We start from the raw sequence: 57,671 nt of genomic DNA, 5'->3' as shown, positions 1-57,671 counted from the left end.
TAAAGGGGTCATTTTTCCTTTTAATAAAAAGTATATTCCATACGTTTTCAGCCTTCCTGAAAATAACGGTGTCAACTGTCACAAATATTTCTGAGGTCCTCATCGTTAATCTTTGCTATACTATTATTATTGCCACTATCAAATTAACGTGCGCTAAAAGCCCAGGTCGCGCTCTATTTCTTCCATTTCTATAACATCGTGTGCTTCCTGTAGTGTAGGCACTATAATGAGTTCTTCCGGGGCGTCGTCTATATCAAAATCTGTAACCACAAGCACAAAGGATTTTTTGCTTTTGCGGTGTTTGTCAGACAAGGATAAAAAACCCAGTACGTCACTAAGCTGTAGCCCTTCCTGAACAGACAGGTCTACAATAATGTTGGTATCTTTATAACTGCTATACTCTGCTGTAAGCTTTTCTAAAAAAGCCGCGGCGTTAGCATTTGTATCTGTAAGTGTGGTAGTTTTCATGAGAAAGGTTCTGAGTTGCTTAGGCGTGAGAATCTTTACTATTAATGTTTATTCTGAGTTCCTGCTGCTGTGCAGCTAAGAAGCTAAGAGGCTGGATTACTGCTTAATTTTACTTGCCAGAAGGTAAATTACCGCCATGCGCACGGCAACACCGTTTTCTACCTGGTCTAATATAACCGACTGCTGCGAGTCGGCCACATCGCTGGTTATTTCTACACCACGGTTTATGGGGCCTGGGTGCATTATTACTATTTCTTTATTCAGCGAATCAAGGAACGCCTTATCAAGGCCATATTGCTGGGCATACTCCCGTGTTGAAGGGAAATAATTTACATCGAGCCTTTCGTTCTGCACACGCAGCATATTAGCCACATCTGCCCACTCCAGCGCTTTACGCAGGTTAGGCTCCACCGTTACCCCCAGCGATTCTATATAGCGGGGTATAAGCGTTTTGGGGCCGCATACCTTTACCTCGGCACCCTGTAGCTGCAAAGCAAATATATTTGATAACGCTACACGGCTGTGCAGTATGTCGCCCACTATAACCACCTTCTTACCTTCTACCCCACCCAGCCTTTCGCGGATGGTGTACGAGTCCAGCAGCGCCTGTGTAGGATGCTCGTGCGCGCCATCGCCGGCGTTAACAATACTGGCATTTACATTTTTAGATAAAAAGTGGGCGGCACCGGGCTTTTCATGGCGCATTACTACCATATCTACCTTCATGCTCAGTATGTTGTTTACGGTATCTATAAGCGTTTCCCCTTTCTTAACCGATGACTGGGCTGCACTAAAGCTGATAACATCGGCGCTCAGCCTTTTCTGGGCCAGCTCAAACGACAGGCGTGTGCGGGTACTGTTCTCAAAAAATATATTGGCTATGGTAATATCCCTTAGCGAGGGAACTTTTTTTATGGGGCGGTTAATAACCTCCTTAAACTGGTCAGCTGTTTCAAATATAAGGTCAATATCATTTTTATTGATATACTTAATGCCTAATAGATGATTAACGCTTAGTTCTTTCATTTCCGGGTAGTGTTGTTGTGTTTAGCGTTTTTATAAAATATAAACCGAATCTTCTCCTTCGTTTTCCTGCCACGATACACGCACTTTTTCGTTATTGATGGCATCAACCTGACGGCCGCGGTAATCGGGCTGTATGGGCAGGTGGCGGCTAAAGCGGCGGTCTATAAGTACCATTAATTCTATTTCGCTGGGGCGTCCAAACGATTGTATAGCGGTAAGCGCCGCGCGTATGCTGCGCCCGGTGTAGAGCACATCGTCTACAAACACCACTTTTTTATTTTCTACTATAAAATCTATTTCGGTTTTATTTGCCTCAAGCTGCTTATCGCCCCGGCGGAAGTCATCACGGAAAAAAGTGATATCAAGGTAGCCAAGTTTTACCTCGGGAACATTATACTCTTTCTCGAGTATCTGTTTTATGCGGCGTGCCACAAAACCGCCCCTGGGCTGTATGCCTACTAATACGGTTTCAGAGAAATCAAGGTGTTTTTCTATGAGCTGGCAGGCCAAACGGTGCAGGATAATATTAACTTCGCGGCTGGTAAGCAACACTTTATGGCTCATAATGCGGTTTACTGTTTGAAATGTAAAGTTAAAGCATATTATTTAAACACAAAATATAAGTAATGCTTTTATTACATGCTTAATAATTAATACTTTTGTTGTAACCAATTAATACCAATGAAACATTTACTTAGCCTTTTGCTGTTACTTTGCAGCATCAGCATTACCGCCCAGGAAATTTGCAACAACGGCATAGATGACGACGGTGATGGCCGTATAGACCTTAATGACAGCGACTGCAACTGCGGCAATCAAACGCCCGTGCCTTCTATTATACCCAATGCTTCGTTTGAAGATCATAGCAGTTGCCCTACCAGCTATTCTCAGCTTGAACTTTGTACCGGCTGGATACAGGCAACTACGGCAACTACCGATTATCTTAATACCTGCGAAATGTATTCCGGTGCAATAAGGGACCTTTCTGACTCGCTATTGCCATTTCCTGACGGTGAAGGTATTGTGGGCGCTATTTTTGACCCACAGTGGAATGAATACCTGGGTAGCTGCCTTACCGCCCCCATGCTTAAAGATACCACTTACCAGATAACATTTAACATTGCGTCATTTCCGGCGGGCGGCTATTTAGAAACATGTAATGCAGGGGTAATTGAGTATGACCCTGTTAACATTACAATTTATGGCACCCAAAACTGTGTAAATTTGCCCATAGAAACAATTTTTAGCCCTAATTTAGCCAGTACAAGCTGGGTAGAATTGGGCAAAGCTACTTATATTCCGCAATCTGTATGGGGGCAGCTCACCATAACGTTTACACCTGCAAACGATATTGCGGCCATTATGATAGGGGCGCCGCCCACCCTGCCACCCTCCTATGACACTGTTACCTGTTACCCTTATTTTTTATTTGACAATTTAATTCTTAACAAAACGTCAAACTTTGATGTAAACATCAATTCTGCAGGAAACTATTGCGACGGAAACCTTGTTCTATCGGCAAGCCTTTCTATACCCGTGTCAGGCGCAGCTGTTTACCAGTGGTATAAAAATGGTATTGCAATAATTGGTGCAACGCAGGATACGTATAGCATAGTGCCGGGATCTGGCCTTGCACAATATACGGTGCGGGTAACCGATGGCCCGGAGTGTTTTTTATCTCCCTCATATACGGTAAATAACCTGAACCCTGAACCCGACATTACCGTAGTAGTACCCAATTGTATATCCGATGGCAGCATTACAGTAAATACACCGGCAGCATTTTACAGCTTTGATAACGGGGTTACCTGGTCACCAAATAATTTTTCGGGACCACTGCAATCGGGGATATATTCTGTAAAAACAAAAACCAACGCAGGCTGCATATCGATTGCGAGCGTAGCAAACCTGAGTTATTTCAGTAACCTAGACTTTATTAACTATACCTATGTAGACCCGCAGTGCGGCGTTAGCGGCAGCATAACAATTACCGCCACGGCGAGCCAGTACAGTTTTGACGGAGGTATTACCTGGCAAACATCTAACACTAAAGCGCTTGATTACGGCACATATAATATAATGATTAAAGACAGTACAGGCTGCGTTACCGGCGAAAATTATGTTTACCTGCCACAACCGTTACTAAACCCGCCTTTATTTACCTACGAAGATACAACATGCGCAAGTGGTGGCTCTATAACAGTTACCACACCTGCTGATGAATATAGTATAGATAACGGCGTTACATGGGTGGCTACCAACACTTTTTCATCCCTAACTGAAGGTTATTACTATGTACGGATTAAAACGTCAGGTTGCGAATCAGAACTGTCGTACGCTTATATAGGTGTGGAATATGTACAGCCACCAGCGACTAACACCTCAATAGTTTACTGCCAGTATGCCGTACCGGAAGCGCTTACCGCCGCCGGAAACAATATTTTATGGTATGATACTGCCACGGGCGGCACACCGCTTGCCACGGCCCCTGTACCCTCTACAAGCGTGGTAGGAGATGTGTGGTATTATGTATCTCAAACGATAAGGGGCTGCGAAGGCCCGCGCACAGCCATACAGGTTACGGTGCTTGAAACTCCGGGTGTCCCCTCTGCTATTCAACACTATGAATATTGTCACAATGCAACCACAACGGCGTTAAGCGCCACAGGCGTTGGGCTGCGTTGGTATACAATGCCGGAGGGAGGCATTGGCAGCAGCACCGCCCCGGCACCTCCCAGCAATGTGCCCGGCACTTTTAATTACTACGTTTGCCAATCATTAAATGGTTGTGAAGGCGAACGGGTACCTATAACGGTAGTAATACATCCTATCCCGCCTATGCCGGTAACCGAAAGTAATGTAACTTATGAACAGTATGAAATTACAATGCCACTAACGGCAACCGGTGAAAACATAATATGGTATAATGATGCATACGAGCCGTTAAGCGAAAAACCTGTATTTACATCTGAAGAACTGGGTACAACAGTATATTATGTGAGCCAGACCATTAACAATTGCACCAGCTTACTGCGAAAAATAACCATAACGATACTGCCCAATTATATTGACATTGGCTACCCGCGGTACTTTACCCCGAATGGCGACGGAAGCCATGAAACCTGGAATATCTATACTCCAAAATTTGGTATAAAAGCCACCGTTTTTATTTTTGACCGGTATGGCAAGCTGATAAACCAAACGTTTTCGCCGGGTATAGGCTGGGACGGCACCCTAAACGGTGCCCCTATGCCTGCCACTGATTACTGGTTTAAAGTAATATACAAGGAATATGGCGTAGAAAAAACAGTTAACTCGCATTTTAGCCTTATTAGGTAAGCCTTAAAATGGCCAAGTAATCTATTTATTTTTAGAAAGATTTTTAAAGCAACATAATTTTAGTAATAATAACCCGGAAAAAAGTATAGTATACCCCACTAATTGCTCCAATTTACATATTGCACAGCGTTTGAAGTAGAAATTAAAGTAATTAGTGGAATTTTTTTCAGGATGGTAAAACTCTACCAAATTTGCTTCATAATATTACTTATGTGGCATTAATGCTTAAATTGTATAAAAATATAAAATCAGGGGTAGGGTAAAAACATTCTTCTTTGTCTGTCTAATAAAAGAGTAACGCAATCGATTAAGCCGCTTTTTCAATTGGTAAATCAAAAAAACGTATACTTGCGTTAACAACATAGACAGATGAAACAATTACTCACCTTGTTATTTTTGCTTTGCAGCCTTTGCCTCAGTGCACAGGAAATTTGCGACAATGCCCTTGATGACGACGGCGACGGCCTAATAGATATTAACGACCCTGATTGCTTTTGCAACACCCCTGTCATCACTTCTATAATACCTAATCCTTCTTTTGAAGAATATATTACATGCCCTTATGTAATTAAGCAACTGCATTACTGTTCTAACTGGTTATGCAGGTGGGACAGTACCGATTATTATAACTGTGGGTACTACACGCCTGCAATCCTTAATACAGGCCTTGTTCCGCCGCCGGACGGCCAGGCTATGGTAAGTGCTTTATTTTTTACCCATGGCAAAGAATACTTTGGCACCTGCCTTAATTCCCCCCTGCTGGCCGGAGTAAATTACCAGCTTACACTTGATATTGCCTCACTGCCTGTAACCGGCACCGGCGATGCCATAGGCAATAATGGTGTTATAAATTACGGCCCGGTAAACATTACAATATTTGGTAACGCAACCTGTATTACAGAGGGATTGCCAACTCACGAAAGCCCAGATACATATTCTACAGACTGGGACGTTATAGGTAGCGCGGTGTACACCCCGGTAGCATCCTGGGGGAAGCTTACCATTAGCTTTACCCCTCCGTCTAATATTAATTCAATTATGATAGGCGCCCCACCCGGTGTACTGCCGGACGGCTATCCGGATGCCAGTTTAGGATCTTCACTATGGGGGCCTCGTTTTTTCTTCGACAACCTGGTGCTTAGAGAAGCATATTCCTATATAGGCGAGGCCGGAAATTTCTGCGATAACAACCTGGTGCTTACCGTTCACCCCACTATTTCTTTAACGCCATCGGCAACCTACCAGTGGTATAACAATGGTATCGCCATAACGGGCGCCACGCAGCCATCGTATGCTGTGCCTGCCACCCCGGCTAATATCGGGGTATATGCTGTAATGATAACATCTGGTGGGCAATGTTATATAAGCCCGGGGTACACCATATCGCCAAGAACACCCGCCCCTGATGCTACAACCGTCCAGCCAAATTGTATGGACAACACCGGCACCATAACCATTACCACACCGGCAGACGAGTACAGCTTTGACGGCGGTGCAACCTGGGGTACTAACCCTGTGGCAACCTTTTTAACGGGTGAGTACCAAATTAAGGTTAGGTACAATTCAGGCTGCGAGTCATATATTTCAGAAGTTTATTTATCCCCGGCGCCGGCATTTTTACCGTTGCCAACGTTTTTATATACCGACCCTACCTGTACGGTCTCAGGCTCTATAACCATTACTAATGCAGGTGCCGCGGAGTTTAGTTTTGACGGTGGCCTTACCTGGAGCACTGACCCGGTATTAGCCAACGTGCCCGAAGGCGAATATATACTGGTATATAAAGACGCGATAGGGTGTGTAAGCTTTAACCGGTTTGTGCACGTAGACAGCCCATTACCCCGGCCGGCACAGCCCGATATTACAGTAACCCAGCCTACTTCATGCAGCGATTCGACGGGAAGCATAACTATAGATACGGTAGCCCCGCAATACAGTTTTGACGGTGGTGCTACATGGGAAAGCAGTAATGCAAAAAGCCTGCTTACCCCCGGCACCTATGATATAAGGGTTATTAACGAATATGGGTGCCTATCGGACGCGCTTATTGTTGTCATTAATACCCCGCCAGGCGCACCGGCTGCACCATCACTCACTGTTACCGACCCTACATGTGCCGTAGGTACGGGCGGTATTACAATTACCAGTAGTGCGGCATACTACAGTTTTGACGGTGGCATCACCTGGGTTACCCAAAACAGCATGGCCGGGCTACCTCCGGGAAATTATAATGTCGCGGTTAAAAACGCCCAGGGGTGCGTGTCACCGGCTACAGCCGCCTATATAAACCCTGGCCTGGCCGCGCCCCTGGAGCCTTTAGTCAGCGTGCAGCAGCCCGACTGCAATATAAGCACGGGCGTTATAACCGTAACCTCCGCCGCACAGGAATATAGTTTTGATAACGGGGCTACCTGGACGGCCCTCAATACGTCGCCGCCGCTTGCCTTGGGCGATTATTTTATCCGTATAAAGAACGCCGCCGGTTGCCAGTCGCCGCCATTACTGGTAACGATTGCGCCAAGTGTCCCTGCCACGCCCGGCGTTATGGATCTTACCTATTGCAAGGATTCGCCCGCGTTGCCACTTACTGCCATAGGTTCAAACCTTCTTTGGTATAACCAGCCATCGGGTGGTATTGGCACTGCTACAGCGCCCCTGCCGCAAACAGCCGTACCCGGAACTACTACCTGGTATGTATCCCAAAGCATAAACGGCTGCGAAAGCGAACGCGTAGCCATAACCGTAACAATTATAGATATTTTGCCGCCACCCGAGGCCAGCCGCTCAATAACCTATTGCCAGGGTGAACCTACCGATGCGCTTACCGCTACGGGCACAGGCCTGGTGTGGTACACTGAGGCCCTTGGCGGTGCAGGAACACTTAGCCGTCCCGTACCTTCATCTGCCGTACCGGGGGTATATAAATACTATGTAAGCCAGCTGGAAAATGGATGCGAAAGCAGCCGCACGGAAATTGTGGTAACCATACTGCCTACCCCCAACGTACCCATTACCGAAACCCTTATAACCTATAAGCACAATATCCCTACCCTGCCCCTTACGGCAACCGGAACAAATATTAAGTGGTACAACGGCGCTATGCAATTGCTTAACGCTGCACCGGTGCCCTCATCCGCGAACATTGGAACAACTGTCTATTATGTAAGCCAGGCAATAGATGGGTGCGAAAGCCCTCTTGAAAGGATTGTTGTTACGGTAGAGCCTAATTACATTATTATCAGCTACCCACGATATTTTACCCCAAACAGCGATGCCTATAATGAACATTGGAACATTGACAAACCCGAAAACAATGTAAGAGTTACCATATTTATATATGACCGATACGGAAAACTGATAACCCAGTTTTCAGCACCCACAAGCCGTGGGTGGGACGGTACCTTAAATGGCAGCCCATTACCCGCCACCGACTACTGGTTTAAAGCAGTATATAGTGAATATGGTGTAGAGAAAACATTTAGTTCGCACTTTAGCCTTATACGGTAAACACTTAATTTTTATACAATTAATTTATTTTTAAGAAATTTCTGTAGTGCAAGACGTACTTTTAAGTATTCAATAATCTAGAAACAAAATGTTATGCAAAACAGGGTAATAAAATTAGGCGTGTTTGCCGCACTGCTTTCGCTGGTAACCGGATGTGAAGTTGTGGGAGACATCTTTAAATTTGGTATGGGTGTAGGTATATTTATAGTTATAGCCTTAGTAGTTCTTATTATATGGCTTATAAATAAATTCAGGAGGTAATAAAATAAGAAAAGCATCCCGCCATTAACAGGATGCTTTCAAATAAATTATACAACTCACAGTATAATTTAATGCCTTAAGCCTCAAGTGCTTTTTGAAGTGCATTTACTGCATCGGTAGCATTGCTCATCTGTGCATATTTAAGTGCTGTTAAGCCTTTTTCATCTTTGGCTTTTATTTTGGCACCATTTTGTAGCAGTAGGTCTATAATTTCTACCTGGTTGTAACGGGCTGCAAGCATTAGCGGGGTAAGTCCGTTAGACAGCTCGTTTACATCGCTGCCGTACTCAATAAATTTCTTTACTGTTGCTATATCCCCCTTTACAATAGCAACGGCCAGCGGCGTAGCATTCCTGTATTCGTTAACTAACCCAAATGTTGAAGATGTAGCCGCAGTGGCAATTGCTGTGTTACTAAATAATGCAAGGGCAAGGCTCAGGCAAATGATCGTTTTTTTCATGATGATTGAATTTTTGATGATTGAATTATAAATGATTTTAAATGTTTACGGTTGATTAGGCCGTTTAAAGTAATAGACGCTCACAACCAGATAAACGTTACTGAAAAAATTAATTTTAACAAAATTTTAACATTACTGATGTTTCAACATGTGCCTATTAAAATTGTCAGGAGGCATAGTTTTATGCCTTAACAACCTCTATCCATATCTTTTCTTTTTTTTCATATTTCTTAAGCAGTGCTACGAGGCCGTTAACCTTGCTCGCACAATTCCATATCTTTGTTTTCATATCACCGTCGGTCCCCACTAATATACAGCCTTCGGTATTCTCATGGCTATTACCGCCGTGTATAAGTATCCCTTCGAAACACTTCACATTTAACAGTAGAGGAAGGTATTTTTTAAACCTGTTACTATATGCAAGCACCACCTGGTAACGCCCATAATCTATTGCCGTTTTTGTTTTTATTTTTTTAGCACAGTCGCCATTAAGTCCGCGGTCCTTGTCTTCAAGCGTGTAGGCATAAAAGTCTCCGCCTACAAACATTTTTCCTAATGTTTGATTTTCGGTAAATACCGATCGTTCTACCCTAATTTCCATAGTATTTGTGTTTATTGGTTACTAAATTCATAGGGTTAAAGCTATTTTAATAAGGCATTAAAAAAAATACCCAAGAGTGGGTATTTTTATATAAAAGGCTAAAAGTCAACAACCAACCAACTATACCCGCAGCATCCCGCGAAAGCCCCGAGCCGCGTAGTAAGACTCTGCGCCGTTGTGGTAGGTAAACACAGTATTGTAGCGACAATCGCAAAAAATAGCACCGCCAAGCTTACGAATGTCTGCCGGGGTTTGCACCCAACTCGATGTTTTAAGGTCAAAGCTCCCAAGTTTTTGTAATTCACGATATTGTTGTTCAGTTAAGAGCACAATGCCTATTTCGGCAGCCATATCTACGGCGCTGTTAGCAGGCTTATGTTCTTTTCGGCTGTCGAGCGCGACACGGTCGTAGCAAAGGCTCCGCCGGCCTTTAGGGCTTTCGGGCGCGCAGTCATAAAAAATATATTCGCCGGCAACTTCGTCATATCCCACCACATCGGGTTCGCCACCTGTGGCCTCCATTTCGTCCAGGGTAAACAGCTTAGCTGGGTTGGCTTCAAGCCTTGCCTGTACAGCAGGCCACTCAAGCCCAGGATGGCGGTTCGTGTTTTTTTCAAACCGGGATTTTAAAATAGTTAGTAACTCCTCCTGCCCGTCGGGTGATAGTTGTTTCTTTGTGGTCATGGTGTGGATAGATTTTATAACGCTAAGATAGTAAAAAAGGTTATGAGGTTCTTAGACGCTAAGTCGCTTAGGAGTACAGCTAGCGCTGAGTAAAAAAGCTGCACCCTTTCCTTTGGAAATCGAAGATTCAACTGCTCATAAAGGCAATAATGAAAAAATTTCTGAGGCTCTAAGTTACTAAGCACCACAGAACCTCAAAGAAAAAGCCCCCCGTTTCCGGAGGGCTTCTGTATACATTTTGAGATTAAATTACTCTTCAGTAGTTTTAGTTTCTTTGCTAAATTTAGCATATTTGTTTTTAAACTTGTCGATACGGCCAGCAGTATCAATAAGTTTAGATTTACCTGTGTAGAAAGGGTGAGAAGTACGCGAAATCTCCATTTTCACTACCGGGTATTCAACACCTTCGTGAGTAATAGTTTCTTTAGTGTCAGCAGTAGATTTAGTAATAAAAACTTCGTCGTTAGACATGTCTTTAAAAGCAACTAATCTGTAATTTTCAGGGTGAATACCTTTTTTCATTTTTTGTTTTATTTGGCTGCCCTTATTTTGCGGCTTCTTGTTACAGAAGGTATAAACTCAGGTACAGCTTTGTTTATATTATTTAATTCAGGCTGCAAAAGTACACATATTTTTTTATAATCAAATACGTTTTCAATAAATTTTAGGGTGTAACAGTACATCCTTTTTTGCGACATATATTGCATAATTAGTATATTTGTAACATCAAAACAAAAATTAAAAACCATGAATGAAGCAATCAAAAAAAACGGTTTAACTTTTGGGCTTATTGTGGGAGTAGCTGCCATACTTATCACAACAATAATCTATGTTATAGATTTGGGGCTTATGGTTAGTATAGGTGTGGGCCTGTCAATATTTGCCATTAATATAGTAATAGGAATCATAGGAGTTGCCAAAACTAAAAAGCAACTGGGTGGGTTTATAAGTTTTAAACAGGCCCTTGGGGCGTTTGTTTTAATTATGGCCATAGGCAGTCTTATTAATATATTGTTTAATATACTATTGTTTAATATAATAGACCCGGCCGCTAAGGAAACAATGACTACACTTGTTGTAGAGAAGACAGTTTCTATGATGCAAAACTTTGGCGCAAAGGCTGAAGACATTAAAAAAACAATAGTGGCAATGAAAGAGACTGACAACTTTGGACCGTTTTCGCTTTTAAAATCGTATTTAAGCAGTATGGTTATGTATATTATTATCGGCCTTATCGTTGCGGTTGCCCTTAGGAATAAAAAGGAGGTTTTTAATTAATGAACCTATCTATAGTAATACCTCTTCTTAACGAAGAAGAATCGCTTACCGAATTGCACCGCTGGATTTCAGCAGTGATGGCGGAAAATAACTTTAGCTACGAAATACTTTTTATAGACGACGGAAGCACCGATGCTTCCTGGGGTGTTATAACGGCGCTCAGTAAAGCGGATCCTAATGTTAAGGGAATCCGTTTTTTTAGCAACTATGGTAAAAGCCAGGCGCTGCACGCCGGATTTGACCGTGCGGAGGGCGACGTGGTTATTACCATGGATGCCGACCTGCAGGACAGCCCCGAAGAAATTCCCGGCCTGTACAGCATGATAACACAGCAAGGCTTTGACCTTGTAAGCGGCTGGAAAAAAAAGCGGTATGACAATGTGGTAATGAAAAACCTGCCCAGTAAGCTCTTTAACTGGGCCGCGAGGAAAACATCGGGGGTAAAACTAAACGACTTTAACTGCGGGCTCAAAGCCTATAAAAATGTTGTTATAAAAAATGTAGAGGTGTCGGGAGAGATGCACCGCTACATACCGGTGCTGGCAAAAAACGCCGGATTTAAAAAAATAGGCGAAAAAGTAGTACTGCACCAGGCACGCAAATACGGGTCGTCTAAATTCGGCATGAGCCGCTTTATAAACGGATTCCTGGACCTTATAACCATCTGGTTCCTGTCGCGTTTTGGAAAAAGGCCCATGCACCTATTTGGGGCCATTGGGGTAATTATGTTTTTAATAGGCATGTTTTCTGCGCTGTATATTGGTTTTTTAAAACTCTATAAGCTCTACCATAGTGAAAAAACCATACTGGTTACCGATAACCCCTGGTTTTATATTGCCCTTGTTACAATGATAATAGGCACGCAGCTTTTTCTGGCCGGATTTTTAGGCGAAATAATTCTTCGCACAAAAAATAACGAAGAACGCTATAAAATCAGCGAAACTTTATAATTTTAATACCTGATCAACACGTTATAAAAACTCACAAAAATCATGGAAATTGAAAAGACAGTACTAGACAAGGTAAATGTATGGCTTACACCTACTTTTGACAGCGAAACACAGGCAGCAATTACAGAAATGATGGCTAGCGCCCCTAAAGAGCTTGAAGACAGCTTTTACCGTAACCTTGAATTTGGTACCGGCGGTATGCGCGGCGTTATGGGCCCCGGCACTAACCGCATTAATAAATATACCTTGGGCAAGGCCACACAAGGGCTATCTGATTATCTTAAAACATCGTTCCCGGGAGAAGATGTAAAAGTAGCAATAGCCTACGATTGCCGCAACAATAGCGATACCCTTGCCAAAGTAGTGGCAGACGTATTTAGCGCAAACGGTATTAAAGTATATCTCTTTGAAGAGCTTCGCCCCACGCCTGAACTTTCATTTGCAGTAAAACACCTTAATTGCCATGCCGGTATTGTACTTACAGCATCGCACAACCCACCGGAATATAATGGCTATAAAGTATACTGGCAGGATGGCGGCCAGCTGGTGCCACCGCAGGATAAGGAGGTAATAACCGTTATTGAGGCTTTAGACTACGCTGATATAAAGTTTGAATCGAACCCAGACCTTATAGAATATATAGGCCATGCTATCGATAAAGAGTTTATAAAATCATCTTTAGTTAACGCATCGTTTAATACAGCTGCCGAAGCAAAAAATGCGCTTAAAATTGTATATACCCCCCTTCACGGCACATCGGTAAAACTAATACCGGACCTGCTTGAAGATGCGGGCTACAGCCAGCTACATATAGTAGCGGAACAGGCAGTGCCAAATGGTAACTTCCCTACTGTAAAATCGCCAAACCCCGAAGAGCCCGAGGCCCTTAAAATGGCCGTGGAGCTTGCCGACCAAGTTAACGCCGACCTTGTAATAGGTACTGACCCTGATGCCGACCGCCTGGGTGTAGCCGTGCGCAACGGAAACGGTATTATGACGCTCCTTAACGGTAACCAGACCATGATACTAATGACTGAGTTTTTGCTTAACGAATGGCAAAAAAAAGGCAGGCTTGATGGTAAGCAGTTTATAGGCTCTACTATTGTTTCTACCCCCATGATGCACGAGCTTGCAAGTGCTTATGGCATAGAGTGCAAAGTGGGCCTTACCGGATTTAAATGGATTGCCAAGATGATTGTTGACTTCCCGGAAGAGGAGTTTATAGGCGGTGGCGAAGAGAGCTTTGGCTACATGGTGGGCGATGCCGTGCGCGATAAAGATGCCGTTACATCTACCCTGTTGCTGTGTGAAATTGCGGCCCAGGCAAAAGCAAATGCCAGCTCGCTGTACCAGGAATTACTTAAATTATATGTAAAATACGGCTTCTATAAAGAGTACCTTATATCGCTTACCAAAAAAGGCCGAGATGGTGCTGCAGAGATAAAGCAGATGATGGTAGACTGGCGTGAAAACCCACGTAAGGAAATTAACGGGCAGCGTGTAATAATGCTGGAAGACTACCAGTCATCCACTGCTAAGAACCTGCTTACCGGCGCCGAAGAGCAGTTAAACTTTCCTAAGAGCGATGTGCTTATTTATTATCTTGAAGACGGCACTAAAATATGCGCCCGCCCAAGTGGTACCGAGCCTAAAATTAAATTTTACTTCAGCGTGAACGACGCGCTTGACGATGTTAAAAACTTTAAGCGCGTGGAAGAAGCGCTTGACCAGAAAATCAAGAATATTGTAGAGGAGCTTGACCTCAAATAATTAGATGAGTGATTATAAAAAAATAGCGCGCTTAGCACTGCCTTATAAGAAGTATGTTTTTTTAAATGTCTTTTTTAATGTGCTGAGCGCGTTTTTCAGTACCATATCGCTGATAGCGGTAATACCGGTATTAAAAGTAATTTTTGAAGATAACAAACGTGTTGTAAACGAACCGGTATACCACGGCATAGGCCATGTTAAGGAATATCTTGAAGATTCTCTGAACTATGTGCTTACCCTGCAAATAGACCGTCTTGGGGTTTTTACGGTACTTATGTACATTATCGGGATGATAATGATTATCTTTTTGCTTAAAAACCTTACTACCTATTTAGCGGTTTATTTTATAACCTACCTGCGCAACGGCCTTATTAAAGACATAAGGGAAGCCATGTATGCCCGCATTGTACGCCTGCCGGCCTCTTATTATGCAAAAACCACTAAGGGTGATATTATCTCGCGCCTTACTACCGATGTAAACGAGATAAGCAGTTCCCTACAAAACATCCTTGAGATGATTGTTAAGGAACCGCTAACCATACTCTTTACATTAGGGGCCATGCTAATGCTCAGCGTTAAGCTAACCCTTTTTGTATTTGTATTTATACCCATAGCCGGATTTCTTGTATCACAGGTAGGTAAAACGCTTAAAAAGAAATCGATGCTGTTGCAGCGCGAGCAGGGACAGGTATTATCAATATTAGAAGAAACCGTTGGCGGACTTAAAATCATTAAGTCATTTACTGCGGAAGCGGTTTTTGGGAAAAAATTTGACGATACGAGCAACAAACTTTTTGAGCACAGCAATACGGTGGCTAACCGCCAAAACCTTGCGTCGCCCATGAGCGAATTCCTGGGTATCCTGATTATTTCTGTATTGCTTGTTTATGGTGGGTACTTAGTTTTTGAAGACCAGAGCATGGAAGCAGGTTTCTTTTTAGGCTATATCCTTATGGCCTATAATATCCTTACGCCAGCAAAAGATATTTCTAAGGCCAGTTACAGCCTTAAGCGGGGTACCGCATCGGCGGAGCGTATCGTGCAGATACTGGAAGCCCCGGTTGCGATAGACGATAAGCCTGATGCTATTGAGAAACAAACGTTTGACAGTACTATTACCATCGAAAACATCTCGTTTTTCTATAAAGATGAAAAGAATGTTTTGACAGACTTTTCGCTTACGGTGCCTAAAGGCCATACGGTAGCCCTTGTGGGGCAGTCCGGTTCTGGTAAAAGTACCGTGGCTAACCTGCTTACTCGTTTTTATGACGTGCAGGAAGGCAGCATAAAAATAGACGGGACCGACATACGCGATATAAAACTTAACTCGCTGCGGGGCCTTACCGGCCTTGTAACGCAGGACAGCATCCTGTTTAACGACACTGTGCGCAACAATATGCTTATTGGGCGTTCAAACGCCACTGAAGAAGAAATTATAAACGCGCTTAAAGTGGCAAATGCCCACGAATTTGTTATGGGCCAGCCCGAAGGTCTTGATTATAACATAGGCGAAGGCGGTGGCAACCTTTCCGGTGGACAAAAACAGCGGCTTAGCATAGCCCGTGCGGTGCTTAAAAACCCGCCGATTATGATACTGGACGAGGCCACGTCAGCCCTGGATACAGAAAGTGAAAAGCTGGTTCAGGAAGCACTGGACAATATGATGCAAAACCGCACATCGGTAGTAATAGCCCACAGGCTAAGCACCATACAGAAAGCAGACACTATAGTGGTAATGAAACACGGCCGCATTGTAGAGCAGGGCACCCACGACCAGCTTATAGCCCGGGATGGCACCTATAAGAAACTGGTAATGATGCAATCGTTCGAATAGCGGGAATGTTTAGGATGCATGGATGTGTATATTAGATAAAATCTGGAAATAAAAAGGCTATCTTTGCCACCAGCAGGCCGCCTTATCGCTTCCGCCACGGCGGAAGAGGAAAGTCCGGACACCAGAGGGCAGCATAGCGGGTAACGCCCGTCATCCGCCCCGGCGGAGAGGACAAGTGCAGCAGAAAGTATGTACAGGTAATGCTGTAGTGAAACCAGGTAAACTCTATGCGGTGAAATGCCATGTATACCGGCTATATGTAGGGCGGCCCGCCCGATGCCGGGGGGTAGGCAGATAGATGGCAACAGTAATGTTGCCACCAGATAAATGATAAGGACCCGCCACGGCGGGTACAGAATCCGGCTTACAGGCCTGCTTTTTTTATTTCAGATTGTATATTTCAGATTTAGCTTCACTCGTATGAAACAGGCTGGTAAAAAATCGATAAGAACTGTAGTTTTAAGTATAATGTTACTGCCGCTTTTTTACAGTAGCGTAGTAACCGCGCAGGAATATAAGGAATCTGAGTTGTACCAAAAAATTATTAAAATGGACAGCCTGCTTTTTGATCAGGGTTTTAATAACTGCAACTATGCTGTTTTACAGGAGATACTGGCCGGTGATTTAGAGTTTTACCACGATAAAGGGGGCGTACAAAACAAGAAAGAATTTATAGCCGCCACCCAAAAAAACATTTGTAACTCACCTTATGGGAAGATAACCCGCAAGGCTGTTGCCGAAAGCATTGAAGTATGCCCTATGGAAAAGGATGGCGTTATGTATGGCGCGCTTGAAACCGGTACACACGAATTTTATATACAGGAGCCTGGTAAACCCGTAACTAAAACCGGTAGCGCAAAATTTACCTGCCTCTGGATTTTAGAGGGAAACAGTAACTGGAAATTAAAACGGGTATTTAGCTATAATCATCAGCCGGCACAGTAGCCCCATTAAAACTTCAGCATAATTACCGCAAGCTGCACCACTATATTCAGTGTCAGCATCCACCACAGCCACTTAAGGTTATTGGCTTCAAAAACATTCCCACTGATATAGCCATCGGTACGGGTAAAAAGCAGTTCGGATGCTTTTTGTTTATTACCTGCAATAATGGTATCGGTAATTTCTTTATCGAAAAATGTTACAAACGGTATACGCTTAACCATAAACCACAGAGCCTTACGCGCAAATGCGGGCAGCATTTCCAGTTTACTGTTGTAAATGCCATACAGGTTAACGCTGTTGTTCAAGAAGATATCGGGTGTTTTGTGTTTGGTAAGTTCGTCGGCAACTTTATTCACAATAGCATCGCACAGCCTTTTCTTTTAAACAGGGGTGTCACCTCAAGGTATATGGCTTCAATCACTTTTGTTATGGCAAAAGAATAAGCGGTGCGAATCATTACAAACGCGAAAACAAACCCTAACACTGCCACCAGCACCAGCGATATAACCCCCTTGTCAAAATACTCAAAAGCCGTAACTAAAAACGCTGCGATAAAAAACAACACATTAATAACAACGGCCACGGCTATAACACCGAACATGGCACCCGCGCCTTTGATTCCAAACCGCGCCGAATTTTTAATCAACTGAAACGGGTTTTTAAGGCCGTTTAACAACTGGGCTACTTTAGGATCTAACGTAAAGTTTATTTCTTTTTCTTCGCCGACATTGTTACGGTACGTAATACTGTAGTCGTCTTGCGTGGTAGGTTGGTTTTGGTTTATGTTTTTTTCCTACCGCGCGTTGCAGGCTTTTTGGCAGGTTGTGGCGGGTTCTTAAACACGCTTCCTCGAAAATTTTCCAGCGGCTCTTTTTGCAAAAATCGTTCGATATCTTCCCAGGTGGCACATTTTACACTAAGTATTTCGCCAAAAATATCCATGGGCAGGCTTACGGTTTCTACCCCCGCAAGATTTTCATTCAGGTAGTCTTCCATATCTTCTACTGAATAAAACCACTCTTTATCAAATTGTATTTTATGTACGGAGGCATCTTTGCGCACTATGGCTTCGGTAATCTTTTTCATGGCACTAAAATAAAGAAACCAAAGATACGGCATAACTAAATGCTGTGCTTTGGTTTAAATATATTTTATACTGGGTAATTTAATCAACATGCCCCGCAGGCTCTATATGTATATGGATGTAAGCAAACTGCGGCAATGCGGCCTGTATATGGTCCTGAACGTTGTGGGCAATATCGTGCCCGCGTGCCACGGTAAGGTCTTTATTAACCCAGATGTGCATATCGGCATGGCTCATAAGCCCCATCTTGCGGATGTGGCATTTTTGCACAAACTCCACACCAGGCACTTCTGCCGCGAGTTCCTTAAGGCGAATGTTCATTTCCGGCTGTAATTCTTCATCAAGCAGTTCGCCTATGGCCGGCCTTGCTATAAGCCAGGCATTAATAACAATTACCACAGCGGCCAGCAGTGCGGCCCAGTCGTCTGCCACTTCATAGCCGGGGCCGCCCAGCACACCTATGGTAATGCCTATAAACGCCGCTCCGGAACTTATGGCATCGCTCCGGTGGTGAAATGCGTCGGCCCTAATAGCACCGCTATCCAGCTCCTCGCCTGTTTTAACCACGTAGCGGTACAATAATTCTTTAGTTAAAATAACCACACCCAGTATAATAAGCGTCCACGCCTTTGGTGCCTTATGCGGTGTTTGTATGTTATGTATACTTTCTATAGAAATTACCACGGCGGCACCGCACAGTGCCAGGGCAATGCCCAGTGCAATAAGGGCTTCGGCCTTTCCATGCCCGTAGGGATGCTCTTTGTCGGCAGGTTTGCCGCTCCATTTAAGGCCTATATACAGCATACCGCTTGTTACAATATCTGTAGTGCTTTCTATGGCGTCGGCAATAAGCGCGTAAGAATTGCCAAATATACCACCCAGCGCTTTTATAACTGCCAGTACTGTGCTTACTACTATGCCGGTAAGCGTGGTTTTAAGGCCGGCTTCGGGTGGTGGGGTTATGCGGTTTTTCTCAGCCACTTTGTTAGGTTATTTGTGTGTACAAAAGTAGGCTATATGCAAAGCCCTTCAAAAATATAAATGCTAAAGTTATAACCGGTATATTTATAATGTAAGAAATTTTGTAAAGCGCCGTTATCCATGCAACCAAAAGAAGTTTTTGCGCGTCTACTTTAAAAAATAGCATGTAGTAAATTCCAATTATCAAATATCAAATTACAAGCTTATACCAATTCCATATAACCCGAATAAAACCGATGAACAAAACACTCACCTTACTCCTGTTCTTTATTACACTCATTACCCATGCCCAGATAAGGGGTAAAATTACCGATGCTTCCGGGCAGGGCATACCCTTTGTATCGGTAGCGCTTGAAAACACCTACACTAATACAACCGCCAATGAAAATGGCGGCTATGAACTTTCGGTAAAGCAACCCGGCAGCCACACGCTTGTGTTCCAGTCCATAGGGTTTAAGACTAAAAAGATAGCGGTTAATGCCACTACCCTGCCCTACACGCTCCACATAAGGCTTGAGGACGAGAAGTATGAGCTGAAGGAACTGGTTATAGATAATGCTGAAGACCCTGCTTACGCCATTATACGCGAAGCCATTGCCCATAAAAAAGAGAACAGCGAAAAATCGGGCCGCTTTGAAGCCGACTTTTACAGCAAGGGAATTTTTAAAGTAGCTAACCTTCCCAAAAAGATAATGGGCATGAAGGTAGAAACACCCGAAGGCTATGTAGACAGCACGGGCAACGGGGTAATGTACCTGAGTGAAACAGTATCGCACATTACCTTTGAACAGCCCGACAACCTTAAGGAAAAAGTAATAGCCAGCAAGGTAAGCGGCAGCGACAATGGCTTTAGCTATAACACAGCGTTAGGCACATTCTATAACTTTTATGATGATTTTATCGACTTTGAGGTTAAAATGGTATCGCCTATTGCAAAGGGCGCCATGGGTTATTATAAATACAAGTTTGAGGGCAGCAGCTTTGACGGGCAGGGGCACGAAATAAATAAAATAAAGGTGATTCCCCGCCGGGATAAGGAGCCTGTTTTTGAAGGATACATATATATAGTAAACGGCAGCTGGGCCCTATATGCCATAGACTTTGATATTAAGGGCTACCGCGTGCAGATACCACCACTTAAAACCCTAACCCTGAAGCAAAACTTTAGCTTTAATGCCGATAACGGGCTGTGGGCAAAAAACTCCCAGACGTTTGATTTTGACGCGGGTATGTTCGGCATTAACTTTACAGGTAAGTTTACCCACGTGTACAGCAATTATATTTTTCACGACCATTTTGAGAAGAAAACCTTTGGCCGCGAAGTGGTTTCGTTTGAAAAAGACGCAAACAAAAAAGATTCTGTATACTGGAGCACAATAAGGCCGGTGCCCTTAACTAATGAAGAAACTAAAGACTACATAAAAAAAGACAGCCTTAGTACAGTGCGGAACGACCCCAAACGCCTTGACTCCATAACCCGGGTGCGTAACAAGTTCCATATTTTTGATATAATTACCGGCTACACCTACCATAAAACCGACAGGGACACCACAACGGCAAAAAACGTGCGTTTTGAATATGGGGGACCCGAAATTCCGGCATTTAACACCGTACAGGGATGGAACACAGCTACAAGGCTAAGCTACTCCCGCTGGGGCAAGAAGATAAATTATTTTGCCGCTTCGGCTGATTTTAATTATGGCCTTGCCGAAGACAGGCTTCGTGTAAAGGGTGCACTCTCAAGAGGATTTAGAAAAGTAGGTACATTTACGGCAGGAGGCGGCACCAGTATAGAGCAGTTTAACCCTAATGAGCCTATAGCCCCGCTGGTAAACACCATAAGTACACTGTTTTTTAAAGATAACTATATGAAGCTGTATGACAAGCAGTACCTTTCTTTCGGCTATGTCGGCAACCCCTTAAGCTGGCTTAACATCAGGGGTGTAGTGGAATATTCGCGCAGGAAGGCACTGTACAACAATACCGATTATGTATTTATAAAAGATAACGATGTATATACATCAAACGACCCGCTGCAGCCTTATAATTATACCTCGGCACCCATAGAAACCCAGTATGTTACTAAGGCTACCATAAGCGGTAACATACGCTGGCCGTTTAAATACATTAGCTATCCTAATGGCGCTAAAATACCTGTGGGTGATGAAAATTACCCCAAAGTATCGTTTGAATACCAGAAGGCTTTTGCAGCAAACCTTGACCGTTATAAATATGATTTTGTAAGTATTGCCGCTACCTACAACACTTCAGTATCTAACAAGGGCGACTTTGGCATTGGTATAAACGGCGGTAAGTTCTTCGGGGCAGACGGTATCTCATTTGTAGACTACAGGCACTTTAACGGAAACCAAACCCATTTTACGGAGGGTGATAGTAAGCGATTAAAATCGTTTAACATGCTGCCATACTACACTAATAGTACTAACAATGCCTACCTGGAGCTGCATGCCGAGCACAATTTTAAAGGATACATTATGAATAAAATACCATTGCTAAACCTGCTGCAATGGAACCTTGTTGTAGGATACCACAACCTTATAACACCAGACCGCGCCCCTTACCAGGAGTTTACCGCCGGGTTTAGCAACATAGGCATTGGCGCATTCCGTATATTGCGTGTAGACTATGTTCGCTCGTATCAGGCAGGGGTGGCTACAAACGGTGTCATGTTCAGTTTGTCATTATAAATTTGTAAGTGAATACATAGAAAAATTTAAAAACGCTACAAATGTTAAATCTATTTAACAAATATTTACTTTGCACTTGCATATAAAAAAATATTTATGGTATATTTGACCATAAGTAAGTTAACTATCGTTTGCCTGATTATTAAAAATATTTTATAATTTGGCTGGCAATAAAATGACATTCAAATTGCATCAATTTTTACAGATTACAATATTTATAGCCTAAAATTATAAAATCTTTATTTTTTTGGGTTAAGGCTTGTATATGTCAAAAAATTAGTGTTATTTCGACACTTATTTATAGTAGTGTATCATCATTAATTAAATAAAAATAAACCGAAGAAACGGGGCCATAGCCCAAAACAAACAACAAATTTTTACAACAAAGTTATGATTGACTTAAAAACATTTGAGGTGTGGTTTGTAACCGGAAGCCAGCACCTTTATGGTGAAGAAACGCTTAAACTGGTAGCAGAACATTCTCAGGAAATTGCAAAAGGCCTGGATGCATCGGGTAAAATACCGGTGCGTGTGGTATACAAGCCTACAGTAAAAACTACCCAGGAAATATATGATACCCTGCTGGCCGCAAATACTACCGAAAATGTAATAGGGGTTATTACCTGGATGCATACCTTCTCCCCTGCTAAAATGTGGATAAGGGGCCTTGCTGTTTTAAACAAGCCGCTATTGCACCTGCACACACAATACAACCGCGACATTCCGTGGAATTCTATCGATATGGACTTTATGAACCTTAACCAGAGCGCCCACGGCGACCGTGAGTTTGGGTTTATGGTATCGCGCATGCGCAAAAACCGCAAAGTGGTTGTAGGCCACTGGCAGGCTGCCGATGTGGAAGAACAGATAGGCAACTGGAGCCGTGCCGCTGCCGGATGGTATGACTGGCAGGGTGGCAAATTTGCCCGTTTTGGAGATAACATGCGCTTTGTAGCCGTTACCGATGGCGACAAGGTTGAAGCAGAGCTTAAATTTGGCTTTTCGGTTAACACCTATGGCATTGGCGACCTTGTAGCCTTAATTGATGCCGTTTCTGATAGCGATATTAAAGCACTTTTAGAAGAATATATAGAAAAATATACCATAGCGCCAGACCTGCTTCCGGGCGGTGAGCGCCACAGCTCGGTTTACGAAGCAGCACGTATTGAAATTGCACTTCGCAAGTTTTTAGTGGACGGCGGCTTTAAAGGCTTTTCAGATACGTTTGAAGACCTTCATGGCATGGTACAGCTTCCGGGCCTTGCAGTGCAAAGGCTACTTGCTGAAGGATACGGCTTTGCCGGCGAAGGCGACTGGAAAACAGCAGCCCTTGTGCGTGCCTTTAAAGTAATGGGCAGCGGGCTTGAAGGCGGTAATGGCTTTATGGAAGATTATACCTACCACTTTGACCCGAATAACGAACTCGTACTTGGCTCACATATGCTTGAGATAGATGAGTCATTAGCTTCAACAAAACCAAGCCTTGAGGTACACCCGTTAGGCATAGGCGGTAAAGCAGATCCTGCACGCCTTGTATTTAATGTAGCGGGTGGCGCTGCTCTTAACGCTTCTATTATAGATGTGGGCAACCGTTTCCGCATGATTGTTAACGAAGTTGAAGCAGTAGAGCCACAAAACGAATTGCCAAACCTTCCTGTAGCACGCGTGCTGTGGAAACCGTTGCCGGATATGAAAACCGGATGTGCCGGATGGATATATGCCGGTGGCGCACACCATACCGCTTACAGCCAGAACCTTTCGGCCGAAACCATACAGGACTTTACCGAAATGGCGGGTATCGAATTTATTAAAATTGGTAAAGGAAGTACAATAGACAGCATTAAAAACGAACTAAGGTGGAACGATATTGCCTTTAAATAAGAAAGTAGTACCTTAGGCGCTTTATTTAACCAAACTTCAAACGATATCTAAAATTATGGGCAAGTTCTCTACCATTGATTATGTAATTTTCATTGCGTACTTTATCATTGTATCCGGTTATGGGTACTATATTTACAGGACGAAGAAGAAGACTGAAGGCGAAATCTCAGATTCTAAAGACTTTTTCCTTGCAGAAGGCTCGTTAACCTGGTGGGCCATCGGCGCATCGTTAATTGCCTCAAACATTTCTGCCGAGCAGTTCATAGGGATGAGCGGAAATGGCTTTTTAGTAGGTGTGGCCGTAGCAGCCTACGAATGGTTAGCCGCCGTTGCGCTTATTATAGTAGCTGTATGGTTTATACCGGTATATCTTAAAAACAAGATATTTACCATGCCGCAGTTCCTTGAAAACAGGTACAACCAGACAACCAGTTTAATTATGGCCATCTTTTGGCTGTTTTTATACGTGTTTGTAAACCTTACCTCTATCCTTTACTTAGGTGCTATTGCCATTGCTAACATGGCAGGCCCTGAGCATTTCCACGCTATTGTTATTGCCATGGCTATATTCTCACTGGTTATTACACTTGGCGGTATGAAGGTTATTGGCTTTACCGATGTTATACAGGTAATAGTACTTGTAATAGGCGGGCTTGCCACTACTTACATTGCACTTACAATGGTAAGCGAGCACTTTGGGTTAGGTACTGATGCTATCGCGGGCTTTAAAGCCATGATGGCCGACGCGCCAGACCACTTTGTAATGATGGGCGACAAACCGGGCCCGGGCGCAAGCCAGGCAGAAGTAAACAAATACCTTATGCTTCCGGGTATCGCAATGTACTTTGCCGGTATGTGGATTGTAAACCTTAACTACTGGGGCTGTAACCAGTACATTACGCAGCGTGCGCTGGGTGCCGACCTTAAAACGGCTCGTACCGGTATACTATTTGCCGGCTTTATGAAACTGGCCATGCCGGTTATCGTTATGCTTCCGGGTATTGCTGCTTACGTACTGTACAAAAACGGCGCGCTACAAACCGAAATGGGTGTGGGCGAAGCGTTTAAGGCAGATAATGCCTACTCTGCCATCCTTGGCTTTTTGCCAACAGGCTTAAAAGGGCTTTCGGTAGCTGCGCTTACAGCGGCCATCGTGGCATCGCTTGCCGGTAAAGCAAACAGTATCTCTACAATTTTTACCCTTGATATTTATAAAAGGTATATTAATAAAGACGCCGGAGAGAAAAAGCTGGTTATCATGGGCCGTATTGCCATCCTTGTTGCCATACTGTTCTCTATAGCGCTTACGTGGAATGATGCATTAGGTATAGGCGGCGAAGGCGGATTTACCTTCATACAAAAATATACCGGCTTCTTTAGCCCGGGTGTATTCGCAGTATTCATCCTGGGTATGTTCTGGAAACGTACTACAGGTTCAGCGGCTGTTGCCGGTGTAGTAGGTGGTTTTGTACTTTCGGTATTCTTCAACTCGTATGCTGTAAGTGCATTTGGCCACGAAACATTGCTATGGACTGCCTACATTAACAAAGACGGTGTTTATGAAATTCCGTTCCTTATATGTATGGGCTGGGCATTCTTCTTCACCATGGTGCTGATGATAGGTATGAGCCTTGCAGGGCCAAGAATTAACCCTAAAGGCCTTGAACTTGACAGTAGCATGTTTAAAGTAGAGCCGGGCACACTGGCGCTTATAGTAATAACACTGCTTTGTGTAGCCGGCCTTTATATAACATTCTGGTAGAACAACTTAAACTCACTCAATATGAAATTTTTTATCGACACCGCAAATCTTGCACAAATAAAAGAAGCCCACGAGCTTGGCGTGCTGGACGGTGTAACTACAAACCCTTCGCTTATGGCTAAGGAAGGCATTACCGGCCATGACAACGTAATTAACCACTACAAAGCCATTTGCGAAATTACCGATGGTGATGTAAGTGCCGAGGTTATTGCTACTACGTTTAACGAGATGGTAGCCGAAGGCGAAGCCCTTGCAGCGCTGCACCCGCAAATTGTGGTAAAACTGCCAATGATAAAAGACGGCGTAAAGGCTGCTAAATATTTTTCTGAAAAGGGTATTAAAACAAATGTAACCCTTGTATTTTCTGCAGGGCAGGCATTACTGGCTGCTAAGGCGGGCGCTACCTATGTATCTCCGTTTGTAGGCCGCCTGGACGATATTTCTACTGATGGCCTTAACCTGATACAGGAAATACGCCAGATATATGACAACTATGGTTTTGAAACCGAAATACTTGCAGCATCTGTGCGCCACACCATGCACATTGTAAACTGTGCCAAACTGGGTGCCGACGTTATTACCGGCCCACTTAGCGCTATTGAATCGTTACTTAAACACCCGCTTACCGATAATGGCCTTGCACAATTTCTTGCAGACCACGCGGCAGCGGCCTCTAAAGCATAATTATGGAACAAATAACAGACATTAAAAAATTAGAACAGATAGCCAGCCAGGTGCGCCGCGACATAGTGCGCATGGTACACGGCTGCCAGAGCGGCCACCCGGGCGGATCGCTGGGGTGCACTGATTACATCGTGGCGCTGTATTTTAACGCCATGAAACGTAAAGAGGGCTTTGATATGGATGGTATAGATGAAGATCTTTTCTTCCTTTCTAACGGCCACATCTCTCCCGTGTTTTACAGCGTCCTGGCACATGCCGGATACTTTGACAAGGCTGAGCTTGCTACATTCCGTAAGCTGGAGTCAAGGCTTCAGGGCCACCCTACCACACACGAGCACCTGCCGGGTGTGCGTATTGCATCGGGTTCTTTAGGCCAGGGCATGAGCGTAGCTATAGGCGCGGCTTTAGCCAAAAAACTTAACGGCGACAAGAGCCTTGTTTACGCTCTTTTTGGAGACGGCGAACTTCAGGAAGGCCAGATATGGGAAGCAGCAATGTTTGCCCCGCACAACCGTGTAGATAACCTTATTTGCGCTGTAGACTATAACGGCCAGCAAATAGACGGCCCTACAAGCCAGGTGCTTTCACTGGGTAACCTAAAAGCTAAATTTGCTGCCTTTGACTGGACCGTGCTTGAATGTGAGGGTAACGATATGGGCCTTATAGTAGAAAAACTTGCCGAAGCAAAAGAGCTTACCGGGCAGGGCAAACCTATTGTTATCCTGCTTAAAACAGGTATGGGCCATGGTGTAGACTACATGATGGGAAGCCACAAATGGCATGGCGCCGCGCCTAACGACGCGCAGCTTGCTACCGCACTGGCACAACTTGAAGAAACGCTTGGAGATTACTAAAGCCCCCCAGCCCCCAAAGGGGGAGTTTGGAGTGGTTACAAATATTATCTTAACATCCTGTTACCCCTACAGGAGTTCCCCCTTTGGGGGTTAGGGGGCTAAACATGAAAAAATACACATATACCGAATCAAAAGATACCCGCTCAGGTTTTGGGGCGGGCCTGCTGGAAGCAGGCAGGCGCAACAGCAATGTTGTAGCGCTGTGTGCCGACCTTGTGGCATCGCTTAAAATGCAGGATTTTATTAACGAGTTTCCTGACCGTTTTATACAAATAGGCATTGCCGAAGCTAACATGATAGGCATTGCTGCAGGCCTTACCATAGGTGGAAAAATACCTTTTACAGGTACATTTGCAAACTTTTCTACCGGGAGGGTATACGACCAGATACGCCAGAGTGTTGCTTACTCTGACAAAAATGTAAAGATATGTGCTTCCCACGCCGGCCTTACGCTGGGTGAAGATGGTGCTACCCACCAGATACTGGAAGATATAGGGCTTATGAAGATGCTGCCCGGCATGACGGTTATTAACCCGTGCGATTACAACCAGACAAAAGCCGCTACCCTGGCTATTGCCGAACATGAAGGCCCTGTGTACCTGCGCTTTGGGCGTCCGGTAGTACCAATATTTACCGATGCTGACCAAAAATTTGAAATTGGCAAGGCATGGATGGTAAACGAAGGCGCCGACGTAAGTATTTTTGCTACAGGCCACCTGGTTTGGGAGGCTATCAAAGCCGGTGAGGCGCTTGCTGAATTAGGCATAGATGCTGAAATTATTAACATACATACCATTAAACCGCTGGACGAAGAAGCCGTATTGAAATCGGTTGCTAAAACAGGCTGCGTGGTTACTGCCGAAGAGCACAACCGCCTGGGCGGCCTGGGCGACAGCATAGCACAGCTACTTGCAGTAAATAACCCTACACCGCAAGAGTATGTTGCTGTAAACGATAGCTTTGGCGAAAGCGGAACCCCTGCACAACTTATGACAAAATATGGCCTGGATGCAGAACATATTGTAAAAGCAGTACAGAAAGTTATCGCAAGAAAAAAATAAAGTTCTCAGTATTTTTATTAAAAGCCATTTTATAGGACATCGTCCGGTAAAGTGGCTTTTTGTTTAACAACCTACTACAACGTTATAACTAAACCTCAAACCCATGATTAAAAACATAACCTATGCTTCCCTCCTGCTCATCGTGGCTTCCTGCAGCACAGGAAACAAGAATACGGGGCAAGTTGAAAGCCCAGACGGTAAACTCTCTGTCGACTTTGGCGTAAATGAAAAAGAACAGGCCTACTACCTGGTAAAAAATGACAATAAGGTAGTGATAGATACCTCGCTCCTGGGGCTGGTGCGCAAGGATGCGAACTTTTTTGAAGGCCTGCGCACAGCATCGGTAAGCAGCATAGAAAAAATAACTGACAGCTATACCATGCTGCACGGTAAGAAGAAGGAAATTACCTATACCGCAAACCAACGGGTACTGCACCTTGAAAACAAAGACGCGCAAAAGATGGATATCGTTTTTAACGTATCGGATAATGGTGTGGCTTTTAAATATAAATTTCCCGATACCTCGGAAGATGTAAAATATATTACCGATGAAAAAACCACATTCCGATTTAGTCCTGATGCAAAAGCCTGGCTACAGCCAATGAGCGAGGCTAAAACCGGCTGGGAACATACAAACCCTTCTTATGAAGAACATTACAAGATGGCCGTACCTGTAAACACACCGGCGCCCATGCACCAGGGATGGGTATTCCCGGCGTTGTTTAATACAGGCGATAACTGGGTATCGGTATCAGAAACGGGCCTTGGAAGCAACTACTGTGCATCTCATTTAAATTATGATAAAGAACTAAAGGGAATGAAGATAACCTTCCCGCAGCAGGAAGAGCGTTTTGCCCCGGATGCCGCGCTTACCCCGGAAGCTAAACTGCCCTGGGAAACACCTTGGCGCATCATTGCCATAGGCAGCCTGGCCGACCTTACGGCCTCTACACTTGGAACCGACCTTGCCGATAAGGCGGTAACTACCGATACCGGTTTTGTAAACCCCGGTATTGCTTCGTGGAGCTGGGCCATACTGAAAGACAATTCTATCAACTTTGAAACTACCAGGCAGTTTATTGATTATGCCCACGATATGAAATGGCCCTACTGCCTTATTGATGCGGACTGGCATAAACGTATTGGTATAGAAAAGATACAGGAGCTTGTTGCATACGGAAGGGAGAAAAACGTAAAGCTGATATTATGGTACAACTCCGCCGGGAGCTGGAACTCGGTACCGCTGGGGCCTAAGGATAAATTCCTTACCGCAGAAGGCCGTGAGGCAGAATTTAAATGGCTGCATGACAATGGTATAGCCGGGGTTAAAATTGACTTTTTTGGCGGCGACGGGCAAAGCATGATAGCCTATTATCATGATATTTTAAAATCGGCGCTTAAACACCAAATATTGGTTAACTTCCACGGGGCCACATTACCCAGGGGATGGCAACGCACCTACCCTAACTTTGTTACCGCTGAAGCCATTAAGGGCTTTGAGTATATAACTTTTGACCAAAATACGGCAGACCAGGCACCATCGCACATGGCGATGTTGCCGTTTACACGTAACCTGTATGACCCCATGGACTTTACCCCTATGGCGCTTGACAGCATACCAAACATCAACCGCCGTAGCACCAGCGCGTTTGAGCTGGCTCTCCCTACCCTATTCCTGTCGGGTATACAGCATCTGGCAGAAGTACCTGAAGGGATGGCTAAAATGCCCGATTATGTAGTTACTTATTTAAAAGATATACCTACCGTATGGGACGAAAGCAGGCTACTGGCGGGCTATCCCGGCAAGGATGTAGTAATTGCGCGCCGCAAAGGGGCTACCTGGTTTATTACAGGTGTTAACGGAGAAAATAAACCTAAGGAGCTAAATATCGATTTGTCTTTTATTAAAAAAGATGGTTACCTTATTACCGATGGCGCAACATCATTATTTGAAAAAGCGCCCGTAAAACCGGGCAAAACGGCAGTTAAACTTAAGCCTTATGGCGGCTTTGTAATGAAGTTCTAAATTACATTACACTTCCTATTTGCAGTAAACCCAAAACAAAAGCTGCCTGGAAATTTCTCTTCAGGCAGCTTTTGCTATTACAATATTCATTATTTAATGAATACCTTTTTCGTCTCGGCTATTTTTTTGCCATCAAACCATACTGTATACACACCGGCACTAATTCCCGCAGTATCCAGTCGGTATTCGTTTATACCTGCCGGGATGCTGCCCTTGCGTACCTGTTTGCCTTCTGTATTAAAAATAGTATAGGTTACTTTTTTAGGTGATTGGGTATTCAGGGTAAAGATAACATCTTTGGTGGCATGGGGGTAGCTTACTGTAATAAGTTCATTGGTTAACGCATTGGCAACAGTGGCAAGTGCATCATCCTGGTATATTTTAAGCGCGCCAATGTTTGCAGCATAGTCATTCAGCGTACCCTCGGATGAAAAACGCACGCCCACTGCGGCAATTTCTTTACCGGTGTAGGCTGCCGGCAATACTACGGTTTGCTTGCCCCAGTCGTCAGTTGTAGCATCGGCAAGGTCAAAGGCCATGCGTGTTGAAGGGTTATCTGCAAATACTACCAATAGCTTCATATTTGTTGCACTTCGCAGTGCAATGTCTATACCCGTACCCGCGGCAACGGGAAGCTTGGTTTTATATAGCATCAGGTCAAGGTCTCCGGCCGGCAGCGTACCTGTAACTTTTATTGAGTTACCGCCGTTATAGGCATCGTTAAAATCCCATTTTGCAGTTAGCGCGCCGTTTTGCGAAAACGCCCACTCCCAGGTGGGCAGTACATCCTGGCTGTTCATGTTATGCCATGAGGCGGAACCTGTCTGCACGCCTTCGGTAAATTTTTTAGTGCCGTGCCCGGTGCTGAAGTTGGTTTCAAAAGGCAGGGTTGTAATGGCCGACGACGCAGGTACCCAATTGCCAAAACCTCTGAAGCCTGTGGCATCAACCGTGGCGGGATTGCGGTCTGCGCCTGCAAACATATGGTTCTCAGCACTGTAAAACGAATCTACATCGGCAGGGTCGTTATTAAAGTTTGTAAAGCTGGAGTGGTTGTACACGCAGTTTGTAGCAAATAACCCCAGTGACGTATAAGGTGTACCGTTTTGGTGAAGGTTAGCCATAAAAATATTGCCATTAGTAGCAAAACTACCCTGGTTGCGGCCCGGCCAGATGTCGGCGCCGGTAAACACATCAAACTCGCTCCTGCCTATTAAAGCTGCGCGGGTTTTAGACGCGGATGGACCGCTGGTCCCGCTCCAGAAGAAGTTGATAAATATACTGCTGCTTACCTTTTTTTCATAACCGTTGGTCATATCGTCATCGGCATCATTCTGAACAAAAGGGCTATTGTTTGAATTGAGGCGGTTTTGCCAGCCCACGCTGCCGCTAAGTGTCATAGCATCATACCACATTACCTCTTTACCCAGCGATTCAGCTTCAGCAGTAAGGTCGCGTACAAAATCGTGCATCAGGGCAGCGGTTTCAGCGTTTGTGGCCGTTTCCTGGTTGATGAACCAGCCGTCGAAATTATAATATTGCATAATCGCAATTAATTTAGGTACAGCTACAAACGAACCATCGGTATTTTGCTCTAAAAAGTTTTGCAGCGTAGCCGTTGAGCCCCCAAAAACGGTAGGCGAAAAGAAAATGTCACCAAATATCTTAACACCGTTTTTATGCGCCGCATTGGCCCAGGGTGATGAGGGTAATTGTACCGTTTGGGTAGAGGTACCACCAAACCAAACAAATTTATCTATATAGGCCCAGTGGGTAAAATTATACAGGTTAAACTGCGTTTGCTCGCCGTGGTAGTTGCCAAAGTTGTTCATGCCATCGGGCAGGTAGGCTATCTGCATGCTGTTTGTAAGCAAGGGGTTAAGCTGGGTATCGGTATTAGTAAAACGTGGCGCTAGTGGTACGGTACATATCAGGTCGGGCGATGCGGTAGGGCCATCGGCTGTCCAGGCTTTAAGTTCGGCTATGGTTAGTATGTAGGGCGCGGTATTTATAATTTGCGCAAACAGGCTGCCACCGAAAAGCAGGCAGGATAATAAGGTAATTTTTTTCAACGGATTTAGGGTTTTAAATTAATTGTTATGTAAATATAAACTTTAACACTACATAATATTCAATAAAAACCCTAAAAAGACCTTAATATAACATCTGAGCTGTGAAAAGTTATAAGATTAACTACCCGCGAAAAAAGTGTTGACTAAATTGCAATTCTTTTTCTAAATTTACTTTAAAACGTACCACCAATGAAAAGCTTCTGGACGATTATAGCACTTGCATTTTCACTCTCCGTATTTGCGCAATGTAATGACCTTATCACAATTACCAAGAAAGAATTTGACCAATATTTTACAAAGGGTGACACGGCGAACTACAGCCCTGATTTTGTAAAGCATGGAAACACGCTGACAGTGCCCGGTAGCGATGTAATATTAACCGACTCAAACCCTGATGAAGATGGGGTAATAGTATATGTGCCACGCGGGGTTATTTTCAATACCACTTACGTGCTGGAAACGCAGGATGAAATCATGAACCATTATCAGCTAATAAGTAGCGGGGCGTATCCGGATAGGGATATCATAGGCTTTCCTTATATATTTAACGATTATTTACTGGCCATAGAAGATCCGCATACTGATTATCCTTTGATAGTACAGGTTTGGAAAATTAAACGGCAAGGGAAAGACTTTGAACTAAAAAAAGAACTAAAACTGGGTGAGTGCAGTCTTTACGACATTTCGGCCTGCATTAGCCACGGTCACATTTACATTAAAAACAGGGTTGATGATACAAGCGTAGCCTATTATAAAATAAAGATATGAATGTAGCTGAAACCGCACGCCTGTACCTTCGCGAACTCACCGAAGACGATGCCCAAAACTTTTACGCCCTTAACCTCGACCCCGATGTACTGCAGTATACCGGCGACAGCGTTTTTGAAAATGTAGATACAGCGCGGTTTTTTCTGCGTAATTATACCACTGTATATAAAAAAAAGGGCATGGGGCGCTGGGCGGTAATCCGAAAGGAAGATGATGCGTTCCTGGGCTGGTGCGGACTTAAATATGATGAAGATAATAAGGAGACCGACCTCGGCTTCCGATTCTTTAAAAAATACTGGAGACAGGGCTATGCCACCGAAGCCGCTACTGCCTGTGTGGTATTAGGTTTTTCAAAATTAAATCTCCCTTGTATCATTGGGCGTGCCATGGAGGCTAATTCCGCCTCTGTGCGCGTACTCGAAAAAGTAGGATTCTCATTTTACCAATTCTTTGATTTTGAAGGAGAAGACGGCGTAATTTACAAAATAGCCCCGTGATGTACATCAGAATAATTTAAAGTTCAAAAATGGAAGAACCCCTCTACTCCATCCCCGCACGCTACCGTAAAACTGAGAACCTGCACATAGTGTTCTGGCTACTGAAAGACCTGTGCTGGGTAATGCTCTGGAAACCGCTGGGGATGGTAATGATTGTGCCCACAATAGCCGCGGCGCTGCTCATTACCTGGCAAACCCGACACATACTAAGCGAACTGCTGCACAACATAGCCGTAGCCTTCTGGATACTGGCAAACGCCTACTGGATGATAACCGAGTTCTTTTTTGAAGATGACAGCCTGCGGTACTATGCCGTAATTCCGTTTTCGCTGGGAATCATATCGATAGCGTACTATTATATAGGGGTATTTTATAAATTACGAACAAGAAAGTAACGCACACTTTTAATGATTTAGCATAAATTATGCACGCATAATTTTATTATCTGAATTTTAGTACTGAATAACTATTTTTTTTATAATTTGCATAGAAATACTGACTTCACATCTTATGAGCACCATAACACGCCTGTTTGATTTTCCGTACCACCAACTCGAAAAGTATAACCTTGAAAAAGCGCTGGTAACTAAGTATGGCGATACCTGGGTACCTACCTCTACACAGCAATATATTGATAAGGCCAATGCTTTTAGCCGCGGGCTGCTAAGAATGGGGATAAAAAAGGATGACAAAATAGCTGTAATATCGCACAACAACCGCACAGAATGGAATATTGCCGACATAGGCATACTGCAAACCGGGGCGCAAAACGTGCCGGTATATCCAAACATATCTGAGGATGATTTTGAGTACATATTAAACCACTCTGAATCGCAATATGTAGTTGTGTCTAATGAAGAATTGTTCCACAAAATCACTGCTGTCAAAGCGAATGTTCCTAAACTTAAGGAGATATATTCTTTTGAGAACGTAGCGGGCTGTAAAAGCTGGAACGAGATATTAGATTTAGGTAAAGACACCGGTAACCAGCAGCAAGTAGAGGATATTAAAAAAACTATTACTACAGAAGACCTTGCTACCATAATCTACACGTCGGGCACTACAGGGAGGCCTAAGGGCGTAATGCTTTCGCATAAAAACATTGTAAGCAATGTGCTTATGAGTGAAGAGCGTGTACCTTTTGAATATGGAAAAAGCGTAGCATTGAGTTTCTTACCCGTGTGCCACATTTACGAACGCATGATACTCTATCTCTACCAGTATGTGGGGGTGTCGGTTTATTTTGCAGGCATTGACAAAGTGAGCGATAATATAAAAGAGGTTAGCCCCGATGTAATAACGGCGGTGCCGAGGCTGATTGAAAAAGTATATGATGCTATAATAGCAAAAGGTACCGACCTTACCGGAATAAAGAAAAAATTGTTTTTCTGGGCGGTTAGTGTGGGCCATGAGTATGAACCCTATGGCGTTAATGGCTGGTGGTATGAGTTTAAGCTAAAAATAGCCCGCAAGCTGATATTCAGCAAGTGGAGAGCAGGACTTGGCGGAAAACTTGGACTTATGGTAAGCGGCAGCGCAGCCATACAGCCACGCCTGGCAAGGGTATTTGCGGCAGCGGAAATCCCCGTTATGGAAGGTTACGGCCTTACCGAAACATCGCCTGTGATAGCGGTAAATGATATGCGCAACAACGGCTTTAAGATAGGTACCGTGGGCCGACCGCTAAAAGGCGTGGAGGTAAAGATAGCCACAGACGGCGAGATACTTACCAAAAGCGACAGCGTGATGATGGGCTATTTTAACGACCCTGAAAAAACGGCTGAGGCCATTACTGACGGCTACTTCCATACAGGAGATATAGGCGAGGTAGACAGCGACGGCTTCCTAAAGATAACCGACCGTAAGAAGGAAATGTTTAAAACATCGGGCGGTAAGTATATAGCGCCGCAGCTAATAGAGAATGCCATGAAGCAAAGCCGCTTTATAGAGCAGATTATGGTAATAGGCGATGGCGAAAAAATGCCGGCTGCCTTTATACAGCCTGATTTTGCCTTTGTAAAATCGTGGGCAGCGCGCAAAGGTCTCTCACTAAATTCTAATCAGGAAATTGCCGACAGCAAAGAGGTGCAGGAGCGTATTAAGGAAGAGATAGAGGGCATCAACAAGAAATTTGGCCACTGGGAGCAGATAAAACGCTTTGAAATAACCCCTGATGTGTGGAGCACCGAAGGCGGCGAAATGACCCCTACCCTGAAACTGAAGCGTAAAGCGGTTAAAGAGAAATATAAAGCACTGTATGATAAAATATATGGCGATAAATAGATGTTGGATGGTTCGATTGTTGGATTATTCGATGGTTCGACGTTATATTATAAGCAGCTTTCGGGCTGCTTTTTTGTGTAATAAAATCAGCTGTGTTGACAAAATAAATATCTTTACAGTAATAGTCAATCATAGCATCTTGAAAAAGCTCTACATTATACTACTCCTTATCTGCACAGGCGCACTCTGGTCGTTCTGCCAAAGAGGTTCGCTTGAAGATAAATTTGTTACCTATACAGCCAACCCTTCTACCCAAAAAATAATCTTGTATTATAAAGATGGTAACGGTAACCGCATTGGCAGCCTTGGCAACCTGAAAAAACACGTAGAAAAAAAGGGCAACAAACTGCTATTCGCTATGAACGGCGGTATGTTTCAAAAAGATTTTTCGCCATTAGGATTGAATATTGATAACGGTACCATTGTACAAAAACTCAACACCCGCGAGGGCAACGGTAACTTTTACCTGAAGCCTAACGGGGTATTTTACGTTACTAAAAACAACACCGCACACATAAGCACTACGCCAAACTTTAACCTTAGTAAAGAGATAAAATACGCTACCCAAAGCGGCCCCATGCTGGTAATAGATGGTAAGCCGCACGATGCGTTTAAGGAAGGTTCAACTAATGTGAACATCAGAAATGGCGTGGGTATATTGCCGAATGGCGATGTTCTTTTTGCGATGAGCAAAGTGGAAGTAAACTTTTATGACTTTGCCAAATACTTTAAAGATAAGGGCTGTAGTAATGCGCTGTATCTAGACGGTTTTGTGTCGCGTGCGTACGTACCTTCGCAAAAATGGGTACAAACAGATGGCGACTTTGCGGTAATGATAGGGGTAACCGAAAAATAAAATGAAACAACTGCTTTATATAGTATTGTTCCTCTCCTGCACTGCGTTTGCGCAGCAGGAAAAAGACAGTATTATTATAAACAACCGGATCTATTATTCCGGAGAAACCTATCTGGATAGCGTAAAAATAGATGTGGATAAAACATATCTTAATCCTAAAAATATAGCATCTGTCAATAAAATTCTGGGAACAGATTCTCAAATATATCGTTCGACCAATGGTATTACTTTTATTACCAGGAAAATGAAAGATAATCTTATATCTTTCGCCGAAGTTATTTCATCAGTGAGAAAATCGAGTAAAATATACGAAGCCGAAAAAAATAATTTAGTTGTTAACGGAGTACTGATTCAAAACCCTGAAGAGTACCTTATAGAAACAACATACATTAAGAAGCTTGAAATCTTAAAAGATGAACCTAAACTAAAGGGTGACCATCTTTACCGCAACCCGACTATAAGAATCACAACTAAATCAGATTAATCATCATCATCGGTCACCGCCGGTGCTTTTTTCATTTCACTCCATTTCAAATTTAATTCTTATATTTACTATGCCCGCATTAAATATATCCTAATAAAACACAAATATTTTTAAAGGCAACAGAAAATTATTTTTAATTTAATATGCATGCATAATATTTTTTCGTATATTTGAAATACCAAGAACATGAAGGACAAAACTATAGATTATATACTGAGGGCAACCTGGCAGGCAGTATCACGCATGTACAACGAAGAAGCTGCTAAATACGGTGCCAGCATGTCGGTAGGGTTTGCGCTGCTCAGCATCGATAAAGAAAACGGCATATCGAGCACCGCATTGGGTCCGCAAATGGGTATGGAGCCCACCAGCCTTACCCGTACGCTAAAAAGCATGGAAGAAAAAGGCCTGATAGTGCGAAAGAAGAACCCTATAGACGGCCGGGGGGTGATTATTCACCTTACCAAGCTGGGCAGGGAAAAGCGCGAACTGAGCAAAGACCGCGTGCTTACCTTTAACGAGGCTATCAAAGAGCACATAAGCCAGGAGAAGATGGACGCTTTTATAGAAGTAGCCGAAAAGATAAACGAGCTCATTGCCGACAGGCAAATCTTTACAAACAACGAACAATAAACTATAAAAAACAAACCTTATAGAATGAAACGCATTATTAAAAAGGCAGCCGTAGTAGGCTCCGGCGTTATGGGTAGCGCCATCGCAGCCCATTTTGCAAATATTGGCGTAGAAGTGCTCCTCTTAGACATTCCCCCACAGGAACTTAACGAAGCCGAGCAAAAAAAAGGCCTTACCCTTGATAGCAAAGCCGTAAGGAACCGTATAGTAAACGAACACCTTGCCAATTCGCTAAAAAGCAAACCCTCCCCTATTTACCACCAAAAGTTTGCCAGCCGCATTACCACGGGTAATACCGAAGACGATATGCACAAAATAGCTGATGCAGACTGGGTTATTGAGGTAGTGGTAGAACGGCTCGACATTAAGCAAAAGGTATTTGAACAGATAGAAAAATACCGCAAACCGGGCACTCTCGTTACCAGTAACACATCGGGTATCCCTATAAAATTTATGAGCGAAGGCCGCAGTGAAGACTTCCAGAAACATTTTTGCGGCACACACTTCTTTAACCCCCCACGATACTTAAAGCTTTTCGAAATTATTCCCGGCCCGCAAACGAGTCCGGAAGTACTCGCGTTCCTTAATAATTATGGTGAGCAGTATCTTGGCAAAACCACCGTACTTGCTAAAGATACGCCGGCCTTCATCGGCAACCGCATAGGTATTTACGGCATTATGAGCCTGTTTCACCAGGTTAAAGAAATGGGCTTTACCGTAGAGGAAATTGACAAGCTAACCGGCCCGGTGATCGGCAGGCCAAAGTCGGCCACCTTCCGTACGGTAGATGTGGTGGGCCTTGATACGCTGGTGCATGTAGCTAACGGAATTTATGACAACTGCCCTGACGACGAGGTACATGAACTGTTTAAAGTGCCTGATTTCATCAATAAAATGATGGAAAACAAATGGCTGGGCAGCAAGAGCGGACAGGGTTTTTACAAAAAAGTAGACAAGGATATTCTGTCGCTTGACCTTGATACGCTGGAATACCGCCCACAGAAGAAAGCGTCGTTCGCCACTTTGGAACTGACAAAAACAATAGATAAGCCCATTAATCGCTTTAAGGTTTTGGTAGGCGGCGAAGATAAGGCGGGCGAATTTTACCGCAAAAATTTCGCAGGTACATTTGCGTATGTAAGCCATCGCGTACCCGAAATTACCGATGATCTATACAAAATAGACGATGCCATGAAAGCCGGATTTGGCTGGGAAAACGGCCCATTTGAAATATGGGATGCCGTGGGAGTAGAAAAAGGCATTGAGCTGATGAAAGCCGAAGGATTAGAACCCGCAGCATGGGTAACCGAAATGCTTGCGGCAGGCGTTAAAAGCTTCTATACCATTAAAGAAGGCGCTACCTATTACTACGACCTTGCCACTAAAGCGCACAAAAAAGTGCCGGGCCAGGATGCGTTTATCATATTGAACAACATACGCGAAAGCAAAAAAATATGGAGCAACAGCGGTGCTATCATCCAGGACCTTGGCGACGGCATCATCAACCTGGAGTTCCAAAGCAAAATGAATACCATAGGCGGCGATGTGCTCCAGGGCATTAACAAGGCCATTGACCTTGCCGAAAAAGAGTACGACGGCCTTGTAATAGGCAACCAGGCGGCTAACTTCTCAGTGGGCGCTAACATCGGCATGATCTTTATGATGGCTGTGGAGCAGGAATATGATGAGCTCAACATGGCCATCAAACTATTCCAGGACACCATGATGCGCGTGCGCTATTCGTCTATCCCCGTGGTGGTTGCGCCGCACGGCATGACACTGGGCGGTGGCTGCGAAATGAGCATGCATGCCGATAAGGTAGTGGCTGCGGCCGAGACGTATATTGGGTTGGTTGAGTTTGGCGTTGGGGTTATCCCCGGCGGTGGCGGCTCTAAAGAGATGGCGCTGCGTGCAAGCGATACCTTCCATAAAAACGATGTGGAACTGAACGTTTTACAGGAATATTTCCTTGCCATAGCAATGGCTAAGGTGTCCACTTCGGCTTACGAAGCCTTTGATACCGGCATATTGCAACACGGCAAAGATGTAGTGGTGGTGAATAAGGACAGGCAACTGGCCGAAGCCAAAAAACACGCCAAATTACTGGCCGAAGCGGGCTATACCCAGCCTATTAAGCGCAAAGACGTTAAGGTACTGGGCAAGCAGGCGCTGGGCATGTTCCTGGTGGGGACTGACAGTATGGAAGCCGGTAACTACATCAGCGAGCACGACAAAAAGATCGCCAACAAGCTGGCCTACGTTATGGCAGGCGGCGATTTGAGCGAGGCTACGCTGGTGAGTGAGCAATATCTGTTAGACCTTGAGCGTGAGGCATTTTTATCGCTTGCGGGAGAACGTAAAACATTGGAGAGGATACAGTATATGTTAACTAAAGGCAAACCGTTGAGGAATTAAAGCCCCCTGACCCCCAAAGGGGGAACTTGGGGGACTGAAAAATGTTCATCGCTATTTGATATCCAATTAAAATCCGAAAGGATATAATTATAAATCCTACTTACCCCTAGTAGGAATTCCCCCTTCGGGGGTTAGGGGGCTTATCATGAAAACAGCATATATAGTAAAAGCATACCGAACCGCCGTGGGTAAAGCGCCAAAAGGTGTGTTCCGTTTTAAAAGACCCGACGAACTGGCCGCAGAAACCATACAGTTCATGCTGAATGAACTGCCGGAATTTGACAAAACCGGTATAGACGACGTGATGGTGGGTAACGCTATGCCGGAGGCCGAGCAGGGGCTTAATTTCGCGCGCCTTATATCCCTTATGGGGCTTAAGGTAGACGATGTTCCGGGCGTTACGGTAAACCGTTACTGTGCTTCGGGTATCGAAACGATTGCCATGGCTACCGCCAAGATACAAAGCGGAATGGCCAATTGCATCATAGCCGGTGGCGCCGAAAGCATGAGCTACATCCCTATGGGAGGGTACAAGCCGGTGCCTGATTACCAGGCGGCTAAGGCTGGCCATGAAGACTATTACTGGGGCATGGGCCTAACCGCAGAGGCTGTGGCTAAGCAGTTTCACGTAAGCCGTGCCGACCAGGATGAGTTTGGCTACCTGTCGCACCAGAAAGCCCTGAAGGCCCAGGCAGAAGGCAAATTTGACCGCCAGATCGTGCCCATAACCGTTGAGGAAGTGTATGTTGACGGTAACGGCAAAAAAGCCACCCGCAGCTATACCGTAACCAAAGACGAAGGCCCACGTGCCGATACTTCGGTAGAAGCGCTGGGCAAACTGAAACCGGTTTTCGCCGCAGACGGTAGTGTTACCGCTGGTACCTCATCGCAAATGAGCGATGGTGCGGCCTTTGTACTGGTTATGAGCGAGGATATGGTTAAAGAACTGAAACTGGAGCCGATAGCCCGCCTGGCGAGCTACGCCGCAGCTGGTGTGGAACCTCGCATTATGGGTATTGGGCCCGTTAAAGCCATCCCGAAAGCCATCAAACAGGCTGGTTTAGAATTGGAAGATATTGAGCTTATCGAACTCAATGAAGCCTTTGCCTCTCAGTCGCTTGCCGTGATACGCGAGCTGGGTATAAATAAAGATATCGTGAATGTAAATGGTGGCGCCATAGCACTTGGCCACCCGCTGGGCTGCACGGGCGCTAAGCTTTCAGTGCAGTTGTTTGACGAAGCCAAGCGCCGCGGAAACAAGTACGGTATGGTCACCATGTGTGTGGGAACCGGGCAAGGCGCCGCAGGCATCTACGAAATATTTTAATTATTTTAAATGATGAATTCTATATATAATTCAAAAACAAAACATTATGTCTGATATCGCTGAAAAACAAATCGCACGTGGTGGCCAATTCCTTGTAACAGAAACCCACTCTGACGATATTTTTACTCCCGAAGACTTTTCGGAAGAGCAACTGATGATGCGCGACTCTGTTAAAGAGTTTATAGACAGGGAAATATGGCCTAACAAAGACCGTTTTGAAAAAAAGGATTACGCCTTTACGGAAGAGTCGATGCGCAAGGCCGGGGAACTTGGCTTCCTGGGTGTTGCGGTGCCGGAAGAGTATGGCGGGCTGGGCATGGGCTTTGTAAGCACCATGCTGGTTTGCGACTATATTAGCGGGGCAACAGGCTCATTTTCAACGGCGTTCGGAGCTCATACGGGCATTGGTACTATGCCGATTACCCTTTACGGTACCGAAGAACAAAAGCTTAAATACGTACCAAAACTTGCTTCGGGTGAATGGTTTGGTGCCTATTGCCTTACCGAGCCGGGTGCGGGGTCTGACGCTAACTCGGGCAAAACTAAGGCGGTACTAAGTGAAGACGGTACGCATTATAAAATAACCGGTCAAAAAATGTGGATATCAAACGCTGGTTTCTGCAGCGTATTTATCGTGTTTGCCCGTATTGAAGATGATAAAAATATCACAGGCTTTATCGTTGAAAATGAGCCGTCTAACGGCATCACTTTAGGCGAAGAAGAACATAAACTTGGCATCCGCGCCTCCTCTACCCGGCAAGTATTTTTTAACGAGACCAAAGTGCCGGTTGAGAACATGCTGAGCGAACGTGGCAACGGCTTTAAAATAGCCATGAATGCCCTAAATGTAGGCCGTATAAAGCTTGCCGCTGCCTGCCTTGACGCCCAGCGCCGCACCATAACCGGAGCCACTAAATATGCCACCGAACGTGTGCAGTTCAAAACCCCAATTTCCAGCTTTGGTGCCATCCGTGCGAAGCTTGCTGAAATGGCAACTAACTGTTACGCAGGTGAAAGCGCTGCCTACCGTGCCGCAAAAAACATAGAAGACCGCATTAATGCCCGCGTGGCCAAAGGTGAAAGTCACCAGGACGCTGAGCTTAAAGGCGTTGAGGAGTTTGCTATAGAGTGTTCAATACTTAAAGTGGCTGTAAGTGAGGACGTTCAAAACTGTACCGATGAAGGTATACAGATTTTTGGCGGTATGGGCTTTAGTGAAGATACCCCAATGGAAAGTGCCTGGCGCGATGCCCGCATAGCACGTATTTATGAGGGCACCAACGAGATAAACCGCATGTTATCAGTGGGTATGCTGATTAAAAAAGCCATGAAAGGCCACGTAGATTTATTAGGCCCGGCCATGAAAGTAGCTGAGGAACTGGTAGGCATCCCATCCTTTGAAACCCCTGATTATACGGCACTTTTCGCTGAAGAAAAGGAAATGATAGCCAAGCTTAAGAAGGCTTTTTTAATGGTAGCCGGCAGCGCGGTGCAAAAATATGGCCCGGCACTTGACGAACACCAGCAATTGCTGATGGCTGCGGCGGATATCCTTATTGAAATATACATGGCTGAATCAACTGTTTTACGTACAGAGAAGTTGGCTAAAGACAAAGGCGAAGCTGCTGTAAAAGAGCAGGTTGCAATGGCTAAACTCTATCTATATCATGCTGTTGACCTTGTAAATATAAAGGGAAAAGAAGGCATAGCCTCGTTTGCCGAAGGCGACGAGCAGCGCATGATGCTAATGGGATTGAAACGTTTTACCAAGTACAATAACCTGCCCAATGTGGTAGGCTTGCGCGAAACCATTGCTGCTAAAATTGTATCGGAAAACACTTACTGTTTTTAATATTCTATTTTTTAGTTAAGTTGAGCCGCCTTGTTGATAACTTTTTTCAGGGCGGTTTTTTTATGCATTATCTTTCACAATTGGTAGGGTTATCTTCCACAAAAATGCTTTTTTAGCCGACAGTGCACAAAAATTAAACCCTTGTATATAAACACGTTGAAAATAATATTCCACATTGTGTACAAAAAGTGTCAAAAACCTTTTTACTGAACAAACGCCTTCAGTACTTTAAACCGATAAGGGTTGTAACTTTGCGGGAAGTATTCGAATTAATACCGTTGTATCAGGTCTTGCGTATTTTTCTGTTTTGCTGCTTTCCGTTTTCCTATAAGGAAAAGTACCAGCGAAACAAACGCTATAAAAATGCCTATGCCTAAAACAATATTTGCTGTTTCGATATCCTGGGCGGGGTTAGCGGCTTCGTCAATAAATACCGAATTTTCGATGGTGATGCCCTGGCTTTTGAATCCAGAAACGATATTATCGCCCATACTAAATAACGACTTTATACGCGTTCCTTCGATGTTCTTTTCAAGTGTATCGGCTAGTACGGTATTCATCATATTAGTCTCGCTCATATCTTCAGCTTCGGCCTGAATGTAAAATTTTGGCCTTACTTTATAGGTTTGGTACCAGTTTATAAAATCATCTGAGGCAAACACATCATCGCGTTCCGGACGGTAAGCGTTGTGGGCTTTATCAAGGTAGGCGCGGCTTACCAGCGGATATACAATTTGTTTAACGGTGTTACCCGGCTCTTCAATTTCATAGTATGCGCCGTAGGGTACCACATAGCCGCCTGAAAGTTTGAAATAGTCATATCCTGAAATATCGCTACTTTCCGCCTTTTCAACCGTGCCCTCAAAGGGTACCGTATTAATATCCTTTGCTTTTACCGATGATATAATTAAAAACATGCTGAATATAAATAGCAGGGCGGCGATAATATAATACTTAATTGAAGCTTTCATAATGGTTTGATAATATGATTGTTATTAGCGTGTTTGCGGGTTAGAACTGTACATATCGATTAATTGCTGCCTCTTTTTTTCTTTTTTAATATTTGACTTTCCTAAAAAGAAAAGTATCAACGACACAAGCAGAAAAACACAACCCGGTACCAGGCCTATTTTGGCGTCTTCTTTAGCTTTAAACGGGTTCACACCCTCATTAATAAATACTGCATTTTCGGTAGTTATGCCCATCTCTTTGTAGCCTGAACTAATGTTATCGCTCATATCAATAAAAGACGTTATCCTCAGGCCTTCAATATTTTTGCTCACGCTGTCGGCAAGCAGCATATCTATCATGCGGCTTTCGCTCATGTTAGGTACATTGGCCTTTACGTAAAATTTCGGCTTTACTTTATAGTCTTCAAACCATTCATTAAAGCCATCTTCATCAAATTCATTGTTATGGGTTTTACGATAAGCGTTACGGGCTTTTTCAAGATATGCCGCGCTTACAACCGGGTACACAATCTCGGTTACTGTTTTATTTATTTCCTCAATTTCATAAATGCCTGCATAGGGCAAAATATAAGCATCGGTAAGTTTAAAATAATCATATTTAGAGAGGTCGTCATTTTCTGCTTTTTCTATTGTGGCTTCATAAACCTCGGTCGAAACCGATAATTTTGTCAGTGCGGTTATTATTAAAAACAAAGACAAGATAAAGAGAATAGCTGCGAAGACAAACAGCCTAATGGAATTTCGCATACGGGTAATTGATTGTTATATAATTTTCAAATGTAATAAATAAACTATAATATCAAAATACGGTAAAACAAAAACGCCGTTAAGTATAAACTCAACGGCGTTTTGTTGTATAGCAGCAAGTGTGTTACAGTGTCCTGTTCCTGCCGCCTACAAGGTTAAATATTAGCATGATAACTGCAATTACCAGTAGTATGTGGATAAGACCGCTTGTTACATGGAATGCGAAGCTGCCTAATGCCCAGCCAATTACTAATAATACGATAATTACGTATAGTATATTTCTCATAATGATTTATTTTAGGTTATTGTAAGTTTGGTGTTTTCGTTAATTAGTCAGCAGCATCTACCGTAGCTTCTAAGGTTTTAGCCTGCTCAAGGTGGCTTTTAAGGTTAGGCAGCATATTGGCAGCCCACGTTTTAATATCCGGATCCTGTGCTTTATCAGCCGCTTTCTCAATTTTGTTTATCGCTTTTTCATGGCCGTCTACCATATCATCAGCATACGCCTCATCAAAATCATGCCCCTCTTTTTTATTAAGGTTATCCCATGCTTCCTGGCCGTCTTCGGTAATTGTTTGTGGTATGGTAATGTTTTTAGCCGCCGCAGTCGTTTTAAGTTCGTTTAACGCTTTGGTGTGCATTTCTTCCATCATTTTGCCAAAAGCTTTTGTTTCGGCATGCAGGCCTTTTTGTTGTGCGAGCTTGCCCAGCTCAATTTCCTTAAGGTCGGTTTCGGCAGCAAATACTAAATAGTCAGAGTCATCTTCCAGGCTGTCGTTCTCTGCGTTTTCAAAAGTTTCGTCGTTTGTTTCTTCAGCAACTTCTTCAGAATCCTTCTGTTTTTCTTTGCAGCTTACCGCGCCAAGCGACATAGTTACTACCGCAGCGCCAAGAAATAATTTGCCAAATAATGTGGTCTTTTTCATAATAGGTTTGTTTTTATGTTTTTGTATATGGCTAAATTACTGCTTATAACCATGTGGCATTGTTAGCGTTATCACAATTGAGTGTTACAGGAATGCTAAACTTGTAAGGCCTTACCTGCGGTTCCCCCTGCCAAACGAAAGGCCGCCAGGCCACATACCCTGCTGGATACCATACCAATAAACAACCGGGGAAAGATGCTGAATCCTTTTTCTAAGGAGGGCATGGATATGGGACTATCGTTCAAAACTAAACAACTCAGCATCGGAATTGTCCTTGCCTGTTATCATATCCCTGATAATCTCGGCACCTATCTGGCTAAAGGTAATGCCATTGCCGCCAAAGCCAAGCGAGAAGTAGCCGTTTGGCTTGCCGGGATATTCGCCTATATAGGGCAGGCCGTCTTTAGTAGACCCAAATGTACCCGTCCAGCTGAACTCGGGCTTAAAGTCAAGGTGCGGAAACAACTTGTTTACATCGGCGGTAAGCTGCTTTGTTTTCTTTTTTATCAGGCGGTCGCGTTTCCAGTCTACGCTAAAATTTTCGTCCCTGCCGCCCACGAGCACGCGGTTATCGGGCGTGGTGCGCACATATAGGTAAGGGTCGGCAGTATTCCATATCAGCAGCTCATCCTTCCAGAAATTACGTTCGTTATACTGCTCGCTCACCACTGCGTAGGTGCTTAACAGGTCTACAATAGGTTTATCAATAAAATCGACAACCTCATAGCCCACGGCATAAATTATCTTTTTCGCCTTTACAGTATAGCCATTTTCTGTTTTAAGGGTCACGCCATCCTTATGGTGCTTTATGTCTGTTACCGGGCTGCGGTCAAATATATCACCTTCGGTATATTTATATTGCAGCAGGCAGTGCGCCAGCATATAGGCATTGGTTTGTGCCGCGCAGGCCGAGCGTATTGCGCCAAATGAGGTAAAGCCGTACTCCTCCTGCACTTCGTCAGCCGATAGCCATTCTACATCAAAACCAGCCGCTTTACGGGCCTCAAACTCTTCGGTAAGCCAGGCCACATCCTTTTTATAAGCGGCATAATACAGGCTTTTTTTCTGCTCAAAGTATTTGATGCCTACTTTTTTTGTAATCTTGGCCAGCTCGTCTATGGCGCGGGCGCAGAGCTTGTACGCGCGTTCGGCTTTTTCGCGGCCTATCATCCGGGTAAGCTCATACAGGGGCACATCTATTTCATATTGCAGTAATGATGTGCTGGCGCTGGTGCTGCCCAGGCCTATGGTGCGGGCATCGAGTGTAACGCATTTAACCCCGGCTTCCACCAGGTAGTAGCGTGCTAATGCTCCCGATATGCCTCCGCCCAGTATTATTACATCCGTTTCAAGGTCGTGTTCCAGTTTAGGAAAAGTAAAGGGCAAGCCGTGCTTTATCAGCCAAAAGGGGTATCCTGCTTTAAGTGTCATATATATAAGTTTGTGAGGTAAAGTTATTTCTTTTGGTAATCAATAATTTAACAGGAAATCAATTATAAGATATATTTAACGGTTGTTAAAGCTGCTATATTTTCTATAGCTTTGTACTGTAATTTAAAGTAGATGATTAACCCAAGTGCCAGCGGCTGGATAGACAAGTTCTTCGGGAAACTGAAGGGCCGGCTGCCCGTATATGAAAACTCGCATGACCTTTACCGGGCCATTCGAGACAGCGGCTTTATATACGGACACGTGGTTATCCTTGAAAATATAGACGACAGCGAAGTAAAGCAGTGGGACACGCATGAACTTACCAAGGTTGCGCTGATGAGCATCCTCTTTGATGTATACCGGCTTATTACAAAAGAATCTGACACGGACGATTTTATAAAACGCGCCATTCCGTTTTATAAGCAGATGCAGCCCGAAAGCTTTGCGCTGCTTAAAAAGGTACTGCCCTCATCACCACAAAGCCATGAGCTTGAGAACCTGCTGGATGTGCGCATACGTACCAACGATAACATTATCAGCCGCAGCTTTAGCCACATACTTACCAATGCCCTGCTTTTTATGGATGTGCTGGCGTTTCGCCAATACCTCCTGGACCTTGAAAAGCCACAGAAATACATTAAAAAGCTGGAGGAAGCAGTAGTTACCATAGTTACACTGGCTTTGAACAGCAAGGAAGAAAAAACGCAGTACGACGACCTGCTCATCCGCCTGTTTGAAGCCAGTGTGCGCTACACCAAGCTGAGCGCCGTTAGTACTGGCAGCCTTGAAAACGCCGGGTTTGACTATTTTGAGTCAAAATCAGAGAAGAACTATTTACTCGATATGGCTGCCATGGCAATATGGAGCGACGGCCGTGCGCACCAAAGCGAAATTGACTTTATGTACCGCCTTAACGAGCGCCTGGGCCTGCGCGACGATGCCCCCGCCGAAAGCATTGCCAGCTACGACGTGTTTATAAAGCTGAACCGTAAGCACATCCCGTTTTTTAACTACAGCAACCCGGTAAAGCATTTTTATGACCATGCGGCGCAAAGCGTAAGCCAATTGATTATCCGCAACAAGAACCGCCTGGTTAAGGAACTAAGTAACAACGGCGAACTCGTAGTACTGCTTACCCACTCTACCCACCGCAGCCTTAACGCCAAGGAGAAAAAAAAGATAAAAAAGCAGCTGCTGGAAATCTGCAAGACGGTACCCTCGCTTACCATATTTTTACTGCCCGGCGGCAGCCTGCTCTTACCACTGCTTATTAAATTTATTCCGCAACTGCTGCCCAGCGTGCTGAACGAGAATTTAGACAAGGAGGATAATGGGTGATGGTTTGGTGGTTGATGGTTGTTATCGCCTTATTTCAAGGTATAAAACTCATTATTAATAACTTACTGTAAAATACACTCTATTAGGTATTTTTATAACACCATTAATATATTACTTTTAACACAACCCTTAAAACTAATATCATGACCGAAAAAGTTAGAACCGCATTAATTGCCGGCGGATTAACAGTAACTGCAGCATTGTTCACAATAATTGGCGGGATAGTCAGCGGCTATTTGACGAGCCAGTCACAACTTGAGCTTGCAGAGCAAAAGTTTAATTCTGATTTGGTATTAAAAGTATTAGAATCATCATCTTCTGATGATAGGATTGACGCTTTAAAGCTTTTAACAGAGACTAATTTAATTAAAGACGAAAGTGTTAAAGACGGGGTTAAAAGATATACTATGAGTATAGATAATGACACAACTAAAATTGTCCCTCAAGTAAAGGCCACAGACTTTACAACGCCAATTGTTTCCAATAGCAGGATTTACATTTTAGCAGGAAATCAGGATAAGAAAAAGTCATTTAACCGTTGTGAAAATGAGTTGCTAAATGCCGGGTTCAAAGTTTTAGGAAGCAAAGTAATCTCTGATAATGGACGCCCTGATGGACTAGAGATACGATATTTTTACGCGGAAGATAAAGTGCAGGCTCAACAATTAGGTGAAGTAGTTAAATATAATTCTTCAGTGAACCAAGTACCAGTAAAACAATACTCAGACGCGAATGTTAGCCCTGGGTATATAGAAATATGGTTTGGCCGATAGCTGGTCATAACCCGATGCAAATAAAAAACCCCTTACAACAGCAAGGGGCATATACATCTTTCTAAAGATTTTTAAAACTTCAGGCGGTCAACCTTATCCAGGTCGGCATTGTCTTTAAAGTTTACATCAAGGTCTTTTACAATACCGGTGTCAAGGCCGTATACCCAGCCGTGCAGTGCAAGGTTTTGGCCGTTCTTCCAGGCATTTTGCACAATGCTGGTTTTGGCAAGGTCAAAAACCTGCTCTTTTACATTTATTTCTACAAAGGCATCAAAGCGTTCGTGCTCATCGGCAATGGCATCCAGTTCGGCATGGTTGTGCCTGTATACGTCTTTAATATGGCGTATCCAGTTATCAATAATACCTATGCTCTGGTTGCCCATGGCAGCCTTAACGCCGCCGCAGCCGTAGTGCCCGCACACAATTACATGTTTTACCTTAAGCACGTTAACAGCATAGTCTAACACGCTAAGCATGTTTATATCGCTGTGTATTACCATATTGGCAATATTGCGGTGCACAAAAACCTCACCCGGTAGCGCGCCTATTACTTCATTTGCAGGTACGCGGCTGTCAGAGCAACCTATCCAAAGTAATGGCGGCTCCTGCCCTTTTGCAAGGCGTTCAAAAAACTGGGGGTCGGCTTCGAGTTTGCTCCTGCTCCACTCCTTGTTGTTTTCTAGTATCTGTAAGTAAAAATCGTCGTGGCTCATTTTAATCAAATTTTGGGGCGCAAGGCGCGGGTTGATAATGTTTTGTAAAGATACGGGTGCAAAATTATTTTTTGCCGCGAATTACACCAATTTTCACAAATGCCTTTTCATACTGTTTCTTCAAAATCATATAATCGAAGTAACAAATTGGCCATGCATTCTTTTGACTTGTGGCTTTATGACTTTCGACTTATTTAAATCTCTTCCTCGCTCCAGGCTTTCATCATCCACATGGTTTTTTCCTGCTCCTTAATAAAGTCGCTCATCATGCTGTTAGTGCCCTCGTCGTTTATCCTGTCCGACTCTTCCAGTATCACGCGCTCTATTTTAAGCAGGTCGGCCAGGGAGTCCATAATAAGGCCCACCGCTTCGGTATCCTTGCTTATGTCTTTGCCCACTTTCAGTTTATTGTTTGCAATATAATCTTCAAAGGTGTGCAGTGGTGTTCCGCCAAGTGTCAGCACCCGCTCCGCAACCATGTCTATCTTAAGCTGGGCATCGTTATACAGTTCCTCAAATTTTACATGCAGCTGAAAGAAACGCTTGCCGCGGATGTTCCAGTGCAGGCCGCGCAGGTTTTGATAGTATACCTGGAAGTTCGAAAGCAGTATGTTCAGTTCTGCCGCAATCATTACCGCTTCCTCTACCGGAAGCCCTAAAATATTGGTTGCCTTTGTTTTTGTAGCCATAGTAATGGTTTTATGTATTGTAAGTTTTTAGCTATATAAAGTTATGTAAATTTAGCCATAATATATATAGGAAATATCAATAGTTTTTATAATTTTATCATAAATATCTATACTCCGCACCATGACCATTACACAACTTCAGTATGTACTTGCCGTAGCTGAACACAAAAATTTTACCCTTGCTGCCGAAAAATGCTTTGTTACACAGCCTACCCTGAGCATGCAGATACAAAAGCTGGAGGAAGAACTGGGCATACAAATATTTGACCGCAGCAAGAAACCCATACAGCTTACCGATGTAGGTGAAAAAATAGTAAACCAGGCCAAGAACATTGTTAACGAAAGCGGCCGGATTAAAGATATTGTAGACCAGCAAAAAGGCTACATAGGAGGCGATTTCCGGGTGGGGATTATCCCAACGGTTATGCCCACGCTGCTGCCCATGTTTATGGCAAATTTTATAAAAAAATACCCCAAGGTAAACCTCATCATCGAGGAACGCAACACCGAGGAAATTATAAAAATGCTGAAAAACGACCAGCTGGATGCCGCTATTGCCGCCACCCCGCTCGACGAGGAAACCATTAAGGAAGTGGTGCTCTACTACGAGCCTTTTGTGGCTTACGTACCCGAAAACAACCCTGCCTACGCCAAGAAAAACTTTGAGGTAGAAGACCTTGAGGCCAACCTTAACAACATACTACTGTTGCAGGACGGGCACTGTTTCCGCAACAATGTGCTTAACATTTGCCGGGCCAGTAATTTACCAAATGAAAACCATTTCCAGATTGAGAGCGGCAGCTTTGAAACCATGATACGCCTGGCCGACGAAGGCCTGGGCATGACGCTCCTGCCCTACCTGCACACGCTGGACCTGAATGCAAAAGCCACCGAAAAACTGCGCTTCTTCGCCAATCCACAACCATCCCGCGAGGTAAGCCTTATCTACAACAAAAAAGAACTCAAGATACAAATTATTGATGCCCTGCGCAGCGTAATAACCGGCGTGGTGCGTGGCGCCATTGCCTTTCAGGATGTGGCGATTGTGAGCCCTACGGGGAGGAAGTAGGCAGTTGTGAGTCCTGTTAATATACCTATATATCAAATTTAATTTGTAACCATAACAAACCAATAAACTATGAAATCATTTGCAATTAGCCTTTTAATATGCCTTATTTTAACTTCTTGTGGAAGCGATACAATAGGGAAATACAAGAAAGAACCTCTGCCTGATAATTTTTCATATAAAATAGTTGAAGATGAGAGTGATGAAACAATTGAGAAAAATCAACTTACTGTTGAATTAAATCAGAAGCTAACTGAAGGACAAATTGCTACACTTGCGGAAGAATTATTTAATTCAAAACCCAAACAAAGACGATTTTATATTTCTTACGTTATTAAAGATGTCCATGCCGTTGCTTCATGGGCAACAAGTCATTTTGATCCAGAATTGGAAATCGATATTTTAGGTTCTACATCCGAACAGGATTTAAATGCAAAAAAAAATGCGGATAGCGTGGACGGAGAAATTGTTGGGAAATGGGATGAAGATGAATATACATTCGATAAATACGTAATCTATAAAAAAAATAAAAAGACGTTTCTAAAAACGTTATTTAAAGATGGTCAACAAAACGATGAGGAACTTACAGAAAAAACTGTTGACAACGGTATAAGATATGACTATAAAAATGGTGGCTCTAATGGTGAATATTTTATCCTTAATTCTGATAACGAACTTGAATTTTACAATAAGGAAAATAAAAATTTTACAACCGCTAAAAAACTGTAAATACGACCTGACTTACATTGAAATATGCAAGTTGAAAGAACAAATAGCGAAATCCTTATCCGGTTGTCTGCTGACAGAGATATTAGCGGGCTGCAAAGGATTTTAGATTATTTAAAGTTCAGGGAAATTACCGCAAAAAGACAGGCTAAAGAAAATGATATTGATGATTTAGCTAAGGAGTCTAAAGCAGACTGGTGGCTCAAGAATAAAAGCAGGTTTATAAAGTGAATATTTTATAAATAAAAAACCGGTCTCCTGCCAGAGACCGGTCAACATTAGCAAATAAGTAACCCAAACTTATGTAACTAACCTAACAATTATTATTGTGGCTTATTTAGCCGAGAATTTGTAAATAGTGGTGGTGTTGTATTTTTCACCGGGGCTAAGCGTGGTGGTAGGGAACTTAGGCTGGTTAGGCGCATCGGGGTAGTGCTGTGTTTCAAGGCACAGGCCGCTGCGTTTTTCATAGTTCCCGCCCGTTTTAGAAGCGTTCCTGCCATCAAGGAAGTTACCGCTGTAAAACTGTATTGCCGGCTGGTCAGTATATACCTGCATAAACCTGCCCGACGCCTTGTGATACACACTGGCAACTTCTTTTACCGTGTTGCTGCTATCGGTAAACACCCAGCAATGGTCAAATCCGCCGCCTTTTTTAATTTGGTCGTCAGTCGAATTAATATCTTTGCCTACTTCCTTCGGCGTTGTAAAGTCAAATGGCGTGCCTGCTACGGCTTTCAGTTCGCCTGTAGGTATCAGCGTGGCATCTACCGGAAGGAATTTATCCGCCTTAATTTCCACCTCATGGTCAAGTATCGTTTTAAACTCGCCGCTTAGGTTAAAGTAGCTGTGCTGTGTAAGGTTTACTACAGTCTTCTTATCGGTTTCGGCCTCATATTTTATTTCAAGGGCGTTGTCGTTAGTCAGCGTATAGGTAACAACAACCTTTAGGTTGCCCGGGTAGCCTTCTTCGCCATCTTTAGAAGTGTAGCTAAGCTTTATTGATGGCTCGGCCCCTTCAACAGGTTCGGCTGTCCATACCTTTTTATCAAAGCCTTTACCGCCGTGCAGCGAGTTAGGCCCGTCATTTACCGGTAGATGGTACTCTTTCCCGTCAAGGCTAAATTTACCTTTAGCAATACGGTTGCCGTAGCGTCCTATAATAGCGCCAAAAAAATACGGGTTCCTTTCATAAATCTCAGGGGTGGTGTAGCCTAACACTACATCTTCAAATTTACCGTCCTTATCGGGCGCGGTAAGCGAAATAATATCCCCACCCATGGTAATAACTTCCATCTTCATGCCGTTGGCATTGGTAAGGGTATACTTTTCAATCTTTACGCCCTCGGCAGTAGTGGCATAATCCGATTTTTCTATCGCGCTTTTAGCGGCGGCGGCTGTTTGTTCAGTCATTGCTTCCTCTTTTTTTTCCTCTTTGCAGCTAAACAGCAATCCTGCAAAAAGCAGCGTGCAAAGAGCAATTTTTACATTTTTCATGAGTTTGTTTGTTTGATTATAGCGTTACTTTAACTTCATTGCCTAAAAACCCGTGAAGCTTCCGGGCAACTCCGGTAAAATAAATATACTAACTTTGGCCGTAATATGCATCTTTTCCATGCTTACGGTCATAATGTTTTTGTATTAGTGAATCCTTCATGCGCGGCGCACCAGGGTTTATCTGGCGTGTAAGGTAGGCCATCTCGGCAACCGCCTCAAGCACCTTACTGTTGTATACGGCCTTAGCCGCGTTTTTGCCCCAGGTAAACGGCCCGTGGTTGCCTAAAAGTACCATTTCTACCTCTTCGTAAGATATGCCTTTATCCTTAAAGCAGTCTAAAATCTGGATGCCTGTATTGTGCTCATAATTACCCGCTATAAGCGCATCGGCCATAGGCGGTGCGCACGGAATATCGGCGGTCAGGTGGTCGGCATGGGTAGTCCCCAGGATTGGGATATCCATTTGCGACTGCGCCCATGCAACCGAATAAGTAGCATGCGTATGCGCAATACCGCCTATTTTTTCCCAGTGCTTGTACAGGTAGGCATGCGTTTTAGTGTCAGAAGAAGGGCGCATGGTACCCTCTACAATGTTATTATCATAATCAAGGATAACAATATCCTCAGGTTTTAAAACTTCATACGGAACACCGCTGGGCTTAATGGCAAATATCCCGCGCGCGCGGTCTACAGCGCTTACATTACCAAAGGTATAGATAACCAGTTTAAGGGCATCAAGCTGCATATTAGCCTCATAACACTCCTCTTTCAGGCTTTTATATAAGCTCATAATTTTTCTGCTTTATAGAGTTTTCAACAAAATCACCCAGCTGCCTGTACGACTGCATAAGCTCTTCATATTTCTCGATTGTATCAGCCTGCGGGAAATACTCCGCCTCAAAGTCAGAACCCATTTTCTTGCTGGCTTCTATCACATCGCCATATACACCGGCTGCTACAGCTGCGTATATCGCCGCGCCCAGTGCAGGAGCCTGGTCGCTTTCGGCAACTTTAATAGGCATGTTAAGCACATTGGCAAGCGTTTGCATGATGAAAGGCGACTTGCGTGCCACTCCCCCAATGCCTATTACCGCGTTGATTTTTACGCCCTCGCTCTCAAAACGGTCTACAATGAGCTTAGAGCCAAAGCAGATGGCGTTTACAAGCGCCTTAAAGATGTGCGGCGCCTTGGTACCTAACGATAATCCGCTCATGGCAGCCTTAAGCTCCTGGTTGGCATCCGGGGTACGGCGGCCGTTAACCCAGTCTAATGCTATTGGTAACGCCTCAGAAAGCGGAATGTTCTCGGCCTGCTGGGTAAGTGTGCGTATAAAATTAGCATCTACCTCATCGGCAAGTTTTGTTTTTTGTTCCGGCGTAAGGATGTATGATGTCATTACAAGGTTATCAATAGGCCATGAAAGGATGCCCTTGAACCAGGCCAGCACGTCGCCAAAGGCCGACTGCCCCGCCTCAAGGCCGATAAGGCCCGGTATAACCGAACCGTCTACCTGGCCGCAAATACCTTTTACGGTATTGGTACCGATAACTTCAGCCGGGGATATCATAATATCGCAGGTTGATGTGCCCATAATGCGTACCAGCACGTTCTCATCTACCTTCGCCCCTACTGCCCCACTGTGCGCGTCAAACGTGCCCACCGCAATTACTGTGCTTGTGGTAAGGCCCAGCTTTGCAGCCCATTCGGCGTTAAGGTTACCGGCAACCACATCGCTGGTAAAGGTTTCGTCGTAAAGATTATTTCGTAACGAAGCCAGGTACGGGTGCAGTTGCGAAAGGAACTCTTCCGGCGGAAGCCCGTTCCAGCTTTCGTGCCACATGGCTTTATGCCCGGCGGCGCAGCGGCTGCGCTTAAAGCTTTTAAGGTCTTTTTGGTCGGCAATCAGGTAGGTCATAATATCGCAGTGCTCCATCCAGGTATGGGCCGCGTTTTTAACGGCTTCATCCTCACGCACGATGTGCAATATCTTAGCCCAGAACCATTCAGAAGAATAGATACCGCCTTCAAATTTTGTAAAGTCCTCCCCGCCCCAGGTTGCAGCAAGGTGGTTTATTTCGCCAGCCTCTTTTATAGAGGTATGGTCTTTCCACAATACCATCATGGCATTAGGGTTCTCTTCAAAACCCGGTACCAATGCCAGCGGCGTACCGTCCTGAGCTACAGGCACGGGCGACGAACCTGTAGTATCTATACAAATACCCACCACACTTTCAGGGTTTACCCCGCTGGTAGCGACTACTGATTTTATGGTCTTTTCTAATCCTTCAATATGGTCCAGCGGGTGCTGGCGGAAACGGTTTGCCTGCGGGTCGCAGTACATTCCCTTTTTCCAGCGGGCATACATGTGCACGTCAGATGCCAGCTCTGCCCCATTATCTGTATCTATAAGTACCGCCCTAACGGAGTCAGTACCATAATCTAATCCTATTACGTATTTTTTCATATCCGCTTAAAAATTGTGTATCCTTATTTTTTACAAATATAGTATTTCATTTTTAATAAATGTAAAATTTACACTTGTGATGTTTAGGAAATTTTAACTTTAATTACGGCAAAGGCATACGCCGGTATTTCGGTATCGATACTACTTTTACCTGTTTTAATGGTATTTTCTACAGGGGTTACCGTTTCCTGTGTAAAACTGTTTTCGGCATTAAGGTTACTGTTCTTTAAAACAATCATTTTACCCGTTGCTGCAATCTTGCCGCCTTTAAGTTTTATACCTGCTTTCTGCGCGTTGCCCGATGTATTTACAATTTTTATAATCACCTCATTGTTTGCCTTATCTACCACCGCGCTTGAAAACATTCCGTTTTGGCCGGTAACGGGTTTGCCGTCAGCAGTTATAGAGATAAGGTTTGTCCCCGCGTTAGTACCATATAGTTTCTGCACATAATAATTTGGCGTGGCATAGCTCTCCAGGTTATTGAACCAGATAAGGTCCGGCGTCCACTGCCAGCCCTCGGCATGGGCAAAGAGCGGCGCGTAGCTGGTCATGTTTACCACATCGGCATTGCGCTCAAGGCCGGTCATAAAGGCGGCTTCCGAAAGGGCGCAGTTCCAGTTGTTCTTATTTTCCGGGCTTACCGTAGCAACGCTTTGTGCGGCATATTCACCGGCAAAAACTTTCGGGCCTTTACGGTCGTAGTTGTCATAACGGGTAACGTTGCTGGTAAACCATTCGGGGTTGTTGTAGTAGTGCTCATCCACAATATCCGCTTTTAACTCTTTAAGCTGCTTCCAGCCGTAGTCAAAAAATTCGCCCTCCGGCATCGGGCCGCTTCCTGATACTATCTTAATTGTAGGGTACTTGCCGTGGATGGCTTTTTCAAATACTTTATAGCGGGATATATAATCAGGGCCCCACTGCTCGTTGCCCACACCTATAAGCTTAAGGTTAAACGGTTTTGGGTGGCCCATA

The 57,671-nt window shown here is 44.1% G+C and carries 54 protein-coding genes and 1 other RNA gene (2 of these 55 cut by a window edge); 31 read left to right on the top strand and 24 right to left on the bottom strand.

Translation table 11 applies throughout. The features are described from left to right. The 4 genes from ACLI09_RS09140 to pyrR all read right to left on the bottom strand — a co-directional run. On the bottom strand, positions 1 to 103 hold the start of the coding sequence (locus ACLI09_RS09140; protein ID WP_411419303.1) for an NUDIX domain-containing protein. It extends 317 nt beyond the left edge of the window; only the first 103 of its 420 coding nucleotides appear in the window; the start codon lies at positions 101 to 103; its stop codon lies off the left edge, out of view. A 50-nt stretch (positions 104 to 153) separates the two neighbouring features. Beyond that, a complete protein-coding gene (locus ACLI09_RS09135) occupies positions 154 to 468 on the bottom strand; it encodes a ribonuclease Z (protein WP_411419302.1) in 315 nt (104 codons plus the stop codon). Positions 469 to 564: 96 nt separating this feature from the next. Next, positions 565 to 1,494, bottom strand: a complete 930-nt coding sequence (locus ACLI09_RS09130) for an aspartate carbamoyltransferase catalytic subunit (RefSeq protein ID WP_411419301.1) — start codon at positions 1,492 to 1,494, stop codon at positions 565 to 567. A 30-nt stretch (positions 1,495 to 1,524) separates the two neighbouring features. Further along, positions 1,525 to 2,058 carry a bifunctional pyr operon transcriptional regulator/uracil phosphoribosyltransferase PyrR gene (gene pyrR, locus ACLI09_RS09125; RefSeq protein WP_411419300.1) on the bottom strand — a complete coding sequence of 178 codons (534 nt, stop codon included), beginning with the start codon at positions 2,056 to 2,058 and terminating at the stop codon, positions 1,525 to 1,527. Positions 2,059 to 2,175: 117 nt separating this feature from the next. Between pyrR and ACLI09_RS09120 the strand changes: the two genes are divergently transcribed. From ACLI09_RS09120 to ACLI09_RS09110, 3 genes are all read left to right on the top strand, one after another. Continuing rightward, positions 2,176 to 4,833 carry a T9SS type B sorting domain-containing protein gene (locus ACLI09_RS09120; RefSeq protein ID WP_411419299.1) on the top strand — a complete coding sequence of 886 codons (2,658 nt, stop codon included), beginning with the start codon at positions 2,176 to 2,178 and terminating at the stop codon, positions 4,831 to 4,833. A 369-nt stretch (positions 4,834 to 5,202) separates the two neighbouring features. Beyond that, positions 5,203 to 8,340 (top strand): T9SS type B sorting domain-containing protein, encoded by a 3,138-nt coding sequence (locus tag ACLI09_RS09115; RefSeq protein ID WP_411419298.1) that lies wholly within the window; start codon positions 5,203 to 5,205, stop codon positions 8,338 to 8,340. 93 nt (positions 8,341 to 8,433) lie between these two features. After that, on the top strand, positions 8,434 to 8,601 hold the full coding sequence (locus ACLI09_RS09110) for a hypothetical protein (protein ID WP_411419297.1): 168 nt from the start codon (positions 8,434 to 8,436) through the stop codon (positions 8,599 to 8,601). Positions 8,602 to 8,677: 76 nt separating this feature from the next. Here the strand turns inward: ACLI09_RS09110 and ACLI09_RS09105 are convergent, their stop codons facing one another. The 4 genes from ACLI09_RS09105 to ACLI09_RS09090 all read right to left on the bottom strand — a co-directional run bounded on the left by ACLI09_RS09105 (position 8,678) and on the right by ACLI09_RS09090 (position 10,868). Then, on the bottom strand, positions 8,678 to 9,061 hold the full coding sequence (locus ACLI09_RS09105) for an ankyrin repeat domain-containing protein (protein ID WP_411419296.1): 384 nt from the start codon (positions 9,059 to 9,061) through the stop codon (positions 8,678 to 8,680). 181 nt (positions 9,062 to 9,242) lie between these two features. Then, positions 9,243 to 9,662: a DUF5675 family protein gene (locus ACLI09_RS09100; RefSeq protein WP_411419295.1), complete on the bottom strand. Its 420-nt coding sequence runs from the start codon at positions 9,660 to 9,662 to the stop codon at positions 9,243 to 9,245. 120 nt (positions 9,663 to 9,782) lie between these two features. Beyond that, the gene (locus tag ACLI09_RS09095; protein WP_411419294.1) at positions 9,783 to 10,346 is read right to left on the bottom strand and encodes a DUF4256 domain-containing protein; all 564 of its coding nucleotides are present in this window, start codon (positions 10,344 to 10,346) and stop codon (positions 9,783 to 9,785) included. Between the two features lie 249 nt (positions 10,347 to 10,595). Then, a complete protein-coding gene (locus tag ACLI09_RS09090; protein WP_411419293.1) occupies positions 10,596 to 10,868 on the bottom strand; it encodes a type B 50S ribosomal protein L31 in 273 nt (90 codons plus the stop codon). 225 nt (positions 10,869 to 11,093) lie between these two features. On the opposite strand from ACLI09_RS09090, the gene ACLI09_RS09085 reads away from it, so the two are divergent. The 6 genes from ACLI09_RS09085 to ACLI09_RS09060 all read left to right on the top strand — a co-directional run bounded on the left by ACLI09_RS09085 (position 11,094) and on the right by ACLI09_RS09060 (position 17,123). Further along, complete coding sequence (locus tag ACLI09_RS09085; RefSeq protein ID WP_411419292.1) at positions 11,094 to 11,624, top strand: DUF4199 domain-containing protein; 531 nt, start codon at positions 11,094 to 11,096, stop codon at positions 11,622 to 11,624. Then, positions 11,624 to 12,574, top strand: coding sequence for a glycosyltransferase family 2 protein (locus tag ACLI09_RS09080; protein WP_411419291.1), 951 nt, complete (start codon positions 11,624 to 11,626; stop codon positions 12,572 to 12,574). The genes ACLI09_RS09085 and ACLI09_RS09080 overlap by 1 nt, the downstream gene beginning before the upstream one ends. 42 nt (positions 12,575 to 12,616) lie before the next feature. Continuing rightward, positions 12,617 to 14,344, top strand: a complete 1,728-nt coding sequence (locus ACLI09_RS09075) for a phospho-sugar mutase (RefSeq protein ID WP_411419290.1) — start codon at positions 12,617 to 12,619, stop codon at positions 14,342 to 14,344. A 4-nt stretch (positions 14,345 to 14,348) separates the two neighbouring features. After that, entirely contained in the window at positions 14,349 to 16,178 is a 1,830-nt protein-coding gene (locus ACLI09_RS09070) for an ABC transporter ATP-binding protein (RefSeq protein WP_411419289.1), read from the top strand. Positions 16,179 to 16,247: 69 nt separating this feature from the next. Next, positions 16,248 to 16,561, top strand: an RNA gene (rnpB, locus tag ACLI09_RS09065) — RNase P RNA component class A. Positions 16,562 to 16,598: 37 nt separating this feature from the next. Next, entirely contained in the window at positions 16,599 to 17,123 is a 525-nt protein-coding gene (locus tag ACLI09_RS09060) for a nuclear transport factor 2 family protein (protein WP_411419288.1), read from the top strand. A 5-nt stretch (positions 17,124 to 17,128) separates the two neighbouring features. Here the strand turns inward: ACLI09_RS09060 and ACLI09_RS09055 are convergent, their stop codons facing one another. The 4 genes from ACLI09_RS09055 to ACLI09_RS09040 all read right to left on the bottom strand — a co-directional run bounded on the left by ACLI09_RS09055 (position 17,129) and on the right by ACLI09_RS09040 (position 19,188). Further along, positions 17,129 to 17,479 carry a hypothetical protein gene (locus ACLI09_RS09055; protein ID WP_411419287.1) on the bottom strand — a complete coding sequence of 117 codons (351 nt, stop codon included), beginning with the start codon at positions 17,477 to 17,479 and terminating at the stop codon, positions 17,129 to 17,131. Then, positions 17,476 to 17,769, bottom strand: a complete 294-nt coding sequence (locus tag ACLI09_RS09050) for a hypothetical protein (RefSeq protein WP_411419286.1) — start codon at positions 17,767 to 17,769, stop codon at positions 17,476 to 17,478. Before ACLI09_RS09050 ends, ACLI09_RS09055 begins: the two co-directional genes overlap by 4 nt. 134 nt (positions 17,770 to 17,903) lie before the next feature. Then, complete coding sequence (locus ACLI09_RS09045) at positions 17,904 to 18,209, bottom strand: hypothetical protein (protein WP_411419285.1); 306 nt, start codon at positions 18,207 to 18,209, stop codon at positions 17,904 to 17,906. Between the two features lie 79 nt (positions 18,210 to 18,288). Next, a complete protein-coding gene (locus ACLI09_RS09040) occupies positions 18,289 to 19,188 on the bottom strand; it encodes a cation diffusion facilitator family transporter (protein ID WP_411419284.1) in 900 nt (299 codons plus the stop codon). A 236-nt stretch (positions 19,189 to 19,424) separates the two neighbouring features. Here ACLI09_RS09040 and ACLI09_RS09035 point away from each other — a divergent pair, with 236 nt between their 5' ends. The 7 genes from ACLI09_RS09035 to ACLI09_RS09005 all read left to right on the top strand — a co-directional run bounded on the left by ACLI09_RS09035 (position 19,425) and on the right by ACLI09_RS09005 (position 30,164). Further along, entirely contained in the window at positions 19,425 to 21,896 is a 2,472-nt protein-coding gene (locus tag ACLI09_RS09035) for a DUF5686 and carboxypeptidase regulatory-like domain-containing protein (RefSeq protein ID WP_411419283.1), read from the top strand. A 390-nt stretch (positions 21,897 to 22,286) separates the two neighbouring features. Further along, the gene (gene araA / locus ACLI09_RS09030) at positions 22,287 to 23,777 is read left to right on the top strand and encodes an L-arabinose isomerase (protein WP_411419282.1); all 1,491 of its coding nucleotides are present in this window, start codon (positions 22,287 to 22,289) and stop codon (positions 23,775 to 23,777) included. A 55-nt stretch (positions 23,778 to 23,832) separates the two neighbouring features. After that, on the top strand, positions 23,833 to 25,539 hold the full coding sequence (locus tag ACLI09_RS09025) for a sodium:solute symporter family transporter (protein ID WP_411419281.1): 1,707 nt from the start codon (positions 23,833 to 23,835) through the stop codon (positions 25,537 to 25,539). Between the two features lie 21 nt (positions 25,540 to 25,560). Beyond that, positions 25,561 to 26,223 carry a fructose-6-phosphate aldolase gene (gene fsa, locus ACLI09_RS09020; protein WP_411419280.1) on the top strand — a complete coding sequence of 221 codons (663 nt, stop codon included), beginning with the start codon at positions 25,561 to 25,563 and terminating at the stop codon, positions 26,221 to 26,223. Positions 26,224 to 26,225: 2 nt separating this feature from the next. Further along, on the top strand, positions 26,226 to 27,077 hold the full coding sequence (locus tag ACLI09_RS09015; protein WP_411419279.1) for a transketolase: 852 nt from the start codon (positions 26,226 to 26,228) through the stop codon (positions 27,075 to 27,077). A 104-nt stretch (positions 27,078 to 27,181) separates the two neighbouring features. After that, on the top strand, positions 27,182 to 28,138 hold the full coding sequence (locus ACLI09_RS09010) for a transketolase family protein (protein WP_411419278.1): 957 nt from the start codon (positions 27,182 to 27,184) through the stop codon (positions 28,136 to 28,138). Positions 28,139 to 28,241: 103 nt separating this feature from the next. Continuing rightward, on the top strand, positions 28,242 to 30,164 hold the full coding sequence (locus ACLI09_RS09005; protein WP_411419277.1) for a glycoside hydrolase family 97 catalytic domain-containing protein: 1,923 nt from the start codon (positions 28,242 to 28,244) through the stop codon (positions 30,162 to 30,164). A gap of 89 nt (positions 30,165 to 30,253) precedes the next feature. On the opposite strand, the gene ACLI09_RS09000 is transcribed toward ACLI09_RS09005, so the two are convergent. Beyond that, positions 30,254 to 32,236 (bottom strand): endo-beta-N-acetylglucosaminidase, encoded by a 1,983-nt coding sequence (locus ACLI09_RS09000; protein WP_411419276.1) that lies wholly within the window; start codon positions 32,234 to 32,236, stop codon positions 30,254 to 30,256. A gap of 189 nt (positions 32,237 to 32,425) precedes the next feature. Here ACLI09_RS09000 and ACLI09_RS08995 point away from each other — a divergent pair, with 189 nt between their 5' ends. The 10 genes from ACLI09_RS08995 (at position 32,426) to ACLI09_RS08950 (ending at position 43,351) form a co-directional block, all read left to right on the top strand. Continuing rightward, entirely contained in the window at positions 32,426 to 33,004 is a 579-nt protein-coding gene (locus tag ACLI09_RS08995) for a hypothetical protein (protein WP_411419275.1), read from the top strand. Continuing rightward, a complete protein-coding gene (locus tag ACLI09_RS08990; protein ID WP_411419274.1) occupies positions 33,001 to 33,501 on the top strand; it encodes a GNAT family N-acetyltransferase in 501 nt (166 codons plus the stop codon). The genes ACLI09_RS08995 and ACLI09_RS08990 overlap by 4 nt, the downstream gene beginning before the upstream one ends. A 29-nt stretch (positions 33,502 to 33,530) precedes the next feature. Continuing rightward, the gene (locus tag ACLI09_RS08985) at positions 33,531 to 33,896 is read left to right on the top strand and encodes a hypothetical protein (protein WP_411419273.1); all 366 of its coding nucleotides are present in this window, start codon (positions 33,531 to 33,533) and stop codon (positions 33,894 to 33,896) included. Between the two features lie 115 nt (positions 33,897 to 34,011). After that, positions 34,012 to 35,784 (top strand): AMP-dependent synthetase/ligase, encoded by a 1,773-nt coding sequence (locus ACLI09_RS08980; RefSeq protein ID WP_411419272.1) that lies wholly within the window; start codon positions 34,012 to 34,014, stop codon positions 35,782 to 35,784. A 139-nt stretch (positions 35,785 to 35,923) separates the two neighbouring features. Next, positions 35,924 to 36,640, top strand: a complete 717-nt coding sequence (locus ACLI09_RS08975) for a phosphodiester glycosidase family protein (protein WP_411419271.1) — start codon at positions 35,924 to 35,926, stop codon at positions 36,638 to 36,640. Between the two features lies 1 nt (position 36,641). Beyond that, positions 36,642 to 37,124, top strand: coding sequence for a hypothetical protein (locus ACLI09_RS08970; protein WP_411419270.1), 483 nt, complete (start codon positions 36,642 to 36,644; stop codon positions 37,122 to 37,124). A 186-nt stretch (positions 37,125 to 37,310) separates the two neighbouring features. Then, on the top strand, positions 37,311 to 37,757 hold the full coding sequence (locus ACLI09_RS08965; protein WP_411419269.1) for a MarR family winged helix-turn-helix transcriptional regulator: 447 nt from the start codon (positions 37,311 to 37,313) through the stop codon (positions 37,755 to 37,757). A gap of 24 nt (positions 37,758 to 37,781) precedes the next feature. Next, the gene (locus tag ACLI09_RS08960) at positions 37,782 to 40,172 is read left to right on the top strand and encodes a 3-hydroxyacyl-CoA dehydrogenase/enoyl-CoA hydratase family protein (RefSeq protein ID WP_411419268.1); all 2,391 of its coding nucleotides are present in this window, start codon (positions 37,782 to 37,784) and stop codon (positions 40,170 to 40,172) included. Between the two features lie 145 nt (positions 40,173 to 40,317). After that, entirely contained in the window at positions 40,318 to 41,499 is a 1,182-nt protein-coding gene (locus ACLI09_RS08955) for an acetyl-CoA C-acyltransferase (RefSeq protein WP_411419267.1), read from the top strand. Positions 41,500 to 41,545: 46 nt separating this feature from the next. Then, complete coding sequence (locus ACLI09_RS08950; protein WP_411419266.1) at positions 41,546 to 43,351, top strand: acyl-CoA dehydrogenase family protein; 1,806 nt, start codon at positions 41,546 to 41,548, stop codon at positions 43,349 to 43,351. A gap of 269 nt (positions 43,352 to 43,620) precedes the next feature. Here the strand turns inward: ACLI09_RS08950 and ACLI09_RS08945 are convergent, their stop codons facing one another. The 5 genes from ACLI09_RS08945 to ACLI09_RS08925 all read right to left on the bottom strand — a co-directional run bounded on the left by ACLI09_RS08945 (position 43,621) and on the right by ACLI09_RS08925 (position 47,426). After that, positions 43,621 to 44,322, bottom strand: a complete 702-nt coding sequence (locus tag ACLI09_RS08945) for a hypothetical protein (protein ID WP_411419265.1) — start codon at positions 44,320 to 44,322, stop codon at positions 43,621 to 43,623. 24 nt (positions 44,323 to 44,346) lie between these two features. After that, complete coding sequence (locus tag ACLI09_RS08940) at positions 44,347 to 45,069, bottom strand: hypothetical protein (RefSeq protein ID WP_411419264.1); 723 nt, start codon at positions 45,067 to 45,069, stop codon at positions 44,347 to 44,349. 124 nt (positions 45,070 to 45,193) lie between these two features. Further along, positions 45,194 to 45,355: a lmo0937 family membrane protein gene (locus tag ACLI09_RS08935; RefSeq protein ID WP_411419263.1), complete on the bottom strand. Its 162-nt coding sequence runs from the start codon at positions 45,353 to 45,355 to the stop codon at positions 45,194 to 45,196. Positions 45,356 to 45,398: 43 nt separating this feature from the next. Next, a complete protein-coding gene (locus ACLI09_RS08930) occupies positions 45,399 to 45,995 on the bottom strand; it encodes a DUF4142 domain-containing protein (protein ID WP_411419262.1) in 597 nt (198 codons plus the stop codon). Positions 45,996 to 46,229: 234 nt separating this feature from the next. Beyond that, positions 46,230 to 47,426, bottom strand: coding sequence for an NAD(P)/FAD-dependent oxidoreductase (locus tag ACLI09_RS08925; protein ID WP_411419261.1), 1,197 nt, complete (start codon positions 47,424 to 47,426; stop codon positions 46,230 to 46,232). A 132-nt stretch (positions 47,427 to 47,558) separates the two neighbouring features. On the opposite strand from ACLI09_RS08925, the gene ACLI09_RS08920 reads away from it, so the two are divergent. Both ACLI09_RS08920 and ACLI09_RS08915 read left to right on the top strand, forming a co-directional pair. Further along, a complete protein-coding gene (locus ACLI09_RS08920) occupies positions 47,559 to 48,764 on the top strand; it encodes an LETM1-related biofilm-associated protein (protein WP_411419260.1) in 1,206 nt (401 codons plus the stop codon). 143 nt (positions 48,765 to 48,907) lie between these two features. Continuing rightward, complete coding sequence (locus ACLI09_RS08915; protein ID WP_411419259.1) at positions 48,908 to 49,537, top strand: hypothetical protein; 630 nt, start codon at positions 48,908 to 48,910, stop codon at positions 49,535 to 49,537. 71 nt (positions 49,538 to 49,608) lie between these two features. Here the strand turns inward: ACLI09_RS08915 and can are convergent, their stop codons facing one another. After that, the gene (gene can / locus ACLI09_RS08910) at positions 49,609 to 50,250 is read right to left on the bottom strand and encodes a carbonate dehydratase (RefSeq protein WP_411419258.1); all 642 of its coding nucleotides are present in this window, start codon (positions 50,248 to 50,250) and stop codon (positions 49,609 to 49,611) included. A gap of 194 nt (positions 50,251 to 50,444) precedes the next feature. Next, on the bottom strand, positions 50,445 to 50,939 hold the full coding sequence (locus ACLI09_RS08905) for a Dps family protein (protein WP_411419257.1): 495 nt from the start codon (positions 50,937 to 50,939) through the stop codon (positions 50,445 to 50,447). Positions 50,940 to 51,060: 121 nt separating this feature from the next. Between ACLI09_RS08905 and ACLI09_RS08900 the strand changes: the two genes are divergently transcribed. The 3 genes from ACLI09_RS08900 (at position 51,061) to ACLI09_RS08890 (ending at position 52,962) form a co-directional block, all read left to right on the top strand. After that, positions 51,061 to 52,008 (top strand): LysR substrate-binding domain-containing protein, encoded by a 948-nt coding sequence (locus ACLI09_RS08900; RefSeq protein WP_411419256.1) that lies wholly within the window; start codon positions 51,061 to 51,063, stop codon positions 52,006 to 52,008. Positions 52,009 to 52,077: 69 nt separating this feature from the next. After that, entirely contained in the window at positions 52,078 to 52,734 is a 657-nt protein-coding gene (locus ACLI09_RS08895) for a hypothetical protein (protein WP_411419255.1), read from the top strand. A 24-nt stretch (positions 52,735 to 52,758) separates the two neighbouring features. After that, positions 52,759 to 52,962, top strand: coding sequence for a hypothetical protein (locus ACLI09_RS08890; protein WP_411419254.1), 204 nt, complete (start codon positions 52,759 to 52,761; stop codon positions 52,960 to 52,962). Between the two features lie 102 nt (positions 52,963 to 53,064). Here the strand turns inward: ACLI09_RS08890 and ACLI09_RS08885 are convergent, their stop codons facing one another. The 4 genes from ACLI09_RS08885 to ACLI09_RS08870 all read right to left on the bottom strand — a co-directional run. Beyond that, entirely contained in the window at positions 53,065 to 54,228 is a 1,164-nt protein-coding gene (locus tag ACLI09_RS08885) for an aldose epimerase family protein (protein ID WP_411419253.1), read from the bottom strand. Positions 54,229 to 54,316: 88 nt separating this feature from the next. Next, positions 54,317 to 55,021 carry an L-ribulose-5-phosphate 4-epimerase gene (locus ACLI09_RS08880; protein ID WP_411419374.1) on the bottom strand — a complete coding sequence of 235 codons (705 nt, stop codon included), beginning with the start codon at positions 55,019 to 55,021 and terminating at the stop codon, positions 54,317 to 54,319. Then, positions 55,005 to 56,693, bottom strand: a complete 1,689-nt coding sequence (locus tag ACLI09_RS08875) for a ribulokinase (protein ID WP_411419252.1) — start codon at positions 56,691 to 56,693, stop codon at positions 55,005 to 55,007. Before ACLI09_RS08875 ends, ACLI09_RS08880 begins: the two co-directional genes overlap by 17 nt. A gap of 83 nt (positions 56,694 to 56,776) precedes the next feature. Continuing rightward, positions 56,777 to 57,671 carry the final stretch of an alpha-L-arabinofuranosidase C-terminal domain-containing protein gene (locus ACLI09_RS08870; RefSeq protein ID WP_411419251.1) on the bottom strand. 1,088 nt of this gene lie beyond the right edge of the window, so the window shows 895 of its 1,983 coding nt (coding positions 1,089–1,983); the start codon falls outside the window, past its right edge; its stop codon occupies positions 56,777 to 56,779.

The sequence above is a fragment of the Flavobacterium sp. RHBU_24 genome, assembly GCF_046613695.1.
Taxonomy (GTDB): Bacteria; Bacteroidota; Bacteroidia; order Flavobacteriales; family Flavobacteriaceae; genus Flavobacterium.
This window is presented reverse-complemented; position numbering and strand designations above follow the sequence as displayed.

What these genes read in the sequence shown, in the direction of transcription:
- ACLI09_RS09100 (WP_411419295.1), bottom strand. Translation starts at nt 9,662, where the DNA reads ATGGAAATTAGGGTAGAACGATCGGTATTTACCGAAAATCAAACATTA.
- ACLI09_RS08995 (WP_411419275.1), top strand. Translation starts at nt 32,426, where the DNA reads ATGAAAAGCTTCTGGACGATTATAGCACTTGCATTTTCACTCTCCGTA.
- ACLI09_RS09120 (WP_411419299.1), top strand. Translation starts at nt 2,176, where the DNA reads ATGAAACATTTACTTAGCCTTTTGCTGTTACTTTGCAGCATCAGCATT.
- ACLI09_RS08945 (WP_411419265.1), bottom strand. Translation starts at nt 44,322, where the DNA reads ATGAAAGCTTCAATTAAGTATTATATTATCGCCGCCCTGCTATTTATA.
- ACLI09_RS08875 (WP_411419252.1), bottom strand. Translation starts at nt 56,693, where the DNA reads ATGAAAAAATACGTAATAGGATTAGATTATGGTACTGACTCCGTTAGG.
- ACLI09_RS08900 (WP_411419256.1), top strand. Translation starts at nt 51,061, where the DNA reads ATGACCATTACACAACTTCAGTATGTACTTGCCGTAGCTGAACACAAA.
- ACLI09_RS09135 (WP_411419302.1), bottom strand. Translation starts at nt 468, where the DNA reads ATGAAAACTACCACACTTACAGATACAAATGCTAACGCCGCGGCTTTT.
- ACLI09_RS08935 (WP_411419263.1), bottom strand. Translation starts at nt 45,355, where the DNA reads ATGAGAAATATACTATACGTAATTATCGTATTATTAGTAATTGGCTGG.
- ACLI09_RS09045 (WP_411419285.1), bottom strand. Translation starts at nt 18,209, where the DNA reads ATGAAAAAGATTACCGAAGCCATAGTGCGCAAAGATGCCTCCGTACAT.
- ACLI09_RS09085 (WP_411419292.1), top strand. Translation starts at nt 11,094, where the DNA reads ATGAATGAAGCAATCAAAAAAAACGGTTTAACTTTTGGGCTTATTGTG.
- ACLI09_RS09080 (WP_411419291.1), top strand. Translation starts at nt 11,624, where the DNA reads ATGAACCTATCTATAGTAATACCTCTTCTTAACGAAGAAGAATCGCTT.
- ACLI09_RS08965 (WP_411419269.1), top strand. Translation starts at nt 37,311, where the DNA reads ATGAAGGACAAAACTATAGATTATATACTGAGGGCAACCTGGCAGGCA.
- ACLI09_RS08985 (WP_411419273.1), top strand. Translation starts at nt 33,531, where the DNA reads ATGGAAGAACCCCTCTACTCCATCCCCGCACGCTACCGTAAAACTGAG.
- ACLI09_RS08960 (WP_411419268.1), top strand. Translation starts at nt 37,782, where the DNA reads ATGAAACGCATTATTAAAAAGGCAGCCGTAGTAGGCTCCGGCGTTATG.
- ACLI09_RS09025 (WP_411419281.1), top strand. Translation starts at nt 23,833, where the DNA reads ATGGGCAAGTTCTCTACCATTGATTATGTAATTTTCATTGCGTACTTT.
- araA (WP_411419282.1), top strand. Translation starts at nt 22,287, where the DNA reads ATGATTGACTTAAAAACATTTGAGGTGTGGTTTGTAACCGGAAGCCAG.
- ACLI09_RS08925 (WP_411419261.1), bottom strand. Translation starts at nt 47,426, where the DNA reads ATGACACTTAAAGCAGGATACCCCTTTTGGCTGATAAAGCACGGCTTG.
- ACLI09_RS08990 (WP_411419274.1), top strand. Translation starts at nt 33,001, where the DNA reads ATGAATGTAGCTGAAACCGCACGCCTGTACCTTCGCGAACTCACCGAA.
- ACLI09_RS08980 (WP_411419272.1), top strand. Translation starts at nt 34,012, where the DNA reads ATGAGCACCATAACACGCCTGTTTGATTTTCCGTACCACCAACTCGAA.
- ACLI09_RS09010 (WP_411419278.1), top strand. Translation starts at nt 27,182, where the DNA reads ATGAAAAAATACACATATACCGAATCAAAAGATACCCGCTCAGGTTTT.
- ACLI09_RS09060 (WP_411419288.1), top strand. Translation starts at nt 16,599, where the DNA reads ATGAAACAGGCTGGTAAAAAATCGATAAGAACTGTAGTTTTAAGTATA.
- ACLI09_RS09115 (WP_411419298.1), top strand. Translation starts at nt 5,203, where the DNA reads ATGAAACAATTACTCACCTTGTTATTTTTGCTTTGCAGCCTTTGCCTC.
- can (WP_411419258.1), bottom strand. Translation starts at nt 50,250, where the DNA reads ATGAGCCACGACGATTTTTACTTACAGATACTAGAAAACAACAAGGAG.
- ACLI09_RS09075 (WP_411419290.1), top strand. Translation starts at nt 12,617, where the DNA reads ATGGAAATTGAAAAGACAGTACTAGACAAGGTAAATGTATGGCTTACA.
- ACLI09_RS08890 (WP_411419254.1), top strand. Translation starts at nt 52,759, where the DNA reads ATGCAAGTTGAAAGAACAAATAGCGAAATCCTTATCCGGTTGTCTGCT.
- ACLI09_RS08895 (WP_411419255.1), top strand. Translation starts at nt 52,078, where the DNA reads ATGAAATCATTTGCAATTAGCCTTTTAATATGCCTTATTTTAACTTCT.
- ACLI09_RS08950 (WP_411419266.1), top strand. Translation starts at nt 41,546, where the DNA reads ATGTCTGATATCGCTGAAAAACAAATCGCACGTGGTGGCCAATTCCTT.
- ACLI09_RS09015 (WP_411419279.1), top strand. Translation starts at nt 26,226, where the DNA reads ATGGAACAAATAACAGACATTAAAAAATTAGAACAGATAGCCAGCCAG.
- fsa (WP_411419280.1), top strand. Translation starts at nt 25,561, where the DNA reads ATGAAATTTTTTATCGACACCGCAAATCTTGCACAAATAAAAGAAGCC.
- ACLI09_RS08970 (WP_411419270.1), top strand. Translation starts at nt 36,642, where the DNA reads ATGAAACAACTGCTTTATATAGTATTGTTCCTCTCCTGCACTGCGTTT.
- ACLI09_RS08905 (WP_411419257.1), bottom strand. Translation starts at nt 50,939, where the DNA reads ATGGCTACAAAAACAAAGGCAACCAATATTTTAGGGCTTCCGGTAGAG.
- ACLI09_RS08920 (WP_411419260.1), top strand. Translation starts at nt 47,559, where the DNA reads ATGATTAACCCAAGTGCCAGCGGCTGGATAGACAAGTTCTTCGGGAAA.
- ACLI09_RS08930 (WP_411419262.1), bottom strand. Translation starts at nt 45,995, where the DNA reads ATGAAAAAGACCACATTATTTGGCAAATTATTTCTTGGCGCTGCGGTA.
- ACLI09_RS08885 (WP_411419253.1), bottom strand. Translation starts at nt 54,228, where the DNA reads ATGAAAAATGTAAAAATTGCTCTTTGCACGCTGCTTTTTGCAGGATTG.
- pyrR (WP_411419300.1), bottom strand. Translation starts at nt 2,058, where the DNA reads ATGAGCCATAAAGTGTTGCTTACCAGCCGCGAAGTTAATATTATCCTG.
- ACLI09_RS09005 (WP_411419277.1), top strand. Translation starts at nt 28,242, where the DNA reads ATGATTAAAAACATAACCTATGCTTCCCTCCTGCTCATCGTGGCTTCC.
- ACLI09_RS08940 (WP_411419264.1), bottom strand. Translation starts at nt 45,069, where the DNA reads ATGCGAAATTCCATTAGGCTGTTTGTCTTCGCAGCTATTCTCTTTATC.
- ACLI09_RS09110 (WP_411419297.1), top strand. Translation starts at nt 8,434, where the DNA reads ATGCAAAACAGGGTAATAAAATTAGGCGTGTTTGCCGCACTGCTTTCG.
- ACLI09_RS09095 (WP_411419294.1), bottom strand. Translation starts at nt 10,346, where the DNA reads ATGACCACAAAGAAACAACTATCACCCGACGGGCAGGAGGAGTTACTA.
- ACLI09_RS09130 (WP_411419301.1), bottom strand. Translation starts at nt 1,494, where the DNA reads ATGAAAGAACTAAGCGTTAATCATCTATTAGGCATTAAGTATATCAAT.
- ACLI09_RS09070 (WP_411419289.1), top strand. Translation starts at nt 14,349, where the DNA reads ATGAGTGATTATAAAAAAATAGCGCGCTTAGCACTGCCTTATAAGAAG.
- ACLI09_RS08955 (WP_411419267.1), top strand. Translation starts at nt 40,318, where the DNA reads ATGAAAACAGCATATATAGTAAAAGCATACCGAACCGCCGTGGGTAAA.
- ACLI09_RS09105 (WP_411419296.1), bottom strand. Translation starts at nt 9,061, where the DNA reads ATGAAAAAAACGATCATTTGCCTGAGCCTTGCCCTTGCATTATTTAGT.
- ACLI09_RS08915 (WP_411419259.1), top strand. Translation starts at nt 48,908, where the DNA reads ATGACCGAAAAAGTTAGAACCGCATTAATTGCCGGCGGATTAACAGTA.
- ACLI09_RS09090 (WP_411419293.1), bottom strand. Translation starts at nt 10,868, where the DNA reads ATGAAAAAAGGTATTCACCCTGAAAATTACAGATTAGTTGCTTTTAAA.
- ACLI09_RS09035 (WP_411419283.1), top strand. Translation starts at nt 19,425, where the DNA reads ATGAACAAAACACTCACCTTACTCCTGTTCTTTATTACACTCATTACC.